This window comes from Burkholderia metallica, from assembly GCF_001718555.1.
Taxonomy (GTDB): domain Bacteria; phylum Pseudomonadota; class Gammaproteobacteria; order Burkholderiales; family Burkholderiaceae; genus Burkholderia; species Burkholderia metallica.
The window spans coordinates 629351-687021 of the sequence record NZ_CP013402.1 but is presented as its reverse complement, the minus strand read 5'-3'; the positions used below and the strand labels follow the sequence as shown (position 1 = coordinate 687021).

The following is a 57671-nucleotide window of genomic DNA, read 5'->3' as shown; positions in this document are numbered from 1 at the left end:
CATCCTGTTCCACGAAGGCCAGCGCCGCTACCTCGAATCGCTGAACGCGTATGCGCGCTCGATCGTGCAGCCGGCCGGCCGCCCGGAAGTCGACGCGGTGTACGGCATCCCGCCGACGGTGGCGATCGAGCAGCGGCTGTCGCGCGGCGGGCGCAAGAGCACCGTCGCGACCACGTCCGAGGTCTGGCACTTCCTGCGGCTGCTGTACGTGAAGCTCGGCTTGCAGCATTGCATCCACGACGGCACGCCGGTCACGTCGCAATCGGTCGAATCGATCGCCGCGCAGTTGCTGCGCGATCATCGCGGCGAGCACGTCGGGCTGCTCGCGCCGCTCGTCGTGAACCGCAAGGGCGTGTATACCGATCTCGCGAAATGGGCGAAGGCGCGCGGCAGCACGCATCTGCGCGTGGACGGCGAGTTCGTGCCGGTCGATCCGTGGCCGAAGCTCGACCGCTTCCGCGAGCACACGATCGAGTTGCCGGTGGCCGATATCGTCGTGTCGCCGGACAACGAGGCCGAGCTGCGGCGCATGCTCGACGACACGCTCGAGCTCGGCAAGGGCGTGATGCATCTGCTCGCGCCGCTCGACGGGCTGCACGATGCGATGCGCAACGATCATTCGACCGCGCGCGTCGGCACCGTCAAGGTGCTGTCGGTCAAGCGTGCGTGCCCGGTGTGCGGCACGAGCTATCCGGAGCTGGACCCGCGAATGTTCTCGTACAACAGCAAGCACGGCTGGTGCACGACCTGCGTCGGCACCGGCGTCACGCTCACGCGCGAGCAGCGCGCCGCGTACGACGACACCGTGCTCGCCGGAGACGATCGCGGCCGTGAGCAGACGCTGCCGTCGGACGAGCAGGAACCGGAAGGCGTCGGCAACGAGCCGTGCCCGGACTGCCACGGCACGCGGCTGAACCCGTCCGCGCGCGCAGTTACGTTCGATGCGCATCCGATCGTCGAAGTCGCGCAATGGACGGTGTCCGACACGCGCCGCTGGATCGACGGGCTGGCACTCACCGGGCGCGACGCGCAGATCGCGCGCGACATCGTCAGCGAGATCGGCAGCCGTCTCGCATTTCTCGAGGAAGTCGGGCTCGGCTACCTGAGCCTCGATCGCGCGGCGCCGAGCCTGTCGGGCGGCGAAGCGCAGCGCATCCGGCTCGCCGCGCAGCTCGGCAGCAACCTGCAGGGCGTGTGCTACGTGCTCGACGAGCCGACGATCGGCCTGCATCCGCGCGACAACCAGATCCTGCTCGACGCGCTGCGCAAGCTCGGCGACAAGGGCAATACGCTCGTCGTCGTCGAGCATGACGAGGACACGATCCGCCGCGCCGATCACATCATCGACGTCGGCCCGGGTGCCGGCAAGCGCGGCGGCACGCTGGTCGCGCAGGGCGCGGTGGCCGATCTGGCCGCGCAGTCCGATTCGGTCACCGGGCGGCTGCTCGCGCAGCCGATGACGCACCCGCTGCAGCCGCGCCGCGGCGTGAGCCTGCCGGGCAGGAAGGGCGAGCCGGCGGTGCCGGACGCGTGGCTGACCGTGCATGGCGCGAAGCTGCACAACCTGCGCGACGTCACCGTCGGCATCCCGCTCGCGCGGCTCGTCGCGGTGACGGGCGTGAGCGGCTCGGGCAAGTCGACGCTCGCGCGCGACGTGCTGATGACGAACCTGCTCGATGCGGTCGGCCGCTCGGTACTGTCGTCGCCGGCCACGCGGCGCGCGCGTAAGGCCGCGCAGCAGGATGCGCCGGCCGCCAATCGCCGTTCGAGCGTGCTCGCGCGCAGCGCGCCGCGGCCGTCGCTGAACGTCACGCATGCGTGGCAGGGCTGTGCGTCGCTGAGCGGCTGGGAGCAGATCGACCGCGTGCTGGAAGTCGACCAGACGCCGATCGGCAAGACGCCGCGTTCGTGCCCGGCCACCTATATCGGTGTGTGGGACACGATCCGCAAGCTGTTCGCCGATACGCTGGAAGCGCGGGCGCGCGGCTACACGGCGTCGCGCTTCTCGTTCAATACCGGCGACGGGCGCTGCCCCGCGTGCGAAGGGCAAGGCGTGCGCACGATCGGCATGAGCTTCCTGCCCGACGTGAAGGTGCCGTGCGACGTGTGCCACGGGCAGCGCTTCAACCCCGAAACGCTCGCCGTCACGTGGCGCGGCCGGAACATCGGCGACGTGCTGACGATGGAAATCGACGAAGCGGTGGAATTCTTCGCGCCGATGTCGAACATCGCGCATCCGCTGCAGCTGATGAAGGACGTCGGGCTCGGCTACCTGACGCTCGGCCAGCCGTCGCCCACGCTGTCGGGCGGCGAGGCGCAGCGCATCAAGCTCGTCACCGAGCTGACGAAGGTGCGCGACGACATCACGCGGCGCGGCCAGAAGGCGCCGCACACGCTGTACGTGCTCGACGAACCGACGGTCGGCCTGCACATGGCGGACGTCGCGAAGCTGATTCGCGTGCTGCACCGGCTCGTCGATGCGGGGCACAGCGTCGTCGTGATCGAGCATGACCTCGACGTGATCGCGGAAGCCGACTGGATCATCGATCTCGGGCCGGAAGGCGGCGTGGGCGGCGGCACGATCGTCGCGGCGGCGCCGCCGGAAGCGCTGGCGAAGGTGAGCGCGAGCCATACCGGGCAGGCGCTCAGGCCTGTGCTGGCGCGCACGCGTGCGGACGACGGGGAAGTCGAGCGCGAGGGCGAAGCGCGGGTGGGTTGAGCGCGACGCGTCGTATCGACGGCCTCTTCTTGAGCGATGCGCTCCGAGCCGACTTGCGAGCGGCCAGGGGCGCATCGCGATGCGGCTCATGCACCCCTCGCTTCGAGGGGCGTTTTTTTGAGGGCGGTCGTCTGGGCGATATGCCGCGGCCGTGATCGCGGGGCGCGCAAGCGTCTTCCGGCTCGAAGCGATCTAAAGACGATGGGCGACGTCCGGATGCCGGCTGCCGCCTCTGTCTTTCCGCTATCCGACTCCCTGTCGGAACGGTCAGCCTGCGGTCGCGTGTTCGATGCGAACCGTACGACGGTTGCGACGCACGCCGTCGAAGTCGCGAATCGTGGTGCCGCGTGGTGCCCGATTATTGTCGCGTGGCGGCGACGATCGCCTCGGCCGCGCGGATCACCGGCAGATCGACCATGCGGCCGTCCAGTCGGAATGCAGCACCGCCGTGCTTCGCGGCTTCGTCGATCACACGGTGCGCCCACGCCTGCTCGTATTCCGAATAGCCCATCGCATCGTTCACGCCCGCGACCTGGGCCGGGTGGATGCACAGCTTGCCGCCGAAGCCGAATGCGCGTGCACGGCTCGCATCCGCTGCGACGCGTTCGGCGTCGTCGGTGCGCGTGGTCACGCCGTCGATCGGCGCGGGCAGCAGCGCGCGGCGCGACGCGGCCACGAGTGCATAGCGGGCAAAGGCCAGCTCCGGCTCGTCGGGCGTCGCGCGCATGCCGAGGTCGAGCTGGAAATCCAGGTGACCGAACGCGATGCGCACGACTTGCGGGTCGCGTGCCAGCGCATCGGCCGCGTCGAGCCCGGCCAGCGATTCGATCAACGCGACGAGTTGCGCGTGCTCGCCGAGTCGCTCGGCGACGCCGCGCAGCGCGTCGGCGTCTTCGGACTTCGGCAGCATCACGGCCACACCGTGTGCGGTCCAGTCGCGCAGCAGCGCGATGTCCGCGTCGTGCCACGGCGTGCCGACCGCGTTCATGCGCACGACGGTGCGCGATCGCTGTTCAACGGTCAGCAGCGGCAGGTGCTGCGCGAGTTGTGCGCGTGCGTCGTCCTTGCTGTCGGGGCCGACGGCATCCTCGAGGTCGACGACGATGCAGTCGGCACCCGAATCGAGCGCTTTCACAAAGCGCTCGGGGCGAGTGGCCGGCACGAACAGGAAACTGCGCGCGTGATGGACGGGGGGGCGGGGCAGAGGCATGGTTCAGATCACGCCGGCGGCGCGCAGTCGTTCGATATCGGCGTCGGTGCGCCCGAGTTCGTGCAGGATGGCCGCACTGTGCTCGCCCAGCGCGGGCACCGGATCCATGCGCACGTCGAAGCTGTCGACGGTGGCGGGCGGCAGCAGCGCCTGCAGGCCGCCGGCCGGCGAGTCGATCGTGCGAAAGCGCTGGCGCGCGTGCAGTTGCGGATGCGACCAGAGCTCGCCGACCGGGTTGACGGCGGCGTTCGCGATCTGCGCTTCGTCGAGGCGCGCGATCACGTCCTGCGCGGTGAGCGCGGCAAACGCCTGTTCGATCACGGCCTTCAATTCCGCGCGGTGCTCCGACCGGTGTACGTTGGCGTCGAAGCGCGGGTCGGTCGCGAGCGCCGGGTCGCGCAGCACGACGTCGCAGAACGCTTTCCATTCGCGCTCATTCTGCAGCCCGAGCATCACGACCCGGCCGTCGCCGGCCTTGAACGGGCCGTACGGGTAGATGGTCGCGTGCGCGGCGCCGTTGCGGCCCGGCGGCTGCTGGCCGTCGTACGCGTAGTACATCGGGAAGCCCATCCACTCGGCGAGCGCTTCGAGCATCGAAATCTCCACGTGCGAGCCTTCGCCGGTAACGCCGCGCTGCAGCAGCGCGCTGAGGATGCCCGTGTACGCATACATGCCCGCCGCGATGTCGGCGATCGAGATGCCGGCCTTGCAGGGCTCGTCGGCGGTGCCCGTGATCGACAGGAACGCCGCCTCGCTCTGGATCAGCAGGTCGTACGCTTTCTTGTCGCGGTAGGGGCCGTCGGCGCCGTAGCCCGAGATGTCGCAGACGATGAGCCGCGGGTGCTTCGCGTGCAACGCGTCGAACGACAGCCCCATGCGCGCGGCCGCGCCGGGCGCGAGATTCTGCACGAGCACGTCGGCCCGGGCGATGAGTTCGCCGAGCACGTCCTGCGCGGCCGGTTGCTTCAGGTCCAGCGTGACGCTTTCCTTCGACCGGTTGGTCCACACGAAATGCGATGCGAGGCCGCGGGTGCGGTGATCGTACGCACGGGCGAAATCGCCGACGCCGGGGCGTTCCACCTTGATGACGCGGGCGCCGAGGTCCGCGAGCTGGCGCGTGCAGAACGGTGCGGCGATCGCGTGTTCGAGCGCGACGACGGTCGTCCCGCTCAGGGGTCCTTTTCGAGCTTGCATGGTCGTTGTGCTATTCCAGTTCGGCGCTGGCCTGCATGGCCAGCTGTCGTTGCGGGCCGCACGCCCACAGGCGGGCGGCATGACCTTCGAGCGTGCCGTTCACCGTGAACGGCGCCGTGTCGAACAACGGGCTGACGGCCTTGAAAGCGAAGCGGCGAACGGTCCTGTCGGGATGCGTGCGGCGCAGCGCTTCCAGCAGCAGCATCGCGATCAACGGGCCGTGCACCACGAGGCCCGGATAGCCTTCTTCCCGCATCGCGTAAGGCCGGTCGTAGTGAATCCGGTGGCCGTTGAAGGTGAGCGCGGAAAAGCGCATCAGCAGCACCGGATCGGGCGTGACGACGCGCGAATACTGTTCGTCGGTCGGTGCGGGCAGTGGAGCCGGCGCCGGTGTGCCGGCCGACGCGGACGGCGGTGCGTCGCGATACACGATGTCCTGTTCCTCGCGGATCGCGACGCCTTGTGCGTCGCTGATTTCGTGCAGCACGGTCACGAAAACGAGCTGACCGCTGCGGCCGGATTTACTTTGCACGGCGAGGATCGTGGACCAGCGCTGCACGGGCGCGTCGATGGCCAGCGGGCGCAGGAACTGCAGCCGGCCGCCGGCCCACATGCGGCGCGGCAGCGTGACCGGCGGCAGGAAGCCGCCGCGCCGCGGGTGACCGTCGATGCCGATGTCCGACTGTCGTTCGCCCGGCAGGAAGTACAGCCAGTGCCACAGTGGCGGCAGCGTCGCGGGTAGTTCGGATGGGTTCGCATCGTCCAGTGTCGCCTGCAGCAGACGGATGGGAGCGCGGGTAATCCGGTCCACGCTGTCTTCGCTGCGACCGACCCACGCGTCGAAGGATTCGGGAGGCTCGAGATTCATGTCGTTTCGTGCTCGATGATGGAAGCGTCGCAGAAGCTGCCGCCCCTCGTCAGGGTACGTGGTCGACCCGGACACAACCGCATCGTGAATCAGTAGGACCGGGGCAGCTGCAGCACGTGCTCGGCCACATGCCCTAGGATCATGTTGGTGGAGATCGGCGCGACCTGGTACAGACGCGTTTCGCGGAACTTGCGCTCGACGTCGTATTCGCACGCAAAGCCGAAGCCGCCGTGCGTCTGCAGGCATGCATTGGCCGCTTCCCAGCTCGCCTTCGCGGCCAGGTACTTCGCCATGTTGGCCTCGACCCCCGCGTTCTGGCGCGCGTCGATCTTCTCGCACGCACGCCAGCGCATCAGGTTCGCGGCCTCCAGCTCGATGAACGATTCGGCCAGCGGAAACTGGATGCCCTGGTTCTGGCCGATCGGGCGGCCGAACACCTTGCGCTCGACCGCGTAGTCGCGCGCCTTCTCCAGGAACCAGTAGCCGTCGCCGATGCACTCGGCCGCGATCAGCGTGCGCTCGGCGTTCAGGCCGTCGAAGATGACCTTCAACCCCTTGCCTTCGGTGCCGAGCAGCGCGTCTTCCGGCAGTTCGAGATTGTCGAAGAACAGCTCGTTGGTCTCGTGGTTGACCATGTTGAGGATCGGGCGCACGGTGAGGCCGTTGCCGATCGCCTTGTCCAGCTCGACGATGAAGCACGACAGCCCGTCGCTCTTCTTCTGCACCTGGTCGAGCGGCGTGGTGCGCGCGAGCAGGATCAGCAGGTCGCTGTGCTGTACGCGCGAGATCCACACCTTCTGGCCGTTGATGACCCAGCGGCCGTCCTTCTTCACGGCCGTGGTCTTGAGCTTGGTGGTGTCGCTGCCGGTGGTGGGCTCGGTCACGCCCATCGACTGCACGCGCAGCTCGCCCGCCGCGATGCGCGGCAGGTAGCGCTGCTTCTGCGCGTCGGTGCCGCTGAACACGATCGTGTTCATCACGTACATCTGGCCGTGGCACGCGCCCGAATTGCCGCCGGAGCGGTTGATCTCTTCCATGATGACCGACGCCTCGGCCATCGACAGGCCCGGGCCGCCGTATTCCTGCGGAATCAGCGCGGCCAGCCAGCCGGCTTGCGTGAGGGCCGTGACGAACGCTTCGGGGTAGCCGCGCGCCTCGTCGATCTTGCGGTGGTAGTCGGCCGGGAACTGGCTGCACAGGCCGCGTACCGCGTCGCGGATTTCCTGGTACTGGTCGGGGGCGGAAAAAACGGAGGCGCTCATGAATCGTGTCTCGTCATCGGCATGGGTTGAGTCCATAATAAGTTTTGATGGATTTCTTAAACAATAGAATTTTCTGATGACCGAATCAGTTTTCGGCATCGAGGTGTCCGCGATGGATCTCAAGCAACTGCGTGCGTTCGTCACCGTGGCCGAAACGGGCAACGTTACCCGTGCGTCGGCCCTGTTGAATCTCGTGCAGCCGGCCGTGTCGCGCCAGCTGCGCCTGCTCGAAGAGGACATGGGGACGGAACTGTTCGACCGCAGCCGTCACGGGATGCAGCTCACGCCGTCGGGCAAGACGATGCTCGAATACGCGCGTCGCATCCTGAACGAAGTGGCGCGGGCCAAGGCCGAGATCCAGCCTACCGACGGGCCGGTGGCCGGCATCGTCAGCATCGGGCTGCTGGCCAGTACGTCGGACCTGCTCGCCACGCGGCTGGCGGGCGAGGTCGCGCGGCGCTATCCGCGCATCCGGCTGCGGCTCACGATCGGCTACGCGGGGCACCTGCAGGACTGGCTCGAAGCGGGGGACGTCGATGCGGCGCTGCTGTACGGGCAGAAGGAAACGCCCGCGCTGCACGTCAAGGCGCTGATCGAGGAAAGCCTGTGGGCCGTCGCGGCGCCGTCGGCGGGGCTGTCGCGCAAGCGGCCGTTGCCGCTCGAACGGGTCGCGCGCGAGCCGTTCATCCTGCCTTCCGCGCCGCAGGGCCTGCGCGCCGCGATCGAGCATGCGGCGGCCGAGGCGGGCGTGACGCTGCAGGTCTTCGCCGAAACCAATGCGCTGAGCGTGCAGAAGGAACTGGTGGCGCAAGGCCACGGCTGGACGATCCTGCCTGCCGTCGGCGTCACGCAGGAAGTCGAGCGCGGCACTCTGAGCGCGGCGCCGCTCGCGTCGCCGGGCGTCAGGCGCACGATCGTGCTCGCGGCGCCTAGCAGCCGGCAGGCCACGGCGCCGGTGCGCTGCGTGGTCGGCGTGCTGCTCGACTGCGTGAAGGCTACGTTCGACCAGGGCGACTGGCCCGATGCGCGGTGGCTGGGCTAGGGGCTGTTCACGCTGATGGCGGGCCCGCCCCGCAGATGAATTTTTCCGTTCAAGGGGAACGTGCGCGAATGGCGTGGACAGGCGCGGCGGCGTTGGCGGGGCGCGTCGTCCCCAGGACGGCAGGGGCACATCCCGGCGAGCGGGCCCGATCGGCGCAGGCCGTTGCCGGTTGCGATCACGCGCGCGGCGCGACGGATGCGCCGGTGATGCCGTGCCGACGCAGCGCATCCGCGACGAAACCCGACGCCTTCATGTCCTCGACGAACGCATTCAGCGCCGCCGCGGCCGCTTCGCCGCGGCTCTTCGGCACGCCCATGGCCTGCCGGATCACCATGAAGCGCTCGTCGAGCAGGCGCAGGCCGGGCGTTGTCGCCGCGTCGGCTTCGAGCTGCTGCTTCACGCCCGCCGCGACTTCCAGTTCCTGTTCGACGAAGGTCCGCACGACGTCCTGCGACGTCGGCGCCCGCACGATCTGCGCGGCCTTCAGTTCGCGCGTGAGGAACAGGTCGTAGGCGCTGCCCTTGCCGACCGTCACGCGGTGGTCCGGCCGGTCGACGTCCGCGTTCGTGCGGATCGGCGACGCGTCGCGCACGAGATAGAACCCTTCGATCAGCACGTACGGCGCGGTGAACGCGACCGTCTCGCCGCGCAGCGGATCGACCGCGAAGAAGCCGAAATCGGCACGCTCGTCGGTCAGCGCCTGCACCGATTGGCCGGCGGTGTCGAACACCACGAGCTCCAGCTCGGCCGACAGGCGTTCGGCGAATGCCCGCGCGAGGTCGATCGATACGCCGAACGGTTCGCCGGTGGCCGGGTCGCGGTTCGCGAGGACCTTGTTGCCGAGATTGATCGATGCGCGCAGCTTGCCGGTGGGCGTGAACGCGGAGAGGACGGAAGGGGCGAGTGACATGGGCGGCTCGTTTCGGTCGTAGGGTCGGGGGGGCGCGGCGCGGCGATGCGCGGCGGTGCGTCGGCATCGAGCTTATCACCTGGCTTTCGTCATGGAGCGGTGTCGAGTGGCGCAAGCCCGGCGTCGTCGCCAACCCGGCAACGCGACGGGTACGACTTCCCGTCGCCATGTCGCCCGAACCACGTGCCATGAAGTGATAGTGATGGACGGGCGAAGCGGCCGAGCCGCCGCGACGGACGCTTCGGCGCACGAAAAGATGCGGGAGCGGCCTGCGTCGCACCAGCCGGCGGCGGCTTCCGGCTGGCAGCGCGGCGTCCCGTCGACGGTCTGCGCTCAGGCGCTGCGGGCCTTGATCCGCCCGGCACCCGCTAGAATTGCGGTTTTAGCCCGGAATACGTCCATGTCCTTTGCCTCGCTCGGCCTGATCGAACCCTTGCTGCGTAATCTGCAGGACCTCAATTATCAGGCCCCTACGCCGGTGCAGGCCAAGGCGATTCCCGCCGTGCTCGGCGGCAAGGACGTGATGGCGGGCGCGCAGACGGGCACCGGCAAGACCGCCGGTTTCGCGCTGCCGCTGCTGCAACGGCTGGTGCAGCATGGCCCGGCAGTGTCCAGCAACCGCGCGCGCGTGCTGGTGCTGGTGCCCACGCGCGAACTGGCGGAACAGGTGCTGCAGAGCTTCGTCGCTTACGGCAAGGGGCTCGACCTGCGAATGCTGGCCGCCTACGGCGGCGTGAGCATCAATCCGCAGATGATGAAACTGCGCAAGGGCGTCGACGTGCTCGTGGCGACACCCGGCCGTCTGCTGGACCTGAATCGGCAGAACGCGGTGCAGTTCGATCAGGTCGAAACGCTGGTGCTGGACGAAGCCGACCGCATGCTGGATCTCGGCTTCGCGCGCGAACTCGACGCCGTCTTTGCCGCGTTGCCCGCGCAGCGCCAGACGCTGCTGTTTTCGGCCACGTTTTCCGACGATATCCGCGCGATGGCGGCGAACATACTGCGCGCGCCGGTCAATATCAGCGTCAGCCCGCCCAATGCCACCGCCAGCAAGATCAAGCAGTGGGTCGTGACGGTGGACAAACGGAACAAGCCCGACCTCTTCATGCACCTCGTGGCCGAGAACAAGTGGACGCATGCGCTGGTCTTCGTCAAGACGCGCAACGGCGTGGATTACCTGGCGGCCATGCTGGACGAAGCGGGCTATGCGGTCGACACCATTCACGGCGACAAGCCGCAACCCGCGCGCCTGCGTGCGCTGGAGCGTTTCAAGGCGGGCGAGGTACAGATGCTGGTCGCCACCGACGTGGCGGCGCGCGGGCTCGATATCGACGACCTGCCGCTGGTGATCAACGTGGATCTGCCGATCGTCGCGCAGGACTACGTGCACCGTATCGGCCGTACCGGCCGCGCGGGCGCGAGCGGCGTGGCGGTGTCCCTCGTATGCGCGGACGAAGCGCCGCAACTCGCCGCGATCGAAGCGCTGATCCGGCAGACGCTGCGCCGTGAAGAAGAGCCGGGTTTCGAGGCCGAGCATCGCGTGCCGGAAACCAGCGCAACGGGCCAGATCATCAAGAAACCCAAAAAGCCCAAGAAGCCGAAGGTGCCGCAGGCGGCGTCGGGGGCGATGCCCGTATCCGGCAAGAAGCCGCGCCCGCAAGGCGGCGAGAACAAGCGCAAGGGGGCGGCGCCGCGCGCCGGGGCGGCGGGCAAGGGCGCGAACGTGCCCGGCGGCAGTCCGTTCGGCGCGCAGAAGCCGCGCGGCAAACCGGCCGGCAAACCCGCCGCGGGCGCACGCAAACCCGCCGGCAAACCCGCGGGGGGCCGCGGCAAGCGCCCGGCCTGATTCGGCGGGTGAATCGCGCCAGCCATCGGGCATGGCTGGCGGTTCGGGGCGGGGGCGGGCCGGCAGCGTCGAGCATGTCGCATCGCCGGGTCGAATCCGACGCAACGCGACGCCGCTCGTCACGGCGATCTGGCAATATGCATCGACCGACTTCCCGACTTCGGACAGGGCCTCCCCATGCACATCGCCATTCTGACCTTCCAGGGCTTCAACGAACTCGATTCCCTCATCGCGCTCGGCGTGCTCAATCGCATCAGGAAGCCCGACTGGCGGGTCACGCTTGCCTGCCCGGAGCCGTTCGTCACGTCGATGAACGGGGTGACCGTGCAGGCGCAGTCGACGTTGGCGGATGCGCGCACGGCGGACGCCGTGATCGTCGGAAGCGGCATTCGAACGCGGGAAGTGGTCGACGACGCGTCGCTGATGGCGCAGTTGCATCTCGATCCCGCCCGGCAGCTCATTGGCGCCCAATGTTCGGGCACGCTGGTTCTGGCGAAGCTCGGCTTGCTCGACCACGTTCCGGCCTGCACGGATCTCACCACCAAACCGTGGGTGGTCGAGGCCGGCGTCGACGTCCTCAATCAGCCGTTCTTCGCGCAAGGGAACGTTGCGACGGCCGGCGGCTGTTTTGCGTCGCAGTATCTGGCCGCATGGATCATTGCGCGCCTGGAGGGTGAGGATGCCGCGCGCAGCGCGCTGCATTACGTTGCGCCGGTCGGGGAAAAGGACGAGTACGTCGCGCGTGCGCTCGCGAATATCGAGCCTTATCTTTCGTCGCCCGCCAAAGACGGTGATGCGTCCGTCGCAGTCGGACGGGTTCAGCAGTGATCCGGCATTTTATTCTGCATACCTGACAGGTTGCAGCACCGTCGTTGCCTGTGCACGTCGCTCGTTCGAGCGTCGTGCATTCACCCATCAGTTCGATCAATGCAAGGATGCAGACATGAGCACGATTTACGATATTCCCGTCAACGCGATCGATGGCGCGCAAACCACGCTGCGCACGTATGAAGGAAAAGTGCTGCTGGTGGTGAACGTGGCGTCCAAATGCGGATTGACGCCGCAATACGAAGGGCTTGAAGCGCTTTACGAGGGCAAGCGCGCCGACGGCCTCGAAGTGCTCGCGTTTCCCGCCAACAATTTCAAGGGGCAGGAGCCGGGCACCGATGCGGAAATCCAGTCCTTCTGCACCGGCACCTTCGGCGTGACGTTTCCGTTGTTCTCGAAAATCTCCGTGATCGGCGACGACCAGCATCCGCTCTATCGCTCGCTCACCCGGGCGCAGCCGCAGGCGACCGGTGACGGCCCGTTCCGTGCGCGCCTCGAAGGCTACGGGATTCAACCGAATCCGGCACCCGACGTGCTCTGGAACTTCGAGAAATTTATCGTGAGCCGCAGCGGCGAAGTGGTCGCGCGTTTCTCGCCCGATACGGCCGCGGACGATCCGAAGCTGGTCGCCGCGATCGACGCGGAGCTTGCCAAGGTCGCGTAAGTTGGCGTGCGGTGCGGTCGTCGCCGGATCGACCTGACGATGTCGGTGATTCGGCGATTCGATGATTCGGTGATTCGGGTCGGTCGGGCGTTTCGCGGACGGTGCGGGAGGTCTCCGATGCAGCAGCGTGTCGATCGCACCCGGCGCGATTGCGTTGAAGCGGATTTTTCCGGTCGAGAAACTCATAGGGCCCGCTGCGGGCGAGCGAGCGCACGGCGGCCTTCGCGGCTTCTTGCTCCTTTCTACGTCGTGAGGGATCGGGCAACAGGTTCAAGACGCCATTGCATTCGTGCGTCTTGTCCCTGCCTGATCGTCCACGCGAAGTATGGAGCGCGACGCGAATGGCGCAAAGGTCGTATAACCCTCGAAAAGCGCCACTCGGCATGATCGGGTACTTACGGTATCCGGGCGTGACGCGGCGGCATCGCACGCCGGTAGCCGTGCGGCTTCATGTTTCGCTCGCGTAGCGCAGCGCATAGCCGCCACGCGTTCGCTCGATGCGGGCGAAGCCGGGTTCGCCCAGATGCATGCCGGCAATCAACAGCCCGTCCGCGCTGACCTGGTCCAGCAGCCGCACGCGCGTAGCCACGGCCAGCGACGCATCGTGATCGAAGGCAATCGATACGTCCGGCCGCTGAATCTGGATATGCGGGAAATGCACGACGTCCCCCCACACGAGAAGGCCCTGATCGCGCGATTCGACGACATAGCCGGTGTGTCCGTCGGTATGCCCGGGCAGCGGGAGCGCGTGAATCCCGGGGAGGACCTGCCCGTCGTCGAACACGCGAAGCCTGTCGCGATAGGCTTCGAACACCTCGCGTGCCTTGGCGAAATTGCCGCGCGCCCGCTCGCTCGCGCGACTCAGATTGCCGTCGTCCTGCCAGAACGCAACCTCACGCCGATGCGCGACCAGCTCCGCATTCGGAAACGCGATCTGCGCGGCGTCGTTCACGAGCCCGCCGACGTGATCGGGATGCGCATGGGTCAGCAGGATGGTGTCGATCGCAGCAGGCTCGATTCCGGCGAGCGCCAGATTCGCCAAAAGGCGCCCGCCCCATTGCCTGAACCCGCCGGCCCCGCCGTCGATCAGTATGGTGCGACCCGCTGCGCGTACGACGTAGCAATTGATATGCACGGCCGCGGGCGCCGTTTGCCCGGCATCGCGCTGCATGCTTGCTGCGTTGTCCGAATCGATATTCGACAGAAAATCGAGGCTGGCCGTCAGATAGCCGTCGCTGATCGCGGTAATCGTGAAATCCCCGACCTGCTGATGGGGAAAGGTAACGGTGGACATCATGTTGCTCCGAAGTGCCTAATTGCGGGCGTGAAGGTTCGATGCGGTGTAGCCGAAACACCGAATGCGCGCGGCGAGACCGGTGTGGCGAACGATCGCCTGATCCAGCGCCTCCATGAACCGGTTCATGACGTCCGGCGTGCGCGATGCACCGACGCGATAGCGGATGTCCGCGAAGACGGGATGTCCATGACCGTGCCGCACCGCCAGAAAAATGACGTGGACGTTCCGGACCTCCGCGCGGAGCACGTGCGTACACAGCTCGACGCAGTCGCGCGATAACCGGGCGAGGTTTTCGTCGGGCGGCATCCGCGTCGCATCGATCGAGATAGTGACGTTCGGCATCGCTGGCCTACTCCTGTGCGGTGGAAAGCGCGCTCGTCAGTTGCGGCGTCATCGGCGCGTACAGGTGCACGCCTTCTGGGAGAGCGCCGGCAAGCAGTGCATGGCTCTCCGGCACGACGGCAAGCCAGCGCTGCTCCGGAGACTTGTCGAGCGCCACGGCCTGCATCGCCCGCGGTTCGAGGCCCAGCCGGATCAGCGGATCGGCGCCGCCGGCACACAGCACGATGCGTTCGTCGTCCTTCACCGCCGGCGCGAAGCCGCTCGCGCGATAGAGATTCCGGTGCCAGTCGGTGATGTGTCGTTGCCACTTCGCGAAGTTGCCGCCGCCTTTGCGGCGATATTCGTCGCCGGTCAGCACGTCGAGCCCGTCGATCGTGTGGATCGCCAGGTAGACGGGGCATCCACCGCGCATCGCCTTGAACCGCTGCGACGTGTGAAACCCTGTCACCGAGATCAGCGCCGGCAGTTTTTCGAGGCTGTAGAAGTCGTTCCATTCGGCTTCGCTGTCAAGGTCGGCGAAGCTGCATTCCACGGTGTAGATCATCGAATCGTCCTTTGAACAGGATGCGCATCCATCGGCGAGCGCGGGATATTCAGTGCGCGGACGTAATGCTAAGCTCGCATTTCCACGCAATAAAACGAATTAAAGTCAGCCTTCAGTGATATTTGTTCAAGCTGACGGCAGATCTACCTCACCGGCGAGACGCCCATGCCCCGCAAGATCCCCAGCAATTCCGCGCTCCAGGCGTTCGAAGCCGCCGCCCGACACGGGAGCTTTGCCCGAGCGGCCGACGAACTCGCCCGGACCGAGGGTGCCGTCAGCCGTCAGATCGGCCGGCTGGAGGCGTTTCTCGGCGTCACGCTGTTCGAGCGGATCGGCAATCGGGTGCGGCTCGCGCCGAACGGGGCGCGCTACGCGGCGCAGGTTCGCGAGATACTCGATCGGCTGGAACGGGACAGCCTGTACCTGATGGGGCAACCGGTCGAAGGCGCGAGCATCGAGATCGCCGCCATTCCGACCTTCGCGACCCGCTGGCTGATCCCGCGGCTCGCGCACTTTCAACAGCGGCATCCGAACATCACCGTGCATCTCGCCGAGCGGATGGAACCGTTCCTGCTGGCTGGCAGCGGCTTCGACGCAGCGATTCATTTCGAGCATCCGGCATGGGCGGGCATGCATCTGCATCCGCTGGTGGAGGAAGTGCTGGTGCCCGTGTGCAGCCCGGCGCTGCTCGCGGGCGCCGGCGCGAACCCGTCGCTGGATGCGCTGCCGCGTCTTCACCGCCGACAGAACCCGGACGCATGGCAGGCTTACGCGCAGGAGGCCGGCATCGTGCTGACCAATTCGGCGGTCGGCGCGCGCTACGATCTTCATTCGATGCTGATCGAGGCGGCGCTGGCGGGCCTCGGTGTCGCGCTGGTGCCGCGCCTGTACATCGACGCCGAACTCCGGCAGGGCCGGCTGGTCGCGCCGTGGCCGGCAGGCAGGACGATCACGAAGAACTTCTGCCTCGTGCTGCCCGAGCCGATTGAATTGACCGCGGCGCCGTTGCAGGCATTCGCGACATGGGTGCTGAACGAAGCCCGCGAACGGGCGCCGCACGGCAGCGCCTGACGCGCATCGCCAAGCCTGTGTCGTTGAGGTTTCGTGCCCGCCGGAGATCGCCGGGCAGCGCGAACGCGCGAGAGCGGATCGACGCGAATGCGTGACGCGATTAGTGTTCGCGGATCAAAACTCGTTCACGGCCGTGCGCATTGCGAATCGACACCTCGACCTGCATGCCGCAAAAAAACGCGCATCGCGTGCGTGCCCCACGTCGCGCGGCATGAACACGATCGTCGCCGGATTCGATCCGGGATAGCCGGATCGACTGCGTTCTCCTTTAAACTCGCCGACACCGGAGATCGTCGGCCACACGGACGATGTCGTGGGCGCGCGACACATCGCATGATGCCGACGAATGGAAGAGGATCGATGAAACCGATTCCGATGCTTGTGTGCCGCAAGCCGGATTATCGCGTGTCAAACCGGTTCACGAGTCGGCGGCCCAGACGGGGCGGCGCTGGCGGGGATGCGGGAGGTTGCCGGGGCCGTCGTGTCGAGACAGGGGATTCATGGATTGAATACGCGCCGATTCAAAATATAAATTTCGGAAAGAGCATGGCACGGGATATGCTTGGCGATTCCGTTCCGAAATGAACATATCCCGGCGATTCGTCGGAAAGATCAGGCGTGAACATGCGCCGCTTCGATCTGACAAGACGATGATCTAGAGGCTGGACCGTTTGTGAAATCCGCTCGGCAGTGCGAAGCTGCCGGCGGCATGAAGTCGTACACGGATTTGAGTTTGGGTGACTTGAAACGCGGGCCGTAACTCCTTGCGACGGCCACTACTGACATTCAGGATATGACATTACAGATTGGGGTCCCTCTGGAGACGGCCCACGAGGAGCGGCGCGTAGCGACCGTTCCCGATGTGGTCGAAAAGCTGATCAAGCTCGGGTTCTCGGTGGCCGTGCAAAGCGGTGCCGGCACCGGCGCGAACTTCAGCGACGACGACTACCGTGCGGCCGGCGCCGAAGTCGTGGCGTCGGCTGCCGATCTATGGGGCCGCAGCGACGTCGTCCTCAAGGTGCGTCCGCCGAGCAGCGACGAAGTCGCGCTGATGCGCGAGGGCGGCACGCTGATCGGCTTCGTCTGGCCGGCGCAGAACCCTGAACTGATGCAGCAGCTGGCCGCGAAGCGCGCCACCGTGCTCGCGATCGACTCGCTGCCGCGCACGCTGTCGCGCGCGCAGAAGATGGACGCGCTCACGTCGATGGCCGGCGTGAGCGGCTACCGCGCGGTCATCGAGGCGGCGCACGCGTTCGGCCGCTACTTCAACGGCCAGATCACGGCGGCGGGCAAGGTGCCGCCGGCCAAGGTGTTCGTCGCCGGCGCGGGTGTTGCCGGCCTCGCGGCGATCGGCACGGCCGCGGGCCTCGGCGCGATCGTGCGCGCGAACGACACGCGCGCGGAAGTGGCCGACCAGGTGAAGTCGCTCGGCGGTGAATTCGTCAAGGTCGACTACGAGGAAGAAGGCTCGGGCGGCGGCGGCTACGCGAAGGTGATGAGCGAAGGCTTCCAGCAGGCGCAGCGCGCGATGTACGCGCAGCAGGCGAAGGACGCGGACATCATCATCACCACCGCGCTGATTCCCGGCAAGCCGGCGCCGAAGCTGATCACGGCCGAGATGGTGCAGTCGATGAAGCCGGGCAGCGTGATCGTCGACATGGCCGGCGAGCAGGGCGGCAACTGCGAACTGACGGTGCCCGGCGAGGCCGTGGTGCGTCATGGCGTGACCATCGTCGGCTACACCGATCTCGCGTCGCGTCTCGCACGACAGTCGTCGACGCTCTATGCGACCAACCTGCTGCGCGTGGTCGAGGAGCTGTGCAAGAACAAGGACGGCACGATCAACGTCGACTTCAACGACGATGCGATCCGTGGGCTCACGGTCATCCAGGAAGGTAACGTCACGTGGCCGCCGCCGCCGATCCAGCAGCCGGCCGCCGTACCGAAACCCGCCGCGCCGCCGGTCGCGGCCGCCGCATCGAAGGGCCACGGTCACGGCAGCGGCGCGCCGATGTCGGCGAAGTCGCTCGCGATCACGTTCGCCGTCGGCGCACTGGCGTTCCTGCTGGTCGGCCAGTTCGCGCCGGCCACGTTCCTGTCGCACTTCACGGTGTTCGTGCTGGCCTGCTTCGTCGGCTACATGGTGATCTGGAACGTCACGCCGTCGCTGCATACGCCGCTGATGAGCGTGACCAACGCGATCTCGTCGATCATCACGATCGGCGCGCTGGTGCAGGTCGCGCCGCCGCTTGGCGAAGCCGCGGCGGACGGCCGCCCGTCCGGGCTGATCCTGGGCCTGGCGGTGGGCGCGCTGACGCTCACGGCCGTCAACATGTTCGGCGGCTTCGCGGTGACGCGCCGCATGCTGGCGATGTTCCGCAAGTAAGGAGACGACCACAATGACTTCCAATCTGACTACCGTCTCCTATATCGGCGCGGCCATCCTGTTCATCCTCAGCCTCGGCGGGCTCGCCAATCCCGAGACCGCGCGCCGCGGCAACCTGCTCGGCATGATCGGCATGCTGATCGCCGTGCTCGCCACGGTGCTCGGCCCGCGCGTATCGGCCGAAGGCATTCCGTACATCGTGGCCGCGCTGGTCGTCGGCGGCGCCGTCGGCCTCTACGCGGCGAAGAAGGTGCAGATGACGCAGATGCCCGAGCTGGTTGCGCTGATGCACAGCCTGGTCGGTCTCGCGGCGTGCCTGGTGGGTTTCGCGAGCTACATCGATACGTCGGTGCAGTTCACGGGCGCCGAGCACGCGATCCACGAAGTGGAAATTTATGTCGGTATCCTGATCGGTGCGGTGACCTTCGCGGGCTCGGTCATCGCGTTCGGCAAGCTCTCCGGCAAGATCGGCGGCAAGCCGTTGCTGCTGCCGGCGCGGCACTGGCTGAACCTGGCCGCGCTGCTGATCGTGATCTACTACGGCCGCGCGTTCCTGCATGCGGAGACGATCCAGGAAGGGATGACGCCGCTGATCGTGATGACGGTCGTGTCGCTGCTGTTCGGCGTGCACATGGTGATGGCAATCGGCGGCGCGGACATGCCCGTCGTGGTGTCGATGCTCAACAGCTACTCGGGGTGGGCGGCGGCGGCGACCGGGTTCATGCTCGGCAACGACCTGCTGATCGTGATCGGCGCGCTGGTGGGCTCGTCGGGTGCGATCCTGTCGTACATCATGTGCCGCGCGATGAACCGCAACTTCATCAGCGTGATCGCGGGCGGCTTCGGCACCGGCAGCGGTGCGCCCGCGTCGGCGGGCGGCAGCGCGCAGCCGGCCGGCGAAGTGGTGGCGGTGAGCGCGCTGGAGACGGCCGAGCTGCTGCGCGACGCGAAGAGCGTGATCATCGTGCCCGGGTACGGGATGGCCGTCGCGCAAGCCCAGCACACCGTGCATGAACTCACGAAGGTGCTGCGCGAGAAGGGCGTCGACGTGCGTTTCGCGATCCATCCGGTGGCCGGCCGCATGCCGGGGCACATGAACGTGCTGCTCGCCGAGGCGAAGGTGCCTTACGACATCGTGATGGAGATGGACGAAATCAACGGCGACTTCCCCGACGCCGACGTGTCGATGGTGATCGGCGCGAACGACATCGTGAACCCGGCCGCGCAGGAAGATCCGGGCAGCCCGATCGCCGGCATGCCGGTTCTGGAGGTGTGGAAGGCGAAGACGTCGATCGTGATGAAGCGCAGCATGGCGTCCGGCTATGCGGGCGTCGACAATCCGCTGTTCTACAAGGACAACAACCGGATGCTGTTCGGCGACGCGAAGAAGATGCTGGACGAAGTGTTCGGCGCGTTGAAGGCCTGACGCGAAGCAGCGGCAAGCGAGTGCGCTGGGCGCACGATCACCGGCGATGATGCAGGATGGTCGGTCGATCGGCGCCCGGCACGCGCGAAATACACATCACGGAAGGGCGAAGCGGAAGCGTTCGTTTCGCGCCTTCCGCACACGACGGCGATCGATCCGCCGTTGCCGCGACGCGTACCGTCGCGTTTCGTTCCCGTGCAGCGCGGTCACGCGCCGTCCTTCACATCACGGCGACGCAGCCGCCTGTCCCGCCGCGCCAAGCGCCGCAAAACACGTGACCGTTGCGCCGCACGCTTGCGCCAGCGCCGGATCGTGACTCGAAAAAAAGACGGTACGGTCGGCGGCCAGCGTCCTGAACAGGTCGATCAGAACCGCACGCGACGCGGCATCGAGCCCGCTGTCCGGATCGTCGGCGATCACGACGGCCGGCGCGCCGAGCGTCGTCGCCGTCAGGAACAGCTTCTTGCGCGTGCCGAACGACATCTGCTCGAAACGCTTCTCCAGATGCGGGCCCAGCCCGAATCGATCCGCCAGTTCGAGCGTGCGCGCGCTGACGGCCGTCTTTCTGGCGGCCGCCACGACGTCGAGGAACCCGCGTCCGGTCTCGGACGGATACGCGAGGCAATCGTCGGGGATGTACGCCAGCGTGGATTTCGCATCGAGCGGCGCGGTACGCAGCGAATGGCCGCCGAGCCACACCTCTCCTTCGTCGGCGTCGATCGTGCCGGCGAGAATGCCGAGCAACGTCGACCTGCCGCTGCCTTGTTCGTCGCACAGCGCGACGCATCCGGTGTCGGATGCGTAGTGGAGTCCGTTGAAGATGACGCGCTTGTCGTAGCGCTTGCCGAGATTGTCGAAGCGGAGCATGGATCGGTAGGTCGAACGAAATGGGGCCCGGTGAGCGTGACCCGGATCACGGGCGTCAGGATGGCCGGCAATACGGATCGTCGGGGTGGCGTTGCGGCAGATAGTGTAATGCGTGGCGCGGGGCGGCCGGGCAGACGCGTGCCGCCGCCGTCCGCGATGCGATCCGCCGGGGATCGTCGGCTACCTCGAAGCGACGGCGACAAGCGGCGAACCATCGTGCCAGCGCCAGCGCACGAGGCTCAACCAGACGGCCCGGCGCGTCGCAGGCACGGGTAATACGGCTCGGGTATGCTCGACGAATGCCGGCCGGGCGAACGACCGGGCGGCAAGACGGCGCGCAACACGGCACACGACGCCGCGATCGCATCGCGACCACGGCCGCATCGGGCCGATTTCAACTCCGGAACAGGAATTCGACATGGCAGAACTGGACAACGCGCTGTACGAGCGGATCGGCGCACTGAGCGACGCGGGCGATGCGTTGATGGAAGACGGGGACTATGACGGCGCACTGGAAAAATTCCGGGCGGGATTCGCGCTGCTTCCCGAACCGAAAACGAACTGGGAGGCCGGCACCTGGTTGATGGCCGCGATCGGCGACGCGAATTTCCTGAAGGAAGACTACGCGGCAGGCCGCGACACGCTCGGCGACGCGATGCACTTCCCGAACGCGCTCGGCAACCCGTTCCTGCATCTGCGGCTCGGCCAGTGCCAGTTCGAACTGGGCGATCTCGACCGCGCAGCCGACGAGCTGATGCGCGCGTACATGGGCGGCGGGCCGGAGCTGTTCGAGGACGAGGACGGCAAGTATCTGCGCTTCCTGGCCACGCGGGCGGAAGGGATCGAGACGCCCTGACGCCCACACGCTCGTGTCGTGCCGCGCGCCGGCCGGCATCGCGAGCAGGTTTCGACGCCCGCGCCGCGAGGCCGGGCATTGTCTGCACAAGCGCGCAACCCGCCCATGACTCTGCACTTTCCTGTCGCCACCCGCGCCGATGCCGAAACGCTGGTCGCCATCCGCATCGCCGCGATGCGAGACAGTCTCGAGCGCATCGGCCGCTTCGATCCGCAGCGGGCGCGTGAGCGGTTTCTCGCGTCGTTCGACCCGGCGCTGTGCCGCTTCATCGAAGCCGATGGCGTGAACGCCGGCTTCTTCGTGGTCCGGCCGCAGGAAGCCCACTGGCTGCTCGACCATCTGTACATCGTGCCCGGGCACCAGGGAAAGGGCATCGGCGCGGCCGTGCTGCGCCGGATCTTCGCCGAGGCCGACGCGCAGCGCGTGCCGGTGCGCGTCGGTGCGCTGCGCGGCAGCGATTCGAACCGCTTCTATGCGCGGCACGGCTTCGTGCAGGCCGACGAAACGGAGTGGGACATCTACTACGTGCGCGAACCGGGCCCGGCGCTCGCGTAGATCGCATCCGGGCTCGCGCTGCGGTCACGCATCCGCGGGGCGAGCCGCGCAAGCGCATCCGTGTTTTCCCGGATACGGAATGCGCGGCGCATGCCGTTGTTGCAGAGAGACCATAAGTCCATGATCCGAGGCCAGTCATGTCGACATCTGCAACGAACGGACCGAATGCGCTATCGCCTGCAACGACCGCGGCGGCGGCCCCCGACGACAACGCGGAACGCGTACCGTCGATCCTGCTGGTCGACGACGAGCCGAGCCTGCTGTCGGCGCTGCGGCGCGTGTTCCGGCCGGCCGGCTACGAGATCCTGACCGCGGAAAGCGGCGAGGCCGCGCTCGAGATCCTGGCGTCGCGCGAAGTCGACCTGATCGTGTCCGACATGCGGATGCCGGGCATGAGCGGCGCGGAGTTCCTGGCCCGCGCCCGCGCACGCTACCCCGACACGATGCGCATCCTGCTGACCGGCTATGCGGAGATCGCGTCGGTCATGCAGGCCGTCAACGAAGGCGGCGTGTATCGCTACCTGAACAAGCCGTGGGACGATCACGATCTGCTGCTGACCATCGAGCACGCGCTCGAACAGCGGCACCTGCGGCGCGAAGCGGCCCGGCTGGCCGCGTTGACCGAAGCGCAGAACGAAGCGCTGCGCCGTTTCAACACGGAACTCGAAACGCAGGTGCGCGCGCGCACGGAGGAACTCGGCCAGACCGTGATGTTCCTCGAAGCCGCGCAGCGCGACCTGAAAAGCAGTTTCACCGCGATGGTCCAGGTCTGCGCGAGCATGATCGAGTTGCGCTGCGGGTCCGCCAGCGGTCACGCGATGCGGGTCGGCGAGATCGCGCGGCGGCTCGCGCTGGCCGCCGGCATGAGCGAGCTGCATGCGCAGGACGTCTATTTCGCGGGGCTGCTGCACGGCATCGGCAAGCTGTCGCTGCCGGACGAGCTGCTGCACAAGCCGCTCGCGCGAATGACGACCGAGGAACACGGGCTGTTCCTGCAGCATCCGCTGCGCGCGCAGATGGTGCTGACGCCGGTCGCGCAACTGCACAAGGTCGCGTCGATCGTGCTGCATCAGTACGAGCGCTTCAACGGACGCGGCACGCCGGACGGGCTGGTAGCCGACTCGATCCCGCAAGGGTCTCGGATCGTCGCGGTCGCGCGCGATTTCGAAGGGCTGCGCAACGGCGACATCGGCGCGCCGCATTCGGTCGAGCAGGCGCTCGACGCGCTGCGCTCGCAGGCCGGCGTGCGCTACGACCCGCAGATCGTCGAACGCCTGATCGAGCTGATGCGCGACCCGGAGAGCCTCGGCATCGCGGCGTCGGTCGCGGAGGTCAAGTCCGCGCAGTTGCGCGAAGGGATGCAGCTCGCCGACGATCTGCGCACGCATCGCGGCGTGCTGCTGATGACCAAGGGCAGCGTGATGTCCGCGCATCAGATCGAGCTCGTGCGCCGCTTCGAGACGCGCGAGGGGACGCCGTTCGACATCCTCGTGCTGGCCGGGCAGGCGGCGGTGAAGCCCGCGGGCGCACCGAACGCGGGCGCCGCGCCTGCCTGAGCGTCCGCGCGCGGCCTGACGACCGCGGTGCGCGTGTGCGCCGCTGCCACGCACTTCTCTCGATTCGGGCGCTCGATCATGCACGGCACCTACCATCTCCTGCTCGTCCTGCTGTCGCTCGCGATCGCGACGCTGGCGTCCTATACGACCCTCGACCTGGCCGGCTTCATTTCGCTGCTCGACAACCCGAAGCTCAGGCGTGCGTGGCTGTGCGGCGGCGCGGCGGCGATGGGCACCGGCATCTGGTCGATGCATTTCGTCGGCATGCTCGCGTTTTCGCTGCCGATTCCGCTCGGTTACGCGTGGCCGGACACGGGCGCGTCGCTGGCGATCGCGGTGCTCGTGTCGTACTTCGCGCTGACCGTCGTCACGCGCGCGCGGCTGGGCTGGCGGCGCCTGCTCGCGGGCGGCGCGCTGATGGGCGGCGGGATCGCCGGCATGCACTACGCGGGGATGGCCGCGATGCGCATGACGCCCGCCATTCGCTACGATGCCGTGCTGTTCGCCGCATCGATCGGCATCGCGGTGATCGCATCGACGGCCGCGCTGTGGATCGCGCAGGCGCTGCGCGCGCGGCAGGCGCGCCATGCGACCGCTCAGCGGGTGGGTGCGGCCGTCGTCATGGGGCTCGCCATCACCGGCATGCACTACACGGCGATGGCGGCCGCGCACTTCGCGCCGGACGCGCGGTGCGGGGCCGCTAACGGCGTCGACATGCCGTGGCTCGCGACGACCGTCGCGCTGTTTACGACGGGGACACTGGTCGTCACGCTGCTGCTGAGCCGGTTCGATGCGCGCACCACCTTTCTGCGCGGCATGACCGACACGCTCGAACGGCTCGTGCGCGTGCGCACCGCCGAACTGGAACGCGCGCTGCACCGCTACGAACAGACGACGGCGATGCTGCAGCGTACGCGCGAGAACATGGCGACCGAGATCGACGAACGCAAGGCCGCCCAGGCGCGGCTCGAACAGGAGAAGGACGAGCAGCGACGCCTGTTGCACGCGCTGGAGGAAACCCACGTGCAGTTGCTGCAATCGGAAAAGCTCGCGTCGATCGGTCAGCTCGCGGCCGGCGTCGCGCACGAGATCAACAATCCGATCGGCTTCGTCAGCGCGAACCTCAATACGCTGAAAACGTGGGTGGATGGCCTGCTCGACGTGATCGCCGCGCACGAAGCCGTGGCGGCGCAGCTCGATCCGGCCGCGCGCGATGCGCTGACGGCGAAGGCCCGCGCGGCGGATCTCGACTACGTGCGCGCCGAGATCGCGACGCTGATCGACGAATCGATCGACGGTGCGCTGCGCGTGCGGCGCATCGTGCAGGACCTGCGCGATTTTTCGCGTCCGGCGAGCGACGCGTGGAGCGTGGTCGATCTGCGCGCGGGCCTGGAAAGCACGCTCAACGTCGTCCACAACGAACTCAAGTACAAGGCCGACATCGTGCGCGATTACGGCGACGTGCCGCCGGTCGAGTGCCTGCCGTCGCAGTTGAACCAGGTCTTCATGAACCTGCTGGTGAACGCGGCGCAGGCGATTGCCGAGCGCGGCGTGATCACGATCCGCACGTCGAGCGACGGCGAGCACGTGTCGATCGCGATCAGCGACACCGGAGCCGGGATGACGCCCGACGTCGTGCGGCGGATCTTCGATCCGTTCTTCACGACGAAGCCGGTCGGGCAGGGCACAGGCCTCGGCCTGTCGGTATCGCACGGCATCGTCGAGCGGCATCGCGGCACCATCGACGTGACGAGCGAGCCCGGGCGCGGCACGACGTTCTGCGTGCGGCTGCCGATCCGGCGCAGCGGCGCGCGCGTGAACCCGGAAGCGCTGGTGCAGCGGGCGTGAGCGGATGACGGCGTCGTACGCCACGGGCCGGCGCGGCTCGCGCGGTTGCCGTGTTTGCCGCGTTTGCCGCGTGTCATCGCGGGCGCTGGCGGCGTTGGCGACGAAAGAAATGCCAGAACATCGCGGCGGCGTCCGGCCCGGTGGCGGAATGAAACGGCTCGCGCGGGTCGCCGCCGCTCCATGCGTGCGGCAGCCGGCGGACGATGCAGACCCTGACGACGAGCCGGCCGCCCTTCAGATAGTCGACGTAGTCGACCTCGTCGCGCGCATGGCTGCGTTGCTCGCCGACGCGCAGCGCGCCGTGCTCGTCGACGAGCCGGTTGAGCCGTGCGAACTGGATGCCGACCTGCGTCGCGTTCCGGTCGGTCACGACCGTATCGAGCGCGCCGTGCACGACGAGGGCCGGCATGCCGGGATAGGACGCGACGTCGGCGCACGCGTCGACCGCGCGGACCGGTTCGTCGCGCAGGCCGCGACGCATCAGGTTCATCGCCGCCATCGTCGACGACGGCGGCGCGATGGCGGGGCCGGAGTGCAGGCCCACGGCCGCGAATCGGTCGGGATAGCGCAACGCCAGCGCCGCGGCGAGCCCCGCACCGGCCGACATACCGGCCAGGTAGATCCGGTCGCGATCGAAGCCGTGCCGTTGCGCGACGGCGTCGACCAGCGACACGACGGCCGCGGCTTCGGACTCCGTTGCGTCGCCATGCCAGTGCCAGCAGCGGTGCGCATGCGCGGCTTTGGCTTGTTCGGGAAACAGCACCGCGAAGCCCGAGCGCTCGGCGAGACCGCACATGCGCGTGCCTGCCGCGAACGATTCGGCACTCTGCTTGCAGCCGTGCAGCATGACGACGACCGGCAGGCCGGCTGTCGTCGCCGGCGCGGCGGGGAGATACAGCGCGTACGCAAGGTGGTTCACGTAGCGGCCCGCGCTCGGGCCGGCGGAATGAAACGAGCGCAGCCATGTGCCGGGCGCTTTGTTCGTCGGAGTACGGGGGGACGGCGCGGCGGCGGTGCGGGCGGTAGCGGCCGGCCGGGCGGCCGGCTTGATCGCCCGTTTGGCGGCCGGTCGCGGCTTGCCGGTGCGCTTCGTCGGGCGCTTCGCCGGGCGCGCACCGGTGGCGGCGGCGAGCAGTTCGAGAGGCCGTAACCAGAGGCTGGTTTTTTTCCTGGGCATGTGCAATTTCGTGCCGGTGCCGGCCGGGGCGGGACGATGCGGCCGATTCCGCCGTCGAGTCGAGAATCGTAAGGGGGGCGCGCAGCAAGGTTCGTGCTGCCGCCGCTTGCGTGTCGGAACAGGTCGGCCGGTCGAATGCAACGGCAAGCGCAATCGTGCGGAACGGCGGCGATCCGGTTCGATTCTGCCATTGTCGACGTTAACGGGCCGATGTGACGCGCGTGCGAATCGACGCGTGCTCCGGCCCCGTCGACCGCCCGGTTACCGCCGGTGCAGCAGCGTGCCGCCACGTCACGCCTTGATCGACGGCGCGGAATGTCGGTACCGTAGCACGTTCGAGCGCTCGTTCTCGGGCATCCCGGTTTTACATCCCATCATGCGCCGGTCGTCGAATCCGGCGAAGGAGTGTCGATCTTGACGATGACAGGAACGGACGAACCCGTGATTCGCCGGGCCAGCGCGCTCGATGCGCCGGCCGTGCTGGCGATCTTCGATGACGTGGTCGCGTGGTTCGCCGCGATCGGCAACGAAGGGCAATGGGGCCGCGAGCCGTGGTCGACCCAGCCCAGGCGGATTGCGCTCGTGACCGAAGCCTGCGCGCTGCCCGACGCATGGGTGGCGGAGGATCGGGAAGGCCGCATCCTGGGCGCATTGATCCTCGGCGAATCCATGCCCTACGTGCCGCCCGCGACCGAGCCGGAAATCTACGTGCGCGTGCTGGTCGCGTCGCGCGACGCGCGGGCGCGCGGTGTCGGCCGGCGTCTGATGGCTTTCGCGGACGAGCGCGCCCGGGCGGCCGGGGTGCGGCGCCTGCGGGTCGATTGCTACGGCGGCGGCACGGGCGCGCTGGTGCGCTTCTACGAGTCGTGCGGGTATCGGCGCATTTCAACCTTCGACGTGGACGGATGGCCGGGGCAGTTGCTCGGGCGTAGCGTGTGACGACGCGGGTGGGGGCGCCCGTAAGCCGGGCAGACCATCCAGGTACAGCCCGGCGGCGAGTTCGACTGCACGCGCCGGCGTCGTGTGCGCCGGCCGGAACGCGTCGCCTTCGATCGTTTCATCGGGAAACCCGGTGACGAGCGTAAACGGCGCGGTCGAGCGGCAAGCCTCGATCACATGGCACGGGATGCCGTTGATGCGCGGAAACGGCAGGTCGCCCGCGTGATCGTGCCACCCACCGCGTCAGCCGGAAACGGCCGGTTGTGCAACCGTCGTCGCGTGGGCCGACGCACCGTGATGCGCCGACGCACCGGCTGCGTCGTGCGCAGTCGGCAGCGCGATCCGCACATACAGGAACGCGCGCCGCTCGCGATCGGGCAGCACTTGCGGCCCGTAGTTGATCGTGACCGCGCCGTCGCGGAGCTCGCCCGCCTGCGCGAAGCGCCACGCGCGGGGATCGCTGTCGAGCAGGAATTCGGCGCGCGCGTACGCGTGCGGCTCGAACAGCTCGGGAATCGTCACCGCGCGCCCGTCGAGCTTGTCGAGCAGCGCTTCGGCCACGTCGAAGCCGTAGCCGTCGCGCACGATGTCGCAGATGAAGCTGCCCGCGATGCGCGGATTCAGCTCGATTACGTGCGGCACGCCGTCGTGCACGATGCAGTCCAGGTGGACGGGCCCCCAGGTCAGCCCGGCGGCGGCCGTGGCGCGCGCGCCGACGTCGATCAGCGCGCGCAGCGTGTCCGCGTCGAGATCGAGTTCGGACGTATAGCCGCGCTCGAGAAAGCCGGCCCCATGCCGCTTCAGCTTGCGCAGCGCGCCGACGTAGCGGCCGTCGAAATACTCGACGCAGTATTCGCTGCCGCTCAGGAATTCCTCGATCACGACGCGCTCGGTTGCAAGCGCCTGCGTATCGGTCTGCGCAGCGGTCTGCGCAGCGGCGAGCGCGTCGAGCTGCACGCGTACGCCGGCGATGTCCTCGCAGCGCCGCACGCCGTCGCTCGCCGAGCCTTCCGACGGCTTGACGACGACCGGGAACCGCAGCGGGGCGGCCGCCGCGGCGAGCGCCGCCGGCGCGGCCAGCGTGCCCGTGACGAACTGCGCGGCCGGGATGCCGTGCGCGGCGAGCAGCGCCTTCTGGTTCGACTTCGACACCGCGTGCGCGACGTGGCGCGCGTCGGGGCCGGGCAGGCCGAGCGCGTCGGCGACCCACGCGGCGGTGCGCGCATAGGTGTCGTGCGCGGTCGTCACGCGCAGCGTGTCGAGTTCGTCCGGAAAGCGCGTGCGCAGCCAGCCGGCGAGCTGGCCGGCGTCGGGCTCGAGATTGATCGTCTCGACGCCGGCCGGAAACACGCCGTCGAGACGGTGGCCGGGCGCGGTGATCACGGTCACGGCTGCGTGGCGGGCGAGCGCGCCGCGCACGAGCGCGACGCTGCTGCCGGTGGCGCGGGCGCCGATCACGATGAGTCGCTTCATGCTGGGTCCTTGGTCGAGTGCGAAAGCGGGGGGCGGCGTTGCCGGCCGGCTAGCGCGCGCGCCGGCGCAGGCGCTGCGCTTCGAGGCGCGGCAGCAGGTGCTGGACGACGCGCGGCAACGTATAGATCGGCAACTGCGCGCACGTGAACACGAGCGCCATCGTCGGCGTCGCGGCGAGCCCGAGCGCGGCCCACATCAGGCCGACGTTGCGATTGGCGACGATCAGCGCGACGTTCAGCCGCGTGCGCACGTCGCCGGGCGTGAGCCCGTACGCGATGACCTGGAACCCCGCGTTGACGGCGAACGCGAGCGCGATCGCGGTCAATGCGCGGTGCGGCGCGTCGATGATCGATTGCTGCATGCCGGCCATCGTGCCGAGCGCGAACACCAGCAGCGCGACGACGACGGTCGCATCGATCGGCGTCGCGTAGCGGTCGAGCCGCGACCCCGCGAACCGCCGCACGAGCAGCGCGACGCCCTCGGCGCTGCCGATCAGCAGCGCGAGCCGCAACGCGAGATTCAGCGGCGAGATCGATACGGCCGCGTCGTGGCTGAACCAGGCCGTCAGCAGCGGCGCGGTGAGCGGGACGAACACCATCGATGCGAGCGTCGCGACGAGCGCGACGCTTGCATCGAGCGACAGCATCCGCGCGATCGTCGACGTGCCGCTCGACGGCGGCGCGCAGTACGCGATCACCAGCGCGACGACCCAGTCGTACGGCATCCCGGCGAGCCGCGCGGCGATGCCGAGCGCGACCGGGCACGCGATCATCGTCGCGGCGGGCAGCAGTAGCGACACGGCCGGCCGCCGCGCGACCGCGTGCACCGCGCTCGGTTCGACGCGCAGCAGCGTGCCGAGCACGAACAGGAACACCGTGACCGGCATCAGCGGCCGCGCGAGATCGGCGAGCGGCGGCACCAGCAGCCCGAGGCCGACGCCGCAGGCGAGCACCGTCGGGCCGCGCCGCACCAGCGCGGCGATCAGCGCGCGCACGGGCGCGCCTCGGGCCGGCGGTGAGCGATGGCGAAGCCGGGGCGGACAGCGGAGGGCATGCGGTTTCCTCGAACGGCGCGGGCACGCGCAGGATATCCGTCAGGCTAAACCGGATGATCGACGAAGTAAAATGATATAAACTGAATCAGTAACAAGGGAAAGTGATATGAACATTCCTCTGCTCGAAACCTTCCGCGCGGTCGTCCAGGAAGGCAGCGCGCTGCGAGCGGCCGAACGGCTCGGCTGCACGCAGTCGAACGTCACTGCGCGGCTGCGCCAGCTCGAAGAGTCGCTCGACGCGCCGCTGTTCGACCGGCACGGCAAGCGGCTGGTGTTGAACGACGCCGGGCGCCGGCTGATTCCGTATTGCGACCGCATCCTGCGCCTCGTCGACGAAGCGACGCAGGTGGTGCGCGAAACGCCGGTTGCGCGCAGCTTCCGGCTCGGTTCGATGGAAAGCACGGCGGCCACGCGGCTGCCGGCGCTTGCCGCCGCGTTGAAGGCGCACGATCCGGCGCTCGGCCTCGCGGTGCAGATCGGCAGCGAGCCGGACCTGGCCGACGCGCTGCTGCGCGGCCGGATCGACGCCGCGCTCACTGCGCGCGCGGTGGTCCGGCCCGGGTTGCGCTACGAGCCGGCATTCGCCGAAGAGATGGTGCTGGTGAGCGCGGCCACGGTCACGCGCCGGCAGGTCCTGGCCGGCCACGCGGTGCGGCTGCTCGCGTTTCACGACGGCTGCCCGTATCGCGCGGTCGCGGAGCACTGGCTGAAAGCGCGCGGCGTCGCGATCGAGTCGGTCGCGTCGTTCGGCACGTTCGGCGCGATCCTCGGCTGCGTGGCGGCCGGCATGGGCGTCGCGATCCTGCCGAAGCGGATCACGACCGAACACGTGGCGCGCAAGGAGGTGCGCGCGCATGCGTTCGACGATCTCGACAGCGTGACGACCTATCTCGTCACGCCCGAAGACGCGCCCGCACTGCCCGAGCTCGACGCATTGCGCGCGGTGCTCGGCCGGCAGGCGGGCGCGCTGCTCGCGCGTTAGCGGAGCGCCGCGCACTGCCCCGCGATCGCGCTAGACCGGCGCGACCGCCCGGTCGTCCGCGAAGAAATCGGTCTCGATTTCGCGGATGCGGCGGCAATCGTCGAGCAGGCGCTCGAACGTCGGGCTGTAGAGCCCGACCGTGCCGAGCGCCGTCTGCAGGTCGGTCGTCACGCGCAGCGTGTCGCCCACCTTCGCCCATTGCTTGAGCCCGACGAACGACGGCAGCGCCTCGATCGCCTGCCACGTGAAGTCCCGCCGGAGCACGCCGTTGCGCGACGACAGCAGCAGCACGTGCCCGCAATAGCCGCGGAAATCCGTCGGCGCGGCGACTTCGCCGAACAGCCGCTCCGGATGCAGCACGGCCTCGACGGTGGCCGACACATGATTCTCGCCGCTGACCGCGCTCGTCAGCCGCGGATCGAGGCTGCCGTGCAGCCGCGCGTTCAGCTCGACGATCGTCGGGCCGTCGGCCGTGTCGAACAGTTCGAGATGGGTCGGCCCGAAGCGGACGTCGAGCGCATCGAGCACGTCGGCCGCATAGTCGAGCAGCGGCGCGTAGCGCGGATCGGCGTGATTGAGCACCAGCATCTTGTCGAGCCGCGGCGCATGCGTGCGGTCGCGGTGCACTTCCCACAGGCTGACCACGCGATGGCGGCCTTCGTAGGATACCGAATCGACGATGTATTCCTGCCCCTCCGAATAGCTCTGGATCACGATGTCGTCGTTCGGCTGGTTGTACAGCGAACGGGTGGCCAGCACGTCGCGCGCGGCGGCCTCGACCTGGTCGAGCGTCCGGCAGATCTTCACGCCGGCCACGCCCGCGCTGCGCGCCGGCTTCACGACGAGCGGCAGCGTGCCGTGCGCGCGCGCCCAGTCGAGCGTGGCGTCGACCGACGTGCTGTGGAAATGGGCCGGCGCGCGCAGGCCGGCCTGGCGGATGCGCTCGTTCATCGCGTACTTGTCGCGCCGCGCGGCCGACGTCGCGAGCGGGTTGCGGGTCGGCACGTCGAGCCGCTCGGCCAGCGTGTCGGCCAGCTCAAGCGCCGCGTCGAGGCCGTGCAGCACCGCGCCGATGCGCAGGTCGCTCAGCTGCGCGAGCGTCGCGTCGATATCGCCGTGATGCTGGACCTGACGGACGTAGTCGGACGGGACGAACTGGTTCCGGTAGATCGCCGGCAGATCGGGGTCGCTGATCACGTGCGCGCAACGGATGCCGTAGGCACGGAACGCGGGCGCCAGATAGGCGGCGGTCGACGCGCCGTCGACGATCAGGACGGTATCGATGAAGCGATGCGGCATGGGTTCCTCGCTGGGATGGGGAGTCGGTTGAAGGCGGCGGCGGCCGACGCGGCTCACGCTCGCCGGGCGGGATCGGGTGTATCGCCGCGCGCATCGCCGGGCCAGCGCGCGGCCACCGCGACGCAGACGGCGACGAGCACGGCCGCGACGGCGAATGCGCGCGCCGCGCCGGCCACGATCGCCGCGCCCTGGCCGGCGACCAGCGCGCCGAGCGCCGCCACGCCGACGGCGGCGCCCACCTGGCGCGCGGTATTGAGGATCGCCGACGCGGTGGCCGAGCGGCCGGCCTCGACGCTGCCGAGCAGCGTCGACGTCAGCGCGGGAATCGCGATGCCGCCGCCGATCGCCATCGCGGCGAGCCCCGGCGCCAGCAGTGCATACGGCGTGTGTGCGCCGAGCGTCTGCCACAGCCACACGTAGCCGGCGAGCGACACGGCGAGGCCGACCAGGACGGTCGCGCGGAATCCGTAGCGCACCGCGAGGCGCGCGCTCGCGATGTTGGCGAGCATGATGACCGTAAGCGGTGCGAGCGCGAGCCCCGATTCGGTCGCGGTGAAGCCGCGTGCGTTCTGGAAGTAGACGCTCAACGAAAAAATCAGCCCGTAGAACGCGGCATTCGTGATCGCGCCGATCGCGAGCACACCCGGCACGCGCGCGATCCGGAAGAACGCGAGCTGCAGCATCGGCGCGGCGACGCGCCGCTCGATCGCGACGAACAGTGCGCCGAGCACGACCGACGCGGCCAGCGCGCCGGCCGCAACCGGGTCGCTCGGGCCGTGCGCGCCGGCCCGGATGATCCCGCCCGTCAGCAGCGCGAGCACGAGCACCGCGACGAGCTGGCCAGCCGGATCGAACAGCCGGGTGCGGGCGGCGGCCGAATCCCGCACGTGCCGCACCGTGAGCCACAGCCCGAGCGCGCAGATCGGCAGGTTGATGAAGAAGATCGCGCGCCAGCCGAACGAATCGATCAGCACGCCGCCGAGCGTCGGCCCGGCCGCACTGATCGCGCCGCCGGTCGCGCTCCACCACGCGACGGCCCGCACGCGCGCGGCAGTGTCGTTCGCACAGGCATGCGTGATGAGCGCGAGCGATGTGGGCAGGATCATCGCGGCGCCGATGCCCTGCGCGACCCGCGCGGCGATCAGCGCGGCCAGCGACGGCGCGAGCGCGCAGCCGAGCGAGGCCAGCAGGAACAGCGCGAGCCCGTACGCGAACAGCCGGCGGCTGCCGAAGCGGTCGGCCAGCGTGCCCGACGTCAATAGCAGCGCGGCGAACGACAGCGTGTACGCATCGACGATCCATTGCAGCCCGTGGACGCTCGACCCGAACGAATGGCCGAGGCTCGGAATCGCGACGTTCACGACGGTCACGTCGAGCTGAACGATCGCGAAGCCGAGGCTCGCGGCCGCGACGGTCGGGAAGATCGCGCGCAGCGACGTGCGGTGCGGCGGCGCGGCGGCGGTCAGCGCGCGTTCGAGTGCCGGAGCGCGATCGCTCATCGCGGACTCCGTTTCGCGTGGCTGGCAAGCCGGCGCGCTGAAAACACTGAGAAGAACGCGTCGTTTGCAAGCAAACGGCGCAGCAGGCGAAAGCGGTTCATCTGGCGGGTTTCCGTAGAGCGGAACAAGGGCGCCGGCTGCCGATCGACGGCCGGCCGCATCGTCGAATCCGACAGAAAACTAGCATCGACCTGCTAAGCAATACAAATAATAACCAGCGCTTTTTTAACAACCAATCGTGTTAAGCGGCCGGGCCGGCGGCGGCGCATGGCGCCTGTTGCATTGCTGAACTTATATCGGGAATTTTTGTTTGCAATCGATTTAATATCATTTCGCAATGCAATGACGGTCTCCTAGTCTTGTCGAGCGCTGCGCCCCGAGGACGGCAATGCGCGGCGGTAGTGCCTACCGCTCATCGACCCCCGATCTTTATACGAGAGACCTATGACCTATCTCGCAGACGAACGCATCGCTTTGACGGCGGCGGAATCCGGCCACATCCGGAAGACGCTCGGTGCACTGGACTACGATCCGGCCGGCGGCGCGGGCTACATCAGTGCGGTGCGCAAGCTGGCGTACAACGCGTTTCCCGACCGGATCGTCGACGCCTTCGATCGTGCGAAGGCGCCAACGGCGGACGCGCACGGCTCGATCGAGATCGACAACCTGCCGATCGACGGCGACGTGACGGGCAGCCCGAGATTCGACGAAACCGGCCGCTCGTTCAAGGCCGGCGTGCTGAGCGAGAACGTGCTGGTTGCGTTGAGCACGCTGGCCGGCGAGCCGTATTCGATCGCGCACGAAGGCCGCGAGCTGGTGAACAACCTCACGCCGCACAAGGCCACCGCGCGCGACTATACGGGCCTCGGCTCCGAGGTCGAGCTCGATTTCCACATCGAGAACGCCGCGCAGGCGCACATGCCGGAGGGCGACACGTCGCCGTTCGCATTGCTGCTGCTCGGCGTGCGCAGCGAAGCCGGCGGCGGCCCGTACACGCGGCTCGCCGACGCGCGCCGTGCGCTGCAACTGCTGTCGCCGGACGACATCGCGCAACTGTACGGCGAGCACTACATCATCCGCGTGCCGTATCGGTGGCGCGGCGCGGCGCCGACGCCGCGCGACAACACCGACCTGAGCGCGGTGCTGTCGGGGCCGATCGACGCGCCGCGCGTGACGGTCGCGTTCTATCCGGACATGGTGCTGGCGGTGAACAAACGCGCGCAGGACGCGCTCGCCAACCTGTATCGCGCGGTGCGCGAGGTGTCGTTCGGCGTGCAGGTGCAGCCGGGCAAGCTGGTGCTGATCAACAACCATTTCACGCTGCATTCGCGCGACCGCTTCGATCCGCAGTATGACGAGAACGACCGTGCGTTCCGCTGGGTGCAGCGCGTGTTCGTCGCGCGCAGCCTGTGGAACTTCCGTGCGTTCACGCCGCTGCAGGCCCGTGTGTTCGATCCGAAGGCGCTGTACGCGGGCGAGTCGCCGGCGGCACGCCCGTTGCCGGTCGCGCAGCCGGCGTCGCAACGTGCAGTCGCGGCCACAACCGAACTCGAAGCGACGCCCGCTTGAACAGGCCGGGAACACCGGGCGCCGACGGGCGGCGGAAATCGTCCGGCGCCGCCCGCGTTCGGCACATGCTTCATCAAACAGGAAGGAATGCAAAACATATGAGAAGAACTGCATCTCCCGTCGCGCGCGTGGTTCGCGTGCTGGCAGCCGTGCTGATCGGCGGCAGTGTCGCCGCGCACGCGGCGACGTTCGACCTGAGCCCCGAGCAGCCCGGCCGGCCGCGCGGCGCCGTGAACCCGGCGGTCGAGCACGCATTGCCGGCCGGCTTCCGGTTCGCCGAAGCGAATACGCTGACGATCGGCATCGCGCCGAACCTGCCGCCGCTCAGCACCTATGCGACCGATGCGCGAACGGTGGTCGGCTTCGATCCCGATCTCGCGCAGCTCATCGCGGACAGCATCGGCCGCAAGCTGAAGATCGTGCCGCTCTCGTGGGCCGACTGGCCGCTTGCGCTGCAGTCCGGCAAGGTCGACGCGGTGATCTCGAACGTGACGGTGACCGAGCAGCGCAAGGAGAAGTTCGACTTCTCGACCTACCGGAAGGATCAGCTCGGCTTCTACGTGAAGCACACCAGCCGGCTCGCCGCGATACGCGAGCCGAAGGACGTCGCCGGGCTGCGCGTCGTGACCGATTCTGGCACGAACCAGGAGAAGATCCTGCTGGAGTGGAACCGCCAGAACGTCGCGCGCGGCCTCGCGCCCGTCGAGATCCAGTATTACGCGGATGCGGCGGAGCGCTGGGTCGCGCTACAGTCGGGGCGCGTCGACACGATCTTCAGCGTGAACTCGATGCTCGCGTACCAGGCGTCGCTGCGCGGCGATGCGAAGCTGATCGGCACCGTGAGTGGCGGCTGGCCGCGCACCGCGGACGTCGCGATCACGACGCGCAAGGGCAGCGGGCTCGCCGAGCCGCTGACCGTCGCGATCAATTCGCTGATCGCGAACGGCAGCTACCGGAAGGTGCTCGAGCGCTGGCGTCTCGACGCCGAGGCGGTCGACCGGTCGCAGACCAATCCGCCTGGGCTGCCGCGCACCTGAGCATGGCAGCCGCATGAAGCGGCGCGATCGATTGCCGGCAGGTATGGGGCCGGTGCGCGTCAGCGTGCGCCGGACCGCGCACGGCCCGGCTGCGCGCGATGACGGCCGTTCCGGTCGTGCGCATCGAGCGCGACCGGGAGTTCGATCACCTTGTCGTGCACCTGGTAGCGACGGCGGATCAGGTAGACGGGCCGTTGTTTCGACGCGTCGTGGACCCGCCTGACGTATTCGCCGACGGCGCCGATCCCGATCAGCCCGATCCCGCCGACGAACAGCGGGACCGGGATCGGCGCCGCGTAGCCGAGCACCGGGGAATTGCCGGACAGCCACGTGTACAAGACGATGAACACGCCGACCAGCAACGCGAGCGCGGCGATGCCGATGGCAACGTAGGCCCAACTGCGCAGCGGCGCGGTGCCGAAGCGGGCGATGCCTTCCAGCGCGACATTCCTTAGCTGCCGGCCGAAGAACGTCGAGCGGTCGGCGCTGCGCGCGTCGCGCCGGTATTCGACGATCACGGCCCGGTAGCCGACCCACGCGAACAGCCCTTTCATGAAGCAATGCCGCTCGGGCAGGTTGCGCAGCGCATTCACGACCTTGCGGTCCATCAGCCGGAAAGCGCCGACGTTCTCCGGTAGCTGCGCGTCCGACAGCAGGTTGTGCACGCGATAGTCGATCGCGGCCGCGGTGCGTTTCGCGAACGAATCGCATGCGCGGCTGCTGCGCTTCGCGGCGACGACTTCCGCGCCGTCGCGCCAGTGTTCGATCATCACCGGAATCAGGGCCGGCGGGTCCGGCAGGTCGGCGTCGAGCGCGATCACCGCGTCACCCCGCGCTTCGTCGAGGCCGGCCGTCAGCGCGGCTTCCTTGCCGAAGCGGCGGGTGAGGTCGATCACGCGTACACGTCGCTCGGCGGCGCCGATCCGGACCAGGCGTTCGAACGTGTCGTCGCGGCTCCCGTCGTTCACGCAGACGATCTCGAAACGGATCGTGTCGATGGACGTCATCAGCGGAATCACGATGTCGAAGAAGCGCTCGACGGCCTCGCCGTCGTTATGAAACGGCACGACGAGCGAGACGAGCGGCAGGTAGCGTGGTTCCCGCATGACGATTCCCCTTGCGATGTCGTGTCACCGAAGCGTGCCGATGGTGGGCCGGTCGGTGCGGCGCACTCCGTACGCCGGGCGGCGGTGCATTCTGGCCGGGTGCGTGAACGCGGTTTCGGTCGAGTAGTCGCGTGCGTCCGGCATCGACGGCACGTCGTGCCGCTCGCGGGCGATCCGGCCGACGAGCAGCCCGAGCGACGCCAGCGTGACGAGCGGCATGAACTGGAACGACAGATGCGGGACGACCGCGACGCCCGCGAACGGCATCACCCACAGCAGTAGCAGCCATTCGCGATCGAAGCGCCGCCAGCCGTGCGTCCACGCATAGCGCGCGTACCACGCGATCACGAGGCCGTACCAGGTCAGGTCGTAGTCGTACAGACCGGGGCTGACGAGCAGGCATGCGCAGGCGAGGGTCGCGGCGCGCAGCGCATACGCGCACGCGCCGCGCCACGCGTAGACGACCGCGAGCGCCGCGACCGCGGCCGACAGCAGTTGCAGGCCGTTCGCGACGATCGCGGGCCAGCCGGCCATCGCCGCGAGCGCGAACACCGACGGCATGCGCGTGTGCGTGGCCATGCCGGTGCCGACGATCGGGTAGATGTCGTCGATCGCATGCGCGAACGTGAGCCACGGGCCGATCCCGAACGCGAGGGTCGAGAGCGCGATGCTGCCGGCGATCGTCGCGGCCCATGCGGCCAGTGCGCGCCACTGGCCCGCGCACAGCAGCGCGAGCGGGAACAGTGCCGCGAGCTGCGGTTTGATCATCAGTAACCCGAAGCAGATACCGGCGTACACGGGGCGGCGGTTCAGCGCGAGCAGCCCGACGCCGGCGAGCAGCGCGGTGAACAGGCTGGTCTGTCCAACGACCACCGTGAGGAACGCGCCGGGGAACGCGAGCGCGCACAGCCACGCGGCATCGCGCTGCACGGTTGCGTGGATCGTCACCGCGAACAGCGCATACGTGAGCCCGAGCCACAGCACGAGCGCGACCGTGTACGGCAGCCAGCCGAGCGGCAGCACGAGCAGCAGCATGGAAGGCGGATAGCGCCACGGCAGCGTGCCGTCCGCGAGATTCATCGTCGGGATCGCGAGCTTCTGTACCGCGTACAGCGCGGGGGAATGCCAGGCATCGGCCGCATGCCCGTGCGCGGCGAGCCACGCGGCGCGCCAGAGCGGCGAGAAATCCTGCGACAGCGGTTGCAGCACGCCGTTGTGCGACAGATGCATGCGGATCACGTGGATGACGATGAACAGCAGCTCGCTTGCCAGCACGACGCCCGCAAAAACGCGTATGCGCTCGCGGTTGAGCCAGTGCGGATAGCGGCGCGGGCCCGCGATCGGGAGTTCCGGATGCACACCGGCGTACGGATGCGCGTGGCGTTCGGAACGCGACGATCTCATCGTGCGCTCCGGGACGCGAACGCCGCGCGGCGCGCGACGACGAACAGCACCGCGAGCAGTACGATCGGCCTGATCTGCGGCAGCTTGGTCAGCCGGTTGAACTTTTCGACGATCGGCAGCAGCCACCCCCGCGCGACGATGCTCTGGTCGCCCGGCGGCCGGGCATCGTCGACACCGTGCGCGGCCGCGCAGACGGCCGGATACGCGACCATGACGCGCGCTGCGGCGCACGGCACGGGAAGAAGCGCACGCAATCCCGACAACCATGAGACGGCGAACGCGGAGCATAAAAGACTGCCCGCGAAAAAGAGGAAATATGCGGGCAGGAAAGGCACGAGGGCAACCGTCGCGATGAAAGGCAACATCGTCGGCGGATAGAACCAGGGAAGCGGCCGGTGCTGCGGAGACGCAACGAAGTGCGCGAACCCGGTCGGCAGGAATGAAGCGGATTCGTAGGCCGACGCGACACGGCCTTGCGTCAGCCGATCGGAGGCGATCCGGGAAACCGGGAAGTCGACATCGAAGTGGGCGATGGCGTTCGACGTGAAGCCGTCGGTCACGACGCCCCGGGGCGCGAGCCACGCGACGCAGCACATCGGCACGATGTAGCTGTCCGGAACGATCCGGCCGGCTGCCAGCCATGGAGCGCGGCGTATCGCTCGCCCGCGCATATCACGATGGGCTGTGTCCATGATTCCCCGTATGGCGTCGAGGCTGCTTGGTCTGTCGCAGCCGTTTCATGTCGTCTTGCGCGCGGATCGAATCGATCTGAAGAGGCGCAATCCGGTGAGTTCATTGTTGAAGAAAAAATCGCAGGTTGCAAACCGCCTGCTGAAAGCAGGGAGCGATTCGGGTACTGAATGCGTGCGAAAACGGGATTTTCAGGTATGAGAAATCCGCGAAAACGGAATGCGTGTTTCTACATTGAAACGTTTCGTCATTTCGACCGGCCGTGCGTGCTGCCGATTCGGTAAAACGCGACCGGTTTCGCGCGTTCGGGAAAGTCCTGAGCAAAATCTTTTTTCCTTGCCACAGCGCGGCGACGGGCGATCCGGCGTGCAGCACGTGCGGGAAGACATCGATCATTTTTGAAACATTTTTGGCGCGCGGCCCGGGGGCAGGCCACGCGGGTATCGCCGGAACCCTTGATGCGCGTGCCTTTCGTCGTCGATGGCCGACTCTTTTTGTGTAAGCGTTGACACGGCAACCGACGCAGCGACGATCGTGCGGTTCCGGTTAACCAGATCGTCCCGCCGGTCGCTCCGTACACGCCTGTGCCGCACACGGCGTCATTGATACCCGTTAGCGCGGAAAGAGGTGCGTATCCCCGTTCCCGCCGCTGAACGGCGCGTTCCGAATGCTCGAGTAGCGCCGGTGGTGTCCAACCCCATTGTCGTGATCGACGAAGGGAATTCAATGGCAGTCCGAAAGGATAATGCTCGTGTCGATAGTCATCGAAGAAATTGCGTAGTTCGTCCGGGATCACGGCGGCATGACTGCCATCCAATGCGGCTGGGTCGCCGTCCGAATCACAGTCGGAATCGTCCTCGTGCAACCAGGTCGACCGGAAGATGCTGAACACCGAGGCGCGACCAAGCCGACGCTGCTCGACAACACGCCCGCACCCGAAGCGCTCGCGGCGTCGGATCACGTGCGACAGCAAACCAAGCCAGAGAGGATGAACGCCCGCCATTGAATGAATAAAACAATACGCGTGATTGTTCATCTCCTTGTCGATTTCAATGATTTATCGTCGGATATTGGGAGGTCGTAAAGAATCGGTCGTTTGCAGAAATGACCAATGCTTGGAAAGCTATTTGTAATGCGTGACGCGAGCGGCCTTCCAGCCGGGCGCAAGCACGGGCGAACCGCGCGCAGCGGCGCTGTGCATCACCTGAAAAACTCCTTGCAATAACCGGCCCGAATTTCTACATTATCCAAAATCAAACGCGCGTGACTGTACGAACGACTCAAGCGTTATCCGTACCGGAAAAGCCGAATAAAAACATTTGAAAATCAAGCGACTGCCCGACAATACGCAAAACAGGCCGGTAACGCACGATCGAGGCCGGGGGACACATGAACGAGCAAGCAACGACGAGCACGCGGCCTGACGTTTCACCGAGCAGGCGTCCACGCACCTGTCGCGCCGCGCATCCGCCGCGCACCTTCCCCGGTCCGCTCCCGCCCGGTTCCTGAGCGCCGGCGCCGTCGCGCCGACAGACGTTTTCCGCACCGATCTCTCCCGCATGCCGATCCACACCGGCCCATACAAGGCCGGCGTATCGACGCGCGGGTTGGCGCCGGTGCCGGCATGACCCATCCAACGAGGGACCCAGCATGGCCATCGATGTGCCTGTGACACGCCGGACGTTTCTGAAGCTGGCCGGGAGCGGCGCGCTCGTCGCGATTTCGATCACTCATTTACCGGCGCTCGCGCTCGGCACGGCCGAGCAGGCGGACGACGGCGCGAGCGGGCCCGCCTGGGCGCCGGTGCCCGGCAAGGCGCGCTGGCGCATCGACGGCATGCCGAAGGTGACGGGCCAGAAAATCTATGCACGCGATTTCAAGTCGCGCGACTTCGTCGGCTGGCCGCAGCAGGAGAGCTGGCTCTATGCGTTGCGCTGCGATCGGGTCGACGCCGTGTACGAAGGCTACGACCTGCGCGTGCTGCCGCCCGAACTGCGGCCGATTGCCGTCGTCGACAACGCGCTGCTGACCGCGCGCCGGATTCCGTTGGCGCCCGCCCCCGATCCGATCGCGAACCAGGACATCTACTGGCTCGCGCGCACCGGCCACCCGGCGGACTGTTACGGGCAACCGGCCGCATTGCTGATCTTCGAGAACTTCGATGTCTATCGTCGCGCGAAGAAGCTGCTCGATTTCAACCGCAGCGTAATCCGCTACGGCGCGCCGGTCGCGCGCCCGAACGACGTACAGGCCGTGCCGTACTCCCCCGTGACCCTCTACGTGCGCGACGACGCACGCAAGTTCAACTACGTCGACAACTACCAGACCGGCAGCGACGGCAAGCCGACCGAGCAGTACCTGAAGGAACGCGAGCAGGCGGTGATCAACATCGACGCGACGATCGACCGCCATGCGGCGTCCGGCGAATGGATCGGCGTGCGCGCGATCGACCGCGACGGCTTCGAGACGCCGGCGATGGACCCGATGTTCATGGAGCCCGAAGCGGGGCTCGCGTGGTACGACGCGTCCAGCGCGAAAATGAACCTCGTGCTCGGCACACAATCGGCGAACGACGATGCGACCGGCGCCCTCGCGCTGTTCGACGGCAGCGACGTGTCGGTCAAGGAGGTGCACGTCATCGCGTGCTATCCGGGCGGCGGTTTCGGCGGCCGCGACAAGTCGTATTTCCCGCTCTATCTCGCGCTCGCCGCGCCGTTCGCGAAGGGCGCGCTGCGCTGGCAGCAGTCGCGCTACGAGCAGTTCCAGGTCGGGCTGAAGCGCTGCGAGACGCAGTTTTCGGAATCGCTGTGGTTCAACCGCCGCGGCAAGCTCGAAGCGCTCACGTGCGACTTCCTGCTGAACGGCGGCGGCAAGAAGAACCTGTCGCCGTACGTCGCGCAGCTTGCCGCGCTGAGCGCGATGAGCTGCTACGAGATTCCGCGCGCCCGCGCGCAGGCCGCGTCGACCTATACGAAGGAAGTGTTCGGCGGCTCGCAGCGCGGCTTCGGCGGGCCGCAGGCGTTCATGGCGATCGAGACGCTGATGGACGAGGCCGCGCGCCAGCTCGGGCTTTCGCCGTTCGCGATCCGTCGCGCCAACCTGCTCGGCAACACGCCCGGTCTCGGCAAGGGACGCGCGATCACGGGCGCGCCGATCCTGTTCGACCTTCAGCTCGATGCGCTGCTCGACCGGCTCGAACGGCACCCGTTGTGGCTCGATCGAGAAACTGCCCGGGCCGAACGAGGTGCGCGCAATCTGCGCTACGGCGTCGGGCTCGCGATGGCGAACGAGGCCTACGGCACGTCCGGCGACGGCATGTTCGGGATGGTGCAGATCCTGCCCGACGGCCGGTTGCGCGTGGTCACGCCGTACACCGACATGGGCAACGGCGCGGCCACGACGCTGGGTCTGGCGCCGGCCGAATTTCTCGGGCAGAACGCGCAGACGATCGCGATGAGCGAGATCGGGCCGTTCAACGCGCTCGGGCTCACGCATTCGAGCAATCCGGCGGCCAATCCGAAGACGGTGCGCTATACGTACGGTTCGTCGAGCGCCTGTCTCGGTGCGTTCCACCAGTACCACGCGGTGAAGGGCGCGGCGCAGGCGCTGTTCCTGCAAAGCGTGCTGCCGGCCGCCCGCGCGTGGTGGGGCGTGCCGGTGCGGGCCGAGGACGTGCGCTGGGCCGATCGCGCGCTCGTCGCGAACGGGCTGGCGCCGATTCCGTGGCCGGCGCTGCTCGGCACCATCACGAAGATGGGCCTGCAGACGGTCGCGGCCGTGCATGCGAGCTATGCCGGGTACTTCTGGAAGGGCACCTATCCGTTCGCGTCCGGCAACGCGCAGATCGACTACGACTACGTGGCGGTCGGCCTCGATCCGTATTTCCTCAAACCGCTGCCGCGCACGCTGCAGGCGCCGCCGGTCGACACGAGCCTCTACGGGCGCACGACCTATGCGCCGTCGGCGTCGCTCGTCGGCGTGTCCGTCGATCCGGCGACCGGGCGCGTGAAGGTCGAGCGCGTGGTGTCGGCGGTGAGCGTCGGCCGGCAACTGTCGCCGGAGCTCGTCGAAGGACAGTCGCAGGGCGCGGTCGCGATGGGGATCGGCAACGTGCTGACCGAAACGTGTCCGCTCGGCCCCGACGGGCCGGGCGGCGGCAGATGGAACCTCGATCGCTACCAGGTGACGCGCCTGCCCGACGTGCCCGCGCAGGAGCTGATCGCGCTGCCGCCGCCCGGCAACGATCCCGCGAATGCGCGCGGGATCGCGGAAGCGGTGATGTGCCCGATCGCGCCGGCGCTGCTCAACGCGCTGGCGATGGCGACGGGACGACGATTCAGGGTGACGCCGGTGACGCCGGACAAGATTCGGGAGGCACTGCAATGAGCGATCCGGTCCGCATGACCATCAATGGCCGGCCCGTCGAGGCCGCCGCCGCCGATAGCGACATGAACCTCGTCGATTTCCTGCACGAACGGCAGGACCTGACGGGCACCAAGCTGTGCTGCGGCATCGGCGTGTGCCGCGCGTGTACGGTGGGCGTGCGCAACGCGCCCGACGCACCGATGGAAAAGACGCTGTCGTGCTCGACGCCGGTCAGCGCGATGGCCGGCATGCACGTGTACACGATCGAAGGGCTCGCGCAGGGCGGCACGCTGTCGCCGCTGCAGCAGAGCTTTCTCGAATCGTTCGCGTTCCAGTGCGGCTACTGCGCATCGGGATTCCTGATGGCCGCGACCGCGATGCTCGACCATCTGCGTACGCAACCGGTGCACGTCGCCGAGCTGGACGCGATGATCGAGACATGGGTGGGCGGCAACGTGTGCCGCTGCACCGGCTACGTCAAATACGTCGAGGCCATTCGCAAGGTGGCGATGCGCTACACGAAGGAGGCGGCATGACGATCCGGACCTGCGTCGCGGCGCTGGCGATGCTGCTGGCCGCGCCCGTGTCGTTCGCCGCCGGCGGCGCCGATGCGTCGCTGCACGCATACGCGCAGCAGTGCACCGACGAAATCGGCGAGATTCCCGCGTTCGACTGCAACAGCGGCACCGACGTGCCGATCACCGTGAACGGCAGCGTGCCCGCGCGGTATGTGGCACACATGACCTGCGATCGCCCGGCGCTGTTGCCGTACGATGCGCCGACGTCCGGGCAGTGCACGCCTTACTCGAAGATCCTCGATCTGTCGCACGGCGACACGCAGATCTCGGCGTTCTGCCGCCGCAAGCAGATTCGCGCGAACCGCAGCCCGTACTACGACGAAGTCGACATCGTGCTGCACCACGTGCGCAACGGCAAGACCTGCTGGTTTCATGCGGACAAGGGTGGCACGGGCGGCATGGACGCGTCGCGCGTGCCGCCGCCGAACGAGAAGACGCCGCCGCCCGGCCGGCCGTCGGCCGCGGAATTCTGGTGGACGCCGGCCGCGACCGCGTCGAAGCGCTGCGTGTCGTGCCACGATGCGAGCCCCGTCATGTACAGCCCGTGGATCGGGCAGGTGTGGAACCGCGTGCCGACCGATCCGTGGGGCAAGTACGTGAACCTCGGCGCCGACTTCGCATCGTGGACGTCGCACGCGATCAGCACGCCCGGCAACACGTGCATCGGCTGTCACCGGATCGGCGACCAGAACAGTTGCAGGATCTACGTGCCGCTCGCGGCCGGGCTGCTGCCGCCGCCGAAGGGCAGCAACCAGCTGGCAAGCAGCTATCCGCTCACGCACTGGATGCCGATCGACAACAACCGCAGCCGCGAGGAATGGAACGCGGCCAACGTGAAGTCGGTGAGCGACCTGCTCGAATGCTGTTCGGCGCGGGGCAAGGACGATCCGAAGTGTTCGTTCACGCCGGCGGCGCAGGCGGCGAAGTAAGTTGTCCGGAGGAACGGCGCCCGCTCGAGCGAGGCCGGTGGTGCCGCGGCATCGGATCGCGCATGCGCCGCGGCCGTTTCTACCCGCCCGCCGCCCGTCAGGGCCGCCCTTCGTCCGGCACGTCGGGCGCCTTGCCGAGCTCGCCCATGATGATCCGTGCGATTTCGTTGGCCGGCGCGCGTCCGTCGGGCGCGGCAGCCGTGTTCGCCCACGTGACGATCGTCGTCCGGGTGAGCGGGTCGTAGCCCATGAACGTGTTGAAGCCCGGTATCTCGCCGGTATGTCCGTAGAACGTGCCGAATTTGGCGAGGCCCATGCAGTAACTCGCCGACATCGGGTCGGTCGGGTCGACCGGCGTGCAACTGGCGAGCCGCTGCGCCTGCAGGTCGGCGTTCAGGTAGCCGCCGCCGACCATCCGCTGCACGTACGCGGCCAGTTCCGTGATGGTCGACATACCGGAGCCGGCCGTCCATGCCCACGACGTATTCGCGCCGGTCACGTTGGTCGGTTGCAGCGTGCCGTTTTTCGCGTCGGCCTGTCGTTGGGGCGACAGCGCGTCGCTGTCGGTCGTCTCGGCATTGGTGCCCCATTGATAGCCCTGCGGCGCCGGTGCCGGCAGCGACGTGTCCTGCTGCGGCGGGAGCGCGGTATGGGCGAGGCCGAGCGGCGCAAAGAGCCGCGCGTTCATCGCATCGGCCGCGCTCGTGCCGGTCAGTTGCTCGATGATGAGCCCGAGCAGCACCGTGTTCGTATTCGAGTAGCGAAAACCCGCGCCGGGCGCGAAATAGACCGGCTGGCCTTCGGCGATCTCGAGCAACGCCGACGGGGTCCACACCTTGCCCGGTTGCGCATCGAGCGTCTGGTTGAACGCGAGATTCGTCGAATAGTTGTAGAGGCCGCTGCGCATGGTCAGCAACTGCTCGATCGTGATCGTATTGCCGTTCGGCACGTTCGCGACGAACTTGCCGACGGTGTCGCCGAGGCTCAGCCGGCCTTCCTGCACGAGCTGCAGGATCACGGTGCCGGTCCACGTCTTCGTCACGCTGCCGACGCGAAAATGCGCATTCGTCGGGATCGGCGTGTTCGTGCCTCGCACGGCCGTACCGAACGATTCGAGCCAGGTGCCTTGCGGCGATTGCACATAGACGACCGCGCCGGGCGTCAGCGTATCGGCGAGCAGCGCGTTGATCTGCGGACGCGCTGCATCCGCGAACGCGGGCGTGCCCGAGGTCGGCGAACTGTCGCCGCCGCAAGCGGACACGGCGAGGCCGATGACCACGGCCGGTGCGACGGCAACCACGCCGTGCACCAGCCGCCGCGAGACGTGCGACAAGAACCGGGAGGGGGCTGACGGAGCCATTGCGCGGTACCTCCGTGGACGGGACGTATGGCCTGCGTTGTCTTCTCCAGAACTATAGGACAGGCGCACGGGCGCCGGCAGCCTGCATGATTCGTCGGACGAGACAGCGTGCCGGCCCGTTTGCCCGGTCGAACTCGCCGCCGTCACTGGAAGTGATGCACGTAGCGCAGCACCATCCGCGTGCCCTGCGGCCGGTTGCGTGCATAAGTCTCGAAGTACGCGTTGAACATCAGATGATCGTGCGGCGAGAAGCTGTACATCGCCCCCGGCCCGATCGCGAACACGGCTTCCCGCGTGCCCGGCACGTCCTGCCCGTTCTGCTTCATGTCGGTGGTCTGGCGCAGCCAGTAGCCGTTCAGCCCGAGCCGCAGGCCGGGGCGCACTTCGTACTCGGTCGCGAAGTTCGCGTGGATCGCCTGGCCGGCCTGCGTCGACGTCACGTCCGGGCCGAGCGACGTGGCCGGCTCGTGGTTGATCGCGTTCCACAGATAGTGCAGGCGCCACGACACGGTCCAGCGGGGCGTGAGCCACAGCGTGGCCGCCCAGTACGGGTCGAACGACCAGAAATGGCTGCCCGGATTGATCGCGCGCGCAGGATCGTACGCGCCGGTCGGCGCGACGAACTGGAATTCGACGCGCTGCGCGAAGCGCGGGCCCTGCGCGCCCATCACCGGGTCGAACTGGATGAACGGGCCGATCAGCAGGTCGCCGAAGCCGGCACGCGCATTCAGCGCGACGTTGCCGATGCCGTCGTCGGTCCGCGCGGACCCGATCCACGGCACGATCACGTCGAGGCCCGGATGCATGCCGGCGAACGTCAGCGGCGACTGGTAGACGAGCTGGCTCAATCCCGCGAACAGGTCGACGTCCTGCTTCGGCAGCCCGACCCTGTTGCCCGCGTTGTCGTTCACGCGGCCGGCCGTGTAGTACTGCAGGTACTGCGTGCCGTACCAGCCGGCGCCGGCCGGCGGCATCCCGTCGAGGAAGCTGGTCATGCCGAGGTTGACCGCGGGCAGGTCGGTCGCGCCGGCCGGCGCGCTTGCGGCCATGCCGGCCGCGACGAAACCTGCGACGACGAGCAGGCGAGCGCCTGATTTCATGTTCACCACCTCCAGTTTATTCATTGGTATAACTAATCAAATGGTGCGTGAAAGATCGGGATGATCGGCGATCGCGCGATACTGGCCGGCATGAAACACGAGCGGCGCCTTGCCGAACGCGTCGAACTGTTCGATCTGGCCGATGAAGAGCAGATGATCGCCGCCTTCGTAATGGCCGACGTTGCGACACACGAAGCGCGCGCTCGCGCCGTCGAGGCAGGGCACGCCGCCGGCCGCCGAATCCGCGTGCGGCACGCCGTCGAACTTGTCGGCGCGGGGTGTCGCGAAGCGGCGCGACAGGTCGATCTGGTCGTGCGCGAGGATGTTGATCGCGAAGTGCGTGGCCGCGACGAAATCCGGGCGGCTCGGCGCGACCTTGCGAAGACTCCACAGCACGAGAGGCGGATCGAGCGACAGCGACGAGAACGAATTCGCGGTGAGCCCCACCTTGCGGCCGTCGGCCGCGCACGTGGTGATCACGGTCACGCCGGTTGGAAATTGCCCGAACGCGGCGCGCAGCTGCATCGGGTCGAGGGCCGGGCGATCGGTAGCGGTCGTATCCATGTCGCTCACGCCGCCCGCGCGCCGTGTTCGCGGATCATCGCCGCGCAGGCCGACGGCTCGAACCACCACGGCGCGAACCGGCGCGGATCGTCGAAGCCGTCGACGATTTCCTTCGCGAGCGACGGGAGCTGGCCGGCCGCGCCGAGCAACTCGAGGACGTGCGGCGGCGGCGGCGTGAGCAGCGAGTTGGTCCAGCGCACGACGTGCTGCGCATAGGCCCAGTAGCCTTCGAACGTCTGCTGCATCCAGTCTTCGCCGAACGGTGCGGCATCGCGCGCGACGATCGCATCGAAATACGCGCGCGCGCATTTGGCCGCGTTGTTCGAACCCTGGCCGGTGATCGGATCGTTGACCACCACCGCGTCGGCCATCCCGAACACCGTGCGGCCGGAAGGCAGCCGGAAGAACGGCTTGCGTACCGTCGGCGCGAAGCGCCCGGCCAGCGTGCCGTTCGGATCGGTCAGTTCGACGTCGCGGCACCGCTCGAATTCCCACGGCACGTAGTGCCGCAGGAACGACAGGCTGCGGTCCAGATGCTGCTCGGGCGTCTTCACGTCGGCCCAGCAGTCGAGCGGGCCGCCCGGAATGCCTTCGAACACCATGATTTCGCACGGGCCCGTCGTGGTCAGCGCGGGAAACACGAAATACTCGCCGATGCCGGGCAGCAGGTTGAAGCGCACGCGCGAATACGGCTCGCTCGGCGTCATCCCTTTCACGTAGGTGAGCGCCAGCGCGCGTTGCGGGCGGTCGAACGCGCTGCGCGCGTCGTCGCGGCCGAGCAGGCCGACGATCTCGCCCTTGCCGGCCGCGAGCAGCACGAGGTCGTGGCTGCGCGCCAGTTCCTCGAGCTCGGGTACGCCGACGTCGCCGATGCGCACGTCCGCGCCGCGGCGCCGCACGCCGTCGAGCCAGTCGGCCATCTTCACGCGCTGGTCGACCGACTGCGCATAGCGGGTCAGCCGCGACGACCAGTCGATGATCTTGCGGCCGTTGCCGTCCGGATGCGGCACCGCGATGCCGATCCCGTCGACGGACGGACACGCTTCCTCCCAGGTGTTCAGGCCGAGGTCGCGCTCGATCTGCAACGACGTGTGGAACATGCACTGGCTCGACATGACCTTGCCGGTGCGGATCTGTTCGGCGTCTCGGTTGGTCGCGAGCGTGACGTGGTAGCCCTGGTCGAGCAGGGCGAAGGCGAGTTGCAGGCCGGACTGGCCGGCGCCGACGATGGCGATGCGTCTCATGGGAATGTCCTTGGCTGGCCGGAGGCCGGCCGGAAGAAGGGTTGCGGAAAACGGCGGCGGGCGGCGCTCACTCCGCGAGGCGCGTAATGGCCGGCACCGCCTGTTCGGGGCCCATCGCGGCATAGCCGCCGTCCACCGCGTAGTCGGCGCCCGTCACGAAGCTCGCCGCGTCGCTGCACAGGAACGTGACGACCTGCGCGACCTCCGACGGATCGCCGACCCGGCCGAGCAGGTGGAACGGCGCGGCGACGCGGTCGGTTTTCGCGCGGTCGCCGTGCGTCATCTCGTCCATCAAGCGCGACCACGTCCATCCCGGCGACACCGAGTTCACGCGGATGCGGTCGGGCGCGAGATCCATCGCCATGCTGCGCGTGAGCTGGCGGATCGCCGCCTTGGACGTCGGGTACAGCCAGCGGCCGGTTTGCGCGCACTGCGCCGAGATCGAGCTGAAATTCACGATCGCGCCGCCGCCGCGCCGGATCATGTGCGGATGCACGGCCTTCGCGAGCATCGCCGCCGACACGACGTTCACGTCCATCGCGGCCAGCCAGTCGTTGCGGGTCGCGTGGATGCCGTTGTCGACGTAGCTGCACGCGAGGTTGACGAGCACGTCGATCGCGCCGAACCGTTCGACGATGGCCGATACCGCGCGCTCGATCGCACGATCGTCGGTGATGTCGAGCGCGACGAACATCGCCGCCTCGCCGAGCGATGCGGCCACGCGCGCGCCGTTGTCCGCATCGAGATCGAGGATCGCGACGCGCGCACCGGCGCGGCTCAGGTCCTGCGCGACCGCGGCGCCGATCAGCGTGGCGCCGCCGGTGACGATCGCGACTTTGCCAGCAAGGGCAGTCATGGCATCTCTCCGTCAATCATGGGGTGAAGAAAGGCGTGCGTCACTGCGCACCCGGCGACGGTTCGCTGTCCTGCCAGCGGCGCATCAGGCCGTTCGACGGCACGGTGACGTCGAGCAGCTTGCGGGCCGTTTCGACGCCCGCGACCGGCAGGCCCGCCGGATCGAGCACGCCGATCTGCACGAGCACGCTCGCCTGATCCCAGTAGATGTGCTCGTGATAGAGCTTGTCGCCGCGAAACTTGACGATCGCGACGAGCGGAATCTCGACACGCTTGCCGGTCGGCGCGACGCCCGGCAGCATCCAGTCGATCTCGGTGGTGTGCGTGAAGCAGAACAGCAGCTCGTCGACGATCTGGCTCGCGCCGACCGTGCGCGAGATCGGCGTGATCGTCGTGTCGGGCGGATTCGCATGCACGAAGTGATGCGTGTAGAAGCGCTTGAGCTCGTCGTGACCGACGCCGCCCGTCAGCGTCGGAATATGGTTCACGTACGGTTCGGCAACCATCGTCGCCATCGTTGCGTCGACGTTGCGCGTGTCGAATTCGTGCGTCAGATGCGCTTCCCACAGTGTGGACAGATCGTAGTGCGGGCCGAGCGCGGCACGGAACGCGGCGATCGCGCGCTGGTGGGCCATCAGCGCGGCGGCCTGGTCGAAATGATCGCCGCCGACGCGCGCGAACGCGTGATCGACGCCCGGATACACGTACACCTCGACGCCGTCGCGCCCGGCGAGCGCGCGGGCAATGCGCTGCTGCGCATCGGGCGGGCAGAAGCGGTCCTGCCCGGCAATCTGCAGCACGAGCCGGCCGCGCAGGTGCGCGGCTTCGTCGAGCGCCTGTTCGATGCCCACGCCGTAGTAGCTGACCGCGGCGGCCACGTCCGGCAGCCGGCACGCGGCGAGATACGCGAGCTTGCCGCCGAGGCAGTAGCCGAGCACGCCGGCGTCGCCCGTGCATTCCGGCCGCTGCCGGAGCGCGTCCAGCGCGGCGCCGATGTCGTCGACGCCCCGGTTCTCGTCGAATTCGCGGTAAAGGGCCATCGCGCGCTCGGCGTCGGCGCCGGCGTACCCGAGTTCGATCCCCGGCGCCTGGCGCCAGAACAGGTCGGGCACGAGCACCGTATAGCCTTCTTCCGCGTAGTAGTCGGCGGCCTCGCGCATCGTCGCGTTCGCGCCGAAGATCTCGTGGCACAGCACGATGCCGGGCCCCTTGCCGGCGGCCGGCGTGCTCAGGTACGCGCGAAACGCGCCGCCGTCCGCAGACGGAATCTCGATGTGACGTCCTTTCATGTGTCCCTCCATTCGTTTCATTGCTGCGACGGGCCCAGTATTGGCGGACGAAACGGGCGTTTCTATCCGCTTTCTTCGGCCGGTATCCGCGAATTCCGGAAACCTGCTGCACCGGCCGCCGCGCGCGGGCAGGCGCGCGGCCGACTGCGGGTATGTGCGGATGCGGAATGCCGGTACAGTTTTCTACGATGCGCGAACGGTCCGCTTCTTGCATCGTTTGCGCGGGACTGGCGCGTGCCGGCGGCCGGACTGTCCGGATACGGCGGGCGCTATCCGGATCGTGCGGCGCATGCCCCGATCGCGGGAATGCATGCACGGCGCGCGTGCAATCGAGCATGACGGGAGATCATCGATGGCGCAATTTTCCGAAACGGGCTGGCTGGCCGACGCCGCCTGTTTCAATCACGACAACCTGCTGCTGCAGTCGAACGACGTCGACGAGGTGCGCGCGCGCGTCGCCGACGTGTTCAAGCCGCACCGGCTCACGCCGACCGGCGCGTCGCGCGCGCTGCAAAGCTGCATGCATCATGCGCGCTGGGGCAACCTGTCGTTGAACCTGCTCGATTATGGCGGCGGGGTCGGCATCGAGCCCGGGCCGCTGGAGCATTTCTTCCTGTTGCAGATTCCGCTGCGCGGCGATGCGGAGATCGAGTGCGGGTCCGCGCGTTTCGTGTCGTCGCCGGGCACCGCGTCGCTGCTCTCGCCGACGCTGCCGCTGAAGATGCGCTGGGGCGACGCATGCCCGCAAGTGATCGTGCGCATCGAGCGCGAAGTGATGGAGCGCCACGCGCAGCGGCATTTCGGCGACGACCGGCGCGCACCGGTCGAATTCGAGCCGGAATTCAGCCTGTCGTCGCCGCAGGGGACGTGTCTCGCGCAGATGCTGCCGATCCTCGCCGGCGCGATCGTGACGGATGCGCATCCGCTGCGTCACCCGCTCGCGTTCGAGCAACTCGAATCGACGCTGCTCAACCTGCTGCTGCACGGCCACCCGAACAGCGCGCGCAACGGCGCGCGGCACCTGCCGGTGGCGCTCGCGCCGTTCTACGTGCGGCGCGTGGAGGACTACATCCGCGCGCATCTCGACGAGCCGCTGACGATCGAACGGCTCGCCGAACTGGCCGGCGTCAGCCCGAGCACGCTGTTCGCCGGCTTTCGTCATCGCCACGGGATCACGCCGATGGGCTTCGTACGTCAGTTGCGGCTGCAACGTGTGCGCGAGGAACTGCTGGCCGACGCGACGCCGGTGCGTGCATCGGTGACGGACATCGCGTTGAAATGGGGCTTCGCGCACCTCGGGCGGTTCGCGATCGAGTACAAGCGCGCGTTCGGCGAATCGCCGTCGGCGACGCTCAGGATGCGGCGCATGCGCGGTTGACGCAGGCGTCGGCGGCATTGTTCGCCGGTGGGCTGCACCGCTGGTGTTTGTACCGCACACGCTAGATCGGGGAACCGGACCAGGTTGTGTTGGCGTGTGCTTGTGCCGAGTATTCGCTCCTGTGGCGGCGCGACGACGCGCGCCGGATCGCCATGCGTGTCACTCAGGCCAAGTCGTTCCGCGTTGTGCCCGGTTGTGTCGCGCCGACAGTGGACGGGCGCAAAGACCGACCGGTCGCACCGATGCCGATGCGTACGCGATCGCGGCACCCGCGTCGCATTACGACCGGTCTCGATTGCGCGCCCGCGTCGCCCCGGTAATGACCGCGATGCCCAACAGGATGACCGCCACGATCTCGATTACGTGTTGCGAGACGTGCAGCGTCATCAATCCCCACGCGACGCCGCCGATGAAAATGATCCATCCGACCAGGTAGATAAGCAGGGTCATCGCCTTTCTCCTTTGTATTGGTGGCCCGCGGGCGGGCGGCTGGACGAGCAAAAGTTACCGCGCCCGCGGCGATCTGACGGCCCCGGTTCGGACGGGCGTGCGAGCCATGCCCCGGGCGCGACGCGGGGCACGCTCGTCGAGCATGTTGCGTGCCCGGCCTCGGCTGTTTTGCGCGTCAAGGCGACGCGCAAGCTGTGTGCCCGCTGCGCGGGACGGGTCGAGCCGGCATGACCGTCGCGTCGAATCCGTCGGCCGTCGCCTCACCGCGTCCCTCCGAGGTTTGTTTTTTTTAAACACCGCGCCATGGGCGCCCGGTATCATCGCTGCGCTCGCGAACGACGCCATGGATCACTGCATGCCGGCTCGCGCGCAACCCGCATCGCCGGGATGAAAACACAGGGCGGACGCCGACGATGCGTCACGCCGCGGTCGGGCCGAATCGGCCACCAGCACGACGGAGCAACGAACGATGGTAACGGGGACGGGTGCGGCGCGACACGCGAAGGCGATCGCCGCAGGAGGGGCGTTGTACGTCGCGGCAACGGGCGGCGCGCACGCGCAGGCAGCGGATGCGGCAGCGGCCGTGCTGCCGGCCATCGACGTGACGGTCAACGCCGACGGCGCGTCGAGCGGGCTCGTCGGGCTGCGCACGCGGGCCGGCACGAAGACCGACACGCCGGTCGCCGACATCCCGCAAACGGTCAATCTCGTGACCGCGCAGCAGATCGAGACGACCGGCGCGACCGATCTGAACCAGGCGCTGCGCTACGTGCCGGGATTCGCGACGTTCGGCGCCGACAGCCGCACCGACTGGTATGCGGCGCTGCGCGGCTTTACGCCCACGCTGTACGTCGACGGCGTGGCCGCGCCGAATACGGCCGTCATCGCGAACTGGCGCGTCGACCCGTATACGATCGACTCGATCGCGGTGCTGCGCGGGCCGACGTCGGTGCTGTACGGCGCGGGAGAGCCCGGCGCGATCGTCGACGCGCACACGAAGCTCGCCGACGGCGAGCGCGTGCGCGAAGCGGGCGTGCAGCTCGGCAACGACGCGCGCAAGCAGTTCATGATCGACGTCGGCGATGCGCTCGACCCGGACGGCCGCTACGCGTATCGCTTCGTCGGCGTGGCGCGCGACGGCAATGCGGTGACCGGCCCCAACGGCGACCGGCGCGTCGCGCTGGCGCCGTCGTTCCGCTGGCGGCCGAACGCCGACACGTCGCTGACGCTCTCGGCGACGTTCCTGCAGGACAGCGGCGATATTTCGTCGAACTTCCTGCCCGCGTCGGGCACGGTGTTGCCGAACCCGAACGGCCGCGTGTCGCAGGACGTCTACATGGGCGCTCCCGGGTTCAACGATTACCGCAAGAAGCAGTGGTCGCTCGGCTACGCGCTGGACCACCGCGTGAACGCGATCTGGTCGCTGCATCAGGACGTGCGCTGGTCGCACCTGTCGCTCGACGACGCGACCGTGTTCGGCAACGGCCTCGCGCCGCGCAGCACCACCGACATGATGCGTGTCGCGGGGCTGTTCCAGCTCAACTACAGCCGGCTCGACGTCGACAACCGCGCACAGGCGCGCTTCGGCACGGGGTCGCTCGAACATACGCTGCTGCTCGGCGTGCAATACGACCGGCAGACCACGACCAACAGCGTGTGGCTCGCGCTGGCGCCGTCGCTCAACCTGTATCACCCGGTCTACCGGCCCGTCACGGCCGCGATTTTCTCGGGGCCGACGTCGCTCGGCCACGTCGACCAGTACACCGCGATGAACACGATCGGCGTGTACACGCAGGACCAGATTCGCTGGAAACGCTGGACGCTGACGCTCGGCGGCCGCGAGGATTTCGTGAATGCGCGGTTCGACGACCGGACGGCCGGCACGCACGCGCGGCAGGACGTCAGTGCGTTCTCGGGGCGCGTCGGGCTCACGTATCAGGGGGACGCCGGACTGTCGCCGTACGTGAGCTATTCGACGTCGTTCGATCCCGTCATCGGCGTGAGGATGTGGGGCGGCGGCGTGCCGAAGCCGACGCGCGGCACGCAGACGGAAGCCGGGTTGCGCTGGCAGCCGCCTGGCCGCAACCTGATGCTGAGTGCGGCCGTCTATCAGATCGACCAGACCAACGTCGTGACACCGGCGCCGGTGAACCTCGATCCGACCGGCACGACGTCCGTGCAGACCGGCAAGGTGCGCTCGCGCGGGATCGAACTGAGCGCGGTGGGCAAGATCACGCGCGAACTGTCGGTCGTCGCGTCGTACATGCATCAGGACGTGAAGAACGTGCAGGCGAACGACGCGTCGCTGAACCACTGGCCGGTGGCCGTGCCGCTGCCGCGGCAGATGGCGTCGATGTGGGCCGACTGGACCTGGCGCGCGGGCGCGCTGTCGGGCCTCGGGATCGGCGGCGGCGTGCGCTACCAGAGCGCGGCGGCCGGCGCGCCCGACAATTCGCTGACCGTGCCGAGCGTGACGCTGATCGATCTGGCGCTGCACTACGAGATGCCGCACTGGCGATTCGCGCTGAACGTCGCGAACCTGTTCGACCGGCGCTATGTCAGCGGCTGCACGTCGTATGCCGTCTGCGTGTTCGGCAACGAGCGGACCGTGCTGGCCAGCGCGAAATACAACTGGTGAGCGCTCATGCGCGGCACGCGTCCTAAGCGTCGCGCTGCGGCTCGCGGTGCGCGGCGCGTTCGCCGGCGTGGCGCTGGCGCCGCCATTCGGTCGGCGTGACGCCGAAACGTTCGCGAAAAGCGGTCGCGAAGTTCGCAGGCGTGGAGAAGCCGATTTCCTTCGCGATGCTGGCGATGCTGAGCGACGTCGAATCCAGCAGATCCTGCGCGATCCGCAACCGTTCGTGGCGCAGATATTCGAACACCGTCTGGCCGAGATTGTCGCGAAACGCGCGCGACAGCCGCTTTTCATGCGTGCCGACCGCGCGCGCCAACTGCTCCATCGTCGGCGGATCGTTCAGCGTGCGCGCCAGGTGGCGGATGGCCGCGCGCACGATGATGTCGTCGTCCTTGCCGGCCACGAGCGGGCCTTGTGCGTCGGCAGGCCGATCGCGCCCGGCCCGCGCGAGCTGCACGCGAATCCGTGCGAGCACTTCGGCCGGCTCGAACGGCTTCACCACATAGTCGACGCAGCCGATTTCGAATCCTTCGAGACGTTCGTGCAACGCGCCGGCCACGGTCAGGAAGATGACCGGAATCGTGCTCGTCAGCGGGTCGGCGGCCAGCAGCCGGCACGCGGTGAAACCGTCCATGCGCGGCATGCGGACATCCATCAGGATCAGGTCGGGCATCAGCGCCTGCGCGCGCTGGCACGCCTGCAGCCCGTCGGACGCAATGCTGATCCGGCAGCCCGTGCCGCGCAGGATGTCGATCAGCAAGCGAAGCTGGTCGGCCTGATCGTCGACGATCAGGAGATGGACGTCGCCCAATGCGGAGGTCGATGGATGATGCATCGTGCACCTGTTCTGGAATGACTGCTGGCTGCGTGCCTGCGGGTGGCCGGCCCGGTTCGGAATAATCGGCGAAAGCCGCGCCGGGGCGACGCACACGCGCATCGATATCCGGATTCGCCAAACGCCGCGGCAGACGACCGGTTAGCGTAATGGCCGGCATCGCTTGTTCTGATCACTGATCCGGTAAAGACGCACAACGTTGCGGCGTCGCGCGTCGGAAAGCGCGCGGCTGACGTATATCGATGCGAGCCGAATTGTAGGGGGATATTTCGATTCCCGCCAGACACATGGACTCTATTCACATCATTCCGCCTTTGTGATTGTTCAGCATGTCTCGCGATTTGCGTTTGCCGCGCGGGACGCCAATTCCTGTCACATTCCGCCATTTACATGCGAGCCCCGGCGTGCAATTGCACAGGCCGCCGGATTTTTCGGCGGAATTTTTTGTCGATATTTATTCTCCATCCGCTTCAGCAAAGTATTTGTCCGTCAGGCAAAACATCCGGATTGATTCCGGTAACGAGAAAACGTTTGCGAGATGCGTAAATTTAATGCAACTCATTGAATAT

47 protein-coding genes (1 of these 47 cut by a window edge) are annotated in these 57671 nt (G+C 68.0%); 21 read left to right on the top strand and 26 right to left on the bottom strand.

Translation table 11 applies throughout. From position 1 onward, the window contains the following. Positions 1–2719, top strand: partial view of an excinuclease ABC subunit UvrA gene (gene uvrA / locus WJ16_RS18940; RefSeq protein WP_069258583.1) — the final stretch only. The gene continues 3176 nt to the left of window position 1, outside the view; only the last 2719 of its 5895 coding nucleotides appear in the window; the start codon falls outside the window, past its left edge; it ends in the stop codon at positions 2717–2719. 358 nt (positions 2720–3077) lie between these two features. On the opposite strand, the gene WJ16_RS18935 is transcribed toward uvrA, so the two are convergent. The 4 genes from WJ16_RS18935 to WJ16_RS18920 form a co-directional block, all read right to left on the bottom strand. After that, a complete protein-coding gene (locus WJ16_RS18935; protein ID WP_069258582.1) occupies positions 3078–3929 on the bottom strand; it encodes an HpcH/HpaI aldolase/citrate lyase family protein in 852 nt (283 codons plus the stop codon). Between the two features lie 3 nt (positions 3930–3932). Continuing rightward, positions 3933–5123, bottom strand: a complete 1191-nt coding sequence (locus WJ16_RS18930) for a CaiB/BaiF CoA transferase family protein (RefSeq protein ID WP_069258581.1) — start codon at positions 5121–5123, stop codon at positions 3933–3935. A 10-nt stretch (positions 5124–5133) separates the two neighbouring features. Continuing rightward, positions 5134–5991, bottom strand: coding sequence for an HTD2 family dehydratase (locus tag WJ16_RS18925; RefSeq protein WP_069258580.1), 858 nt, complete (start codon positions 5989–5991; stop codon positions 5134–5136). Between the two features lie 89 nt (positions 5992–6080). Further along, a complete protein-coding gene (locus WJ16_RS18920) occupies positions 6081–7253 on the bottom strand; it encodes an acyl-CoA dehydrogenase family protein (protein ID WP_069258579.1) in 1173 nt (390 codons plus the stop codon). A 112-nt stretch (positions 7254–7365) separates the two neighbouring features. Here WJ16_RS18920 and WJ16_RS18915 point away from each other — a divergent pair, with 112 nt between their 5' ends. Next, the gene (locus tag WJ16_RS18915) at positions 7366–8295 is read left to right on the top strand and encodes a LysR family transcriptional regulator (RefSeq protein ID WP_069258808.1); all 930 of its coding nucleotides are present in this window, start codon (positions 7366–7368) and stop codon (positions 8293–8295) included. 175 nt (positions 8296–8470) lie between these two features. Here the strand turns inward: WJ16_RS18915 and WJ16_RS18910 are convergent, their stop codons facing one another. After that, complete coding sequence (locus tag WJ16_RS18910) at positions 8471–9205, bottom strand: ABC transporter substrate-binding protein (protein WP_069258578.1); 735 nt, start codon at positions 9203–9205, stop codon at positions 8471–8473. Positions 9206–9605: 400 nt separating this feature from the next. Between WJ16_RS18910 and WJ16_RS18905 the strand changes: the two genes are divergently transcribed. The 3 genes from WJ16_RS18905 to WJ16_RS18895 all read left to right on the top strand — a co-directional run bounded on the left by WJ16_RS18905 (position 9606) and on the right by WJ16_RS18895 (position 12543). After that, positions 9606–11051, top strand: a complete 1446-nt coding sequence (locus WJ16_RS18905) for a DEAD/DEAH box helicase (protein ID WP_069258577.1) — start codon at positions 9606–9608, stop codon at positions 11049–11051. Between the two features lie 177 nt (positions 11052–11228). After that, the gene (locus WJ16_RS18900; protein ID WP_069258576.1) at positions 11229–11879 is read left to right on the top strand and encodes a DJ-1/PfpI family protein; all 651 of its coding nucleotides are present in this window, start codon (positions 11229–11231) and stop codon (positions 11877–11879) included. Between the two features lie 115 nt (positions 11880–11994). Beyond that, positions 11995–12543 carry a glutathione peroxidase gene (locus WJ16_RS18895; RefSeq protein WP_069258575.1) on the top strand — a complete coding sequence of 183 codons (549 nt, stop codon included), beginning with the start codon at positions 11995–11997 and terminating at the stop codon, positions 12541–12543. 448 nt (positions 12544–12991) lie between these two features. On the opposite strand, the gene WJ16_RS18890 is transcribed toward WJ16_RS18895, so the two are convergent. Genes WJ16_RS18890 through WJ16_RS18880 form a run of 3 tightly spaced genes read right to left on the bottom strand, consistent with a single transcriptional unit; the run spans position 12992 to position 14726 of the window. Then, on the bottom strand, positions 12992–13837 hold the full coding sequence (locus WJ16_RS18890) for an MBL fold metallo-hydrolase (RefSeq protein ID WP_069258807.1): 846 nt from the start codon (positions 13835–13837) through the stop codon (positions 12992–12994). A gap of 18 nt (positions 13838–13855) precedes the next feature. Then, on the bottom strand, positions 13856–14182 hold the full coding sequence (locus tag WJ16_RS18885) for a hypothetical protein (protein WP_069258574.1): 327 nt from the start codon (positions 14180–14182) through the stop codon (positions 13856–13858). 7 nt (positions 14183–14189) lie between these two features. Continuing rightward, positions 14190–14726 carry a sugar ABC transporter gene (locus WJ16_RS18880; RefSeq protein ID WP_069258573.1) on the bottom strand — a complete coding sequence of 179 codons (537 nt, stop codon included), beginning with the start codon at positions 14724–14726 and terminating at the stop codon, positions 14190–14192. 165 nt (positions 14727–14891) lie between these two features. Here WJ16_RS18880 and WJ16_RS18875 point away from each other — a divergent pair, with 165 nt between their 5' ends. The 3 genes from WJ16_RS18875 (at position 14892) to pntB (ending at position 19609) form a co-directional block, all read left to right on the top strand. Beyond that, positions 14892–15797 (top strand): LysR substrate-binding domain-containing protein, encoded by a 906-nt coding sequence (locus WJ16_RS18875; RefSeq protein WP_069258572.1) that lies wholly within the window; start codon positions 14892–14894, stop codon positions 15795–15797. Positions 15798–16590: 793 nt separating this feature from the next. Then, on the top strand, positions 16591–18183 hold the full coding sequence (locus tag WJ16_RS18870; RefSeq protein ID WP_069258571.1) for a Re/Si-specific NAD(P)(+) transhydrogenase subunit alpha: 1593 nt from the start codon (positions 16591–16593) through the stop codon (positions 18181–18183). A 13-nt stretch (positions 18184–18196) separates the two neighbouring features. Further along, positions 18197–19609, top strand: coding sequence for a Re/Si-specific NAD(P)(+) transhydrogenase subunit beta (pntB, locus tag WJ16_RS18865; protein ID WP_069258570.1), 1413 nt, complete (start codon positions 18197–18199; stop codon positions 19607–19609). Between the two features lie 225 nt (positions 19610–19834). Here the strand turns inward: pntB and WJ16_RS18860 are convergent, their stop codons facing one another. Then, positions 19835–20476 carry an ABC transporter ATP-binding protein gene (locus tag WJ16_RS18860; protein WP_069258569.1) on the bottom strand — a complete coding sequence of 214 codons (642 nt, stop codon included), beginning with the start codon at positions 20474–20476 and terminating at the stop codon, positions 19835–19837. A gap of 418 nt (positions 20477–20894) precedes the next feature. Between WJ16_RS18860 and WJ16_RS18855 the strand changes: the two genes are divergently transcribed. From WJ16_RS18855 to WJ16_RS18840, 4 genes are all read left to right on the top strand, one after another. After that, the gene (locus WJ16_RS18855) at positions 20895–21332 is read left to right on the top strand and encodes a tetratricopeptide repeat protein (RefSeq protein ID WP_069258568.1); all 438 of its coding nucleotides are present in this window, start codon (positions 20895–20897) and stop codon (positions 21330–21332) included. A 105-nt stretch (positions 21333–21437) separates the two neighbouring features. Further along, a complete protein-coding gene (locus WJ16_RS18850; RefSeq protein ID WP_069258567.1) occupies positions 21438–21887 on the top strand; it encodes a GNAT family N-acetyltransferase in 450 nt (149 codons plus the stop codon). 137 nt (positions 21888–22024) lie between these two features. After that, positions 22025–23443: a response regulator c-di-GMP phosphodiesterase, NosR family gene (gene nosR, locus WJ16_RS18845; RefSeq protein ID WP_069258566.1), complete on the top strand. Its 1419-nt coding sequence runs from the start codon at positions 22025–22027 to the stop codon at positions 23441–23443. A 78-nt stretch (positions 23444–23521) separates the two neighbouring features. Next, positions 23522–25291 carry a histidine kinase gene (locus WJ16_RS18840; RefSeq protein WP_069258565.1) on the top strand — a complete coding sequence of 590 codons (1770 nt, stop codon included), beginning with the start codon at positions 23522–23524 and terminating at the stop codon, positions 25289–25291. Positions 25292–25364: 73 nt separating this feature from the next. Here WJ16_RS18840 and WJ16_RS18835 read toward each other — a convergent pair whose 3' ends face one another. After that, positions 25365–26468, bottom strand: coding sequence for an extracellular catalytic domain type 1 short-chain-length polyhydroxyalkanoate depolymerase (locus WJ16_RS18835; RefSeq protein WP_069258564.1), 1104 nt, complete (start codon positions 26466–26468; stop codon positions 25365–25367). 420 nt (positions 26469–26888) lie between these two features. On the opposite strand from WJ16_RS18835, the gene WJ16_RS18830 reads away from it, so the two are divergent. Beyond that, the gene (locus WJ16_RS18830; RefSeq protein ID WP_208607013.1) at positions 26889–27407 is read left to right on the top strand and encodes a GNAT family N-acetyltransferase; all 519 of its coding nucleotides are present in this window, start codon (positions 26889–26891) and stop codon (positions 27405–27407) included. 243 nt (positions 27408–27650) lie between these two features. Here the strand turns inward: WJ16_RS18830 and WJ16_RS18825 are convergent, their stop codons facing one another. After that, the gene (locus WJ16_RS18825; RefSeq protein ID WP_069258563.1) at positions 27651–28880 is read right to left on the bottom strand and encodes an ATP-grasp domain-containing protein; all 1230 of its coding nucleotides are present in this window, start codon (positions 28878–28880) and stop codon (positions 27651–27653) included. Positions 28881–28929: 49 nt separating this feature from the next. Next, a complete protein-coding gene (locus WJ16_RS18820) occupies positions 28930–29874 on the bottom strand; it encodes a hypothetical protein (RefSeq protein ID WP_069258562.1) in 945 nt (314 codons plus the stop codon). A gap of 166 nt (positions 29875–30040) precedes the next feature. Between WJ16_RS18820 and WJ16_RS18815 the strand changes: the two genes are divergently transcribed. Further along, positions 30041–30916, top strand: coding sequence for a LysR family transcriptional regulator (locus WJ16_RS18815; RefSeq protein ID WP_069258561.1), 876 nt, complete (start codon positions 30041–30043; stop codon positions 30914–30916). 30 nt (positions 30917–30946) lie between these two features. On the opposite strand, the gene WJ16_RS18810 is transcribed toward WJ16_RS18815, so the two are convergent. Beyond that, complete coding sequence (locus WJ16_RS18810) at positions 30947–32215, bottom strand: ATP-grasp domain-containing protein (protein WP_069258560.1); 1269 nt, start codon at positions 32213–32215, stop codon at positions 30947–30949. Positions 32216–32268: 53 nt separating this feature from the next. Then, entirely contained in the window at positions 32269–33714 is a 1446-nt protein-coding gene (locus WJ16_RS18805) for an MFS transporter (protein ID WP_069258559.1), read from the bottom strand. 444 nt (positions 33715–34158) lie between these two features. Between WJ16_RS18805 and WJ16_RS18800 the strand changes: the two genes are divergently transcribed. Both WJ16_RS18800 and WJ16_RS18795 read left to right on the top strand, forming a co-directional pair. Then, positions 34159–35283 carry a TauD/TfdA family dioxygenase gene (locus WJ16_RS18800; protein ID WP_069258558.1) on the top strand — a complete coding sequence of 375 codons (1125 nt, stop codon included), beginning with the start codon at positions 34159–34161 and terminating at the stop codon, positions 35281–35283. Positions 35284–35381: 98 nt separating this feature from the next. Further along, on the top strand, positions 35382–36320 hold the full coding sequence (locus tag WJ16_RS18795) for an ABC transporter substrate-binding protein (RefSeq protein WP_069258557.1): 939 nt from the start codon (positions 35382–35384) through the stop codon (positions 36318–36320). Positions 36321–36379: 59 nt separating this feature from the next. On the opposite strand, the gene WJ16_RS18790 is transcribed toward WJ16_RS18795, so the two are convergent. From WJ16_RS18790 to WJ16_RS34905, 4 genes are all read right to left on the bottom strand, one after another. Next, entirely contained in the window at positions 36380–37426 is a 1047-nt protein-coding gene (locus WJ16_RS18790) for a glycosyltransferase family 2 protein (RefSeq protein ID WP_069258556.1), read from the bottom strand. 24 nt (positions 37427–37450) lie between these two features. Then, positions 37451–38830 carry a glycosyltransferase family 87 protein gene (locus WJ16_RS18785; RefSeq protein WP_069258555.1) on the bottom strand — a complete coding sequence of 460 codons (1380 nt, stop codon included), beginning with the start codon at positions 38828–38830 and terminating at the stop codon, positions 37451–37453. Beyond that, on the bottom strand, positions 38827–39522 hold the full coding sequence (locus WJ16_RS18780; RefSeq protein ID WP_084636072.1) for a hypothetical protein: 696 nt from the start codon (positions 39520–39522) through the stop codon (positions 38827–38829). The genes WJ16_RS18785 and WJ16_RS18780 overlap by 4 nt, the downstream gene beginning before the upstream one ends. A gap of 245 nt (positions 39523–39767) precedes the next feature. Then, complete coding sequence (locus WJ16_RS34905; protein WP_157126814.1) at positions 39768–40556, bottom strand: hypothetical protein; 789 nt, start codon at positions 40554–40556, stop codon at positions 39768–39770. Between the two features lie 614 nt (positions 40557–41170). Here WJ16_RS34905 and WJ16_RS18775 point away from each other — a divergent pair. The 3 genes from WJ16_RS18775 to WJ16_RS18765 are packed head-to-tail and all read left to right on the top strand — an operon-like array spanning position 41171 to position 45392. Beyond that, positions 41171–43906, top strand: a complete 2736-nt coding sequence (locus tag WJ16_RS18775; protein WP_069258553.1) for a xanthine dehydrogenase family protein molybdopterin-binding subunit — start codon at positions 41171–41173, stop codon at positions 43904–43906. Further along, complete coding sequence (locus tag WJ16_RS18770) at positions 43903–44421, top strand: (2Fe-2S)-binding protein (RefSeq protein ID WP_069258552.1); 519 nt, start codon at positions 43903–43905, stop codon at positions 44419–44421. The genes WJ16_RS18775 and WJ16_RS18770 overlap by 4 nt, the downstream gene beginning before the upstream one ends. Next, the gene (locus WJ16_RS18765; RefSeq protein WP_069258551.1) at positions 44418–45392 is read left to right on the top strand and encodes a hypothetical protein; all 975 of its coding nucleotides are present in this window, start codon (positions 44418–44420) and stop codon (positions 45390–45392) included. Before WJ16_RS18770 ends, WJ16_RS18765 begins: the two co-directional genes overlap by 4 nt. Positions 45393–45489: 97 nt before the next feature. On the opposite strand, the gene WJ16_RS18760 is transcribed toward WJ16_RS18765, so the two are convergent. The 6 genes from WJ16_RS18760 to WJ16_RS18735 all read right to left on the bottom strand — a co-directional run bounded on the left by WJ16_RS18760 (position 45490) and on the right by WJ16_RS18735 (position 51804). Continuing rightward, positions 45490–46692 (bottom strand): serine hydrolase domain-containing protein, encoded by a 1203-nt coding sequence (locus tag WJ16_RS18760; protein WP_226242745.1) that lies wholly within the window; start codon positions 46690–46692, stop codon positions 45490–45492. A gap of 203 nt (positions 46693–46895) precedes the next feature. Beyond that, positions 46896–47852 (bottom strand): SphA family protein, encoded by a 957-nt coding sequence (locus WJ16_RS18755; protein WP_069258805.1) that lies wholly within the window; start codon positions 47850–47852, stop codon positions 46896–46898. A gap of 36 nt (positions 47853–47888) precedes the next feature. Next, a complete protein-coding gene (locus tag WJ16_RS34900) occupies positions 47889–48416 on the bottom strand; it encodes a flavin reductase family protein (RefSeq protein WP_069258549.1) in 528 nt (175 codons plus the stop codon). Between the two features lie 5 nt (positions 48417–48421). Continuing rightward, entirely contained in the window at positions 48422–49660 is a 1239-nt protein-coding gene (locus WJ16_RS18745; protein WP_069258548.1) for a styrene monooxygenase/indole monooxygenase family protein, read from the bottom strand. 67 nt (positions 49661–49727) lie between these two features. Next, positions 49728–50516, bottom strand: coding sequence for an SDR family oxidoreductase (locus WJ16_RS18740; RefSeq protein ID WP_069258547.1), 789 nt, complete (start codon positions 50514–50516; stop codon positions 49728–49730). A 40-nt stretch (positions 50517–50556) separates the two neighbouring features. Beyond that, on the bottom strand, positions 50557–51804 hold the full coding sequence (locus tag WJ16_RS18735) for a dienelactone hydrolase family protein (RefSeq protein WP_069258546.1): 1248 nt from the start codon (positions 51802–51804) through the stop codon (positions 50557–50559). A 352-nt stretch (positions 51805–52156) separates the two neighbouring features. Between WJ16_RS18735 and WJ16_RS18730 the strand changes: the two genes are divergently transcribed. Further along, entirely contained in the window at positions 52157–53182 is a 1026-nt protein-coding gene (locus tag WJ16_RS18730; RefSeq protein ID WP_069258545.1) for an AraC family transcriptional regulator, read from the top strand. A 279-nt stretch (positions 53183–53461) separates the two neighbouring features. On the opposite strand, the gene WJ16_RS35325 is transcribed toward WJ16_RS18730, so the two are convergent. Further along, entirely contained in the window at positions 53462–53632 is a 171-nt protein-coding gene (locus WJ16_RS35325; RefSeq protein WP_167375386.1) for a hypothetical protein, read from the bottom strand. Positions 53633–54101: 469 nt separating this feature from the next. Here WJ16_RS35325 and WJ16_RS18725 point away from each other — a divergent pair, with 469 nt between their 5' ends. Next, the gene (locus WJ16_RS18725; protein WP_069258544.1) at positions 54102–56270 is read left to right on the top strand and encodes a TonB-dependent siderophore receptor; all 2169 of its coding nucleotides are present in this window, start codon (positions 54102–54104) and stop codon (positions 56268–56270) included. A 22-nt stretch (positions 56271–56292) separates the two neighbouring features. On the opposite strand, the gene WJ16_RS18720 is transcribed toward WJ16_RS18725, so the two are convergent. Next, a complete protein-coding gene (locus WJ16_RS18720; RefSeq protein WP_069258804.1) occupies positions 56293–57102 on the bottom strand; it encodes a response regulator transcription factor in 810 nt (269 codons plus the stop codon). Between the last annotated feature and the right edge of the window lie 569 nt (positions 57103–57671).

Coding starts and splice junctions, on each gene's coding strand:
- WJ16_RS18935 (WP_069258582.1), bottom strand. CDS start 3,929: ATGCCTCTGCCCCGCCCCCCCGTCCATCACGCGCGCAGTTTCCTGTTC.
- WJ16_RS18930 (WP_069258581.1), bottom strand. CDS start 5,123: ATGCAAGCTCGAAAAGGACCCCTGAGCGGGACGACCGTCGTCGCGCTC.
- WJ16_RS18925 (WP_069258580.1), bottom strand. CDS start 5,991: ATGAATCTCGAGCCTCCCGAATCCTTCGACGCGTGGGTCGGTCGCAGC.
- WJ16_RS18920 (WP_069258579.1), bottom strand. CDS start 7,253: ATGAGCGCCTCCGTTTTTTCCGCCCCCGACCAGTACCAGGAAATCCGC.
- WJ16_RS18915 (WP_069258808.1), top strand. CDS start 7,366: ATGGATCTCAAGCAACTGCGTGCGTTCGTCACCGTGGCCGAAACGGGC.
- WJ16_RS18910 (WP_069258578.1), bottom strand. CDS start 9,205: ATGTCACTCGCCCCTTCCGTCCTCTCCGCGTTCACGCCCACCGGCAAG.
- WJ16_RS18905 (WP_069258577.1), top strand. CDS start 9,606: ATGTCCTTTGCCTCGCTCGGCCTGATCGAACCCTTGCTGCGTAATCTG.
- WJ16_RS18900 (WP_069258576.1), top strand. CDS start 11,229: ATGCACATCGCCATTCTGACCTTCCAGGGCTTCAACGAACTCGATTCC.
- WJ16_RS18895 (WP_069258575.1), top strand. CDS start 11,995: ATGAGCACGATTTACGATATTCCCGTCAACGCGATCGATGGCGCGCAA.
- WJ16_RS18890 (WP_069258807.1), bottom strand. CDS start 13,837: ATGTCCACCGTTACCTTTCCCCATCAGCAGGTCGGGGATTTCACGATT.
- WJ16_RS18885 (WP_069258574.1), bottom strand. CDS start 14,182: ATGCCGAACGTCACTATCTCGATCGATGCGACGCGGATGCCGCCCGAC.
- WJ16_RS18880 (WP_069258573.1), bottom strand. CDS start 14,726: ATGATCTACACCGTGGAATGCAGCTTCGCCGACCTTGACAGCGAAGCC.
- WJ16_RS18875 (WP_069258572.1), top strand. CDS start 14,892: ATGCCCCGCAAGATCCCCAGCAATTCCGCGCTCCAGGCGTTCGAAGCC.
- WJ16_RS18870 (WP_069258571.1), top strand. CDS start 16,591: ATGACATTACAGATTGGGGTCCCTCTGGAGACGGCCCACGAGGAGCGG.
- pntB (WP_069258570.1), top strand. CDS start 18,197: ATGACTTCCAATCTGACTACCGTCTCCTATATCGGCGCGGCCATCCTG.
- WJ16_RS18860 (WP_069258569.1), bottom strand. CDS start 20,476: ATGCTCCGCTTCGACAATCTCGGCAAGCGCTACGACAAGCGCGTCATC.
- WJ16_RS18855 (WP_069258568.1), top strand. CDS start 20,895: ATGGCAGAACTGGACAACGCGCTGTACGAGCGGATCGGCGCACTGAGC.
- WJ16_RS18850 (WP_069258567.1), top strand. CDS start 21,438: ATGACTCTGCACTTTCCTGTCGCCACCCGCGCCGATGCCGAAACGCTG.
- nosR (WP_069258566.1), top strand. CDS start 22,025: ATGTCGACATCTGCAACGAACGGACCGAATGCGCTATCGCCTGCAACG.
- WJ16_RS18840 (WP_069258565.1), top strand. CDS start 23,522: ATGCACGGCACCTACCATCTCCTGCTCGTCCTGCTGTCGCTCGCGATC.
- WJ16_RS18835 (WP_069258564.1), bottom strand. CDS start 26,468: ATGCCCAGGAAAAAAACCAGCCTCTGGTTACGGCCTCTCGAACTGCTC.
- WJ16_RS18830 (WP_208607013.1), top strand. CDS start 26,889: ATGACAGGAACGGACGAACCCGTGATTCGCCGGGCCAGCGCGCTCGAT.
- WJ16_RS18825 (WP_069258563.1), bottom strand. CDS start 28,880: ATGAAGCGACTCATCGTGATCGGCGCCCGCGCCACCGGCAGCAGCGTC.
- WJ16_RS18815 (WP_069258561.1), top strand. CDS start 30,041: ATGAACATTCCTCTGCTCGAAACCTTCCGCGCGGTCGTCCAGGAAGGC.
- WJ16_RS18810 (WP_069258560.1), bottom strand. CDS start 32,215: ATGCCGCATCGCTTCATCGATACCGTCCTGATCGTCGACGGCGCGTCG.
- WJ16_RS18805 (WP_069258559.1), bottom strand. CDS start 33,714: ATGAGCGATCGCGCTCCGGCACTCGAACGCGCGCTGACCGCCGCCGCG.
- WJ16_RS18800 (WP_069258558.1), top strand. CDS start 34,159: ATGACCTATCTCGCAGACGAACGCATCGCTTTGACGGCGGCGGAATCC.
- WJ16_RS18795 (WP_069258557.1), top strand. CDS start 35,382: ATGAGAAGAACTGCATCTCCCGTCGCGCGCGTGGTTCGCGTGCTGGCA.
- WJ16_RS18790 (WP_069258556.1), bottom strand. CDS start 37,426: ATGCGGGAACCACGCTACCTGCCGCTCGTCTCGCTCGTCGTGCCGTTT.
- WJ16_RS18785 (WP_069258555.1), bottom strand. CDS start 38,830: ATGAGATCGTCGCGTTCCGAACGCCACGCGCATCCGTACGCCGGTGTG.
- WJ16_RS18780 (WP_084636072.1), bottom strand. CDS start 39,522: ATGGACACAGCCCATCGTGATATGCGCGGGCGAGCGATACGCCGCGCT.
- WJ16_RS34905 (WP_157126814.1), bottom strand. CDS start 40,556: ATGAACAATCACGCGTATTGTTTTATTCATTCAATGGCGGGCGTTCAT.
- WJ16_RS18775 (WP_069258553.1), top strand. CDS start 41,171: ATGGCCATCGATGTGCCTGTGACACGCCGGACGTTTCTGAAGCTGGCC.
- WJ16_RS18770 (WP_069258552.1), top strand. CDS start 43,903: ATGAGCGATCCGGTCCGCATGACCATCAATGGCCGGCCCGTCGAGGCC.
- WJ16_RS18765 (WP_069258551.1), top strand. CDS start 44,418: ATGACGATCCGGACCTGCGTCGCGGCGCTGGCGATGCTGCTGGCCGCG.
- WJ16_RS18755 (WP_069258805.1), bottom strand. CDS start 47,852: ATGAAATCAGGCGCTCGCCTGCTCGTCGTCGCAGGTTTCGTCGCGGCC.
- WJ16_RS34900 (WP_069258549.1), bottom strand. CDS start 48,416: ATGGATACGACCGCTACCGATCGCCCGGCCCTCGACCCGATGCAGCTG.
- WJ16_RS18745 (WP_069258548.1), bottom strand. CDS start 49,660: ATGAGACGCATCGCCATCGTCGGCGCCGGCCAGTCCGGCCTGCAACTC.
- WJ16_RS18740 (WP_069258547.1), bottom strand. CDS start 50,516: ATGACTGCCCTTGCTGGCAAAGTCGCGATCGTCACCGGCGGCGCCACG.
- WJ16_RS18735 (WP_069258546.1), bottom strand. CDS start 51,804: ATGAAAGGACGTCACATCGAGATTCCGTCTGCGGACGGCGGCGCGTTT.
- WJ16_RS18730 (WP_069258545.1), top strand. CDS start 52,157: ATGGCGCAATTTTCCGAAACGGGCTGGCTGGCCGACGCCGCCTGTTTC.
- WJ16_RS35325 (WP_167375386.1), bottom strand. CDS start 53,632: ATGACCCTGCTTATCTACCTGGTCGGATGGATCATTTTCATCGGCGGC.
- WJ16_RS18725 (WP_069258544.1), top strand. CDS start 54,102: ATGGTAACGGGGACGGGTGCGGCGCGACACGCGAAGGCGATCGCCGCA.
- WJ16_RS18720 (WP_069258804.1), bottom strand. CDS start 57,102: ATGCATCATCCATCGACCTCCGCATTGGGCGACGTCCATCTCCTGATC.